55 protein-coding genes (1 of these 55 running past the window's edge) are annotated in these 56,108 nt (G+C 67.6%); 16 read left to right on the forward strand and 39 right to left on the reverse strand.

Features of this window, described 5'->3' with window-relative positions:
* The 13 genes from AC06G6_RS10590 to AC06G6_RS10650 form a co-directional block, all read right to left on the reverse strand.
* Positions 1 to 39, reverse strand: the 5' end (the start) of a protein-coding gene (locus AC06G6_RS10590; protein ID WP_479821808.1) for a tetratricopeptide repeat protein. 480 nt of this gene lie to the left of the window's left edge; only the first 39 of its 519 coding nucleotides appear in the window; it begins with the start codon at positions 37 to 39; the stop codon falls past the left edge of the window.
* A complete protein-coding gene (gene aroB, locus AC06G6_RS10595; protein WP_479821810.1) occupies positions 39 to 1,130 on the reverse strand; it encodes a 3-dehydroquinate synthase in 1,092 nt (363 codons plus the stop codon). The genes AC06G6_RS10590 and aroB overlap by 1 nt, the downstream gene beginning before the upstream one ends.
* A complete protein-coding gene (locus tag AC06G6_RS10600; RefSeq protein WP_479828631.1) occupies positions 1,127 to 1,666 on the reverse strand; it encodes a shikimate kinase in 540 nt (179 codons plus the stop codon). Before AC06G6_RS10600 ends, aroB begins: the two co-directional genes overlap by 4 nt.
* Positions 1,667 to 1,731: 65 nt before the next feature.
* A complete protein-coding gene (gene aroC, locus AC06G6_RS10605; protein ID WP_479821812.1) occupies positions 1,732 to 2,931 on the reverse strand; it encodes a chorismate synthase in 1,200 nt (399 codons plus the stop codon).
* A gap of 26 nt (positions 2,932 to 2,957) precedes the next feature.
* Complete coding sequence (locus AC06G6_RS10610; protein WP_479821814.1) at positions 2,958 to 3,881, reverse strand: shikimate dehydrogenase; 924 nt, start codon at positions 3,879 to 3,881, stop codon at positions 2,958 to 2,960.
* Positions 3,878 to 5,623: an endolytic transglycosylase MltG gene (gene mltG / locus AC06G6_RS10615; protein ID WP_479821816.1), complete on the reverse strand. Its 1,746-nt coding sequence runs from the start codon at positions 5,621 to 5,623 to the stop codon at positions 3,878 to 3,880. Before mltG ends, AC06G6_RS10610 begins: the two co-directional genes overlap by 4 nt.
* Positions 5,604 to 6,218, reverse strand: a complete 615-nt coding sequence (gene ruvX / locus AC06G6_RS10620) for a Holliday junction resolvase RuvX (RefSeq protein WP_479821818.1) — start codon at positions 6,216 to 6,218, stop codon at positions 5,604 to 5,606. Before ruvX ends, mltG begins: the two co-directional genes overlap by 20 nt.
* Positions 6,219 to 6,228: 10 nt before the next feature.
* Positions 6,229 to 8,907, reverse strand: coding sequence for an alanine--tRNA ligase (gene alaS / locus AC06G6_RS10625; protein WP_479821820.1), 2,679 nt, complete (start codon positions 8,905 to 8,907; stop codon positions 6,229 to 6,231).
* Between the two features lie 158 nt (positions 8,908 to 9,065).
* Positions 9,066 to 9,332, reverse strand: a complete 267-nt coding sequence (locus tag AC06G6_RS10630; RefSeq protein WP_307465325.1) for a DUF6167 family protein — start codon at positions 9,330 to 9,332, stop codon at positions 9,066 to 9,068.
* Between the two features lie 20 nt (positions 9,333 to 9,352).
* The gene (locus AC06G6_RS10635) at positions 9,353 to 9,727 is read right to left on the reverse strand and encodes a DUF948 domain-containing protein (protein WP_282383455.1); all 375 of its coding nucleotides are present in this window, start codon (positions 9,725 to 9,727) and stop codon (positions 9,353 to 9,355) included.
* Positions 9,728 to 9,872: 145 nt separating this feature from the next.
* Positions 9,873 to 10,499: a 30S ribosomal protein S4 gene (rpsD, locus tag AC06G6_RS10640; RefSeq protein WP_282383458.1), complete on the reverse strand. Its 627-nt coding sequence runs from the start codon at positions 10,497 to 10,499 to the stop codon at positions 9,873 to 9,875.
* A 206-nt stretch (positions 10,500 to 10,705) separates the two neighbouring features.
* Positions 10,706 to 11,104, reverse strand: coding sequence for a cupin domain-containing protein (locus tag AC06G6_RS10645; protein WP_479821823.1), 399 nt, complete (start codon positions 11,102 to 11,104; stop codon positions 10,706 to 10,708).
* 211 nt (positions 11,105 to 11,315) lie between these two features.
* Positions 11,316 to 12,767: a replication-associated recombination protein A gene (locus AC06G6_RS10650; RefSeq protein WP_479821825.1), complete on the reverse strand. Its 1,452-nt coding sequence runs from the start codon at positions 12,765 to 12,767 to the stop codon at positions 11,316 to 11,318.
* Positions 12,768 to 12,826: 59 nt separating this feature from the next.
* Here AC06G6_RS10650 and AC06G6_RS10655 point away from each other — a divergent pair, with 59 nt between their 5' ends.
* The 3 genes from AC06G6_RS10655 to AC06G6_RS10665 all read left to right on the forward strand — a co-directional run bounded on the left by AC06G6_RS10655 (position 12,827) and on the right by AC06G6_RS10665 (position 14,629).
* The gene (locus tag AC06G6_RS10655) at positions 12,827 to 13,474 is read left to right on the forward strand and encodes an acVLRF1 family peptidyl-tRNA hydrolase (RefSeq protein WP_479821827.1); all 648 of its coding nucleotides are present in this window, start codon (positions 12,827 to 12,829) and stop codon (positions 13,472 to 13,474) included.
* Positions 13,475 to 13,534: 60 nt separating this feature from the next.
* Positions 13,535 to 14,326: a ZIP family metal transporter gene (locus AC06G6_RS10660; protein ID WP_479821829.1), complete on the forward strand. Its 792-nt coding sequence runs from the start codon at positions 13,535 to 13,537 to the stop codon at positions 14,324 to 14,326.
* Between the two features lie 117 nt (positions 14,327 to 14,443).
* Positions 14,444 to 14,629, forward strand: a complete 186-nt coding sequence (locus tag AC06G6_RS10665; protein ID WP_479821831.1) for a CsbD family protein — start codon at positions 14,444 to 14,446, stop codon at positions 14,627 to 14,629.
* 67 nt (positions 14,630 to 14,696) lie between these two features.
* Here the strand turns inward: AC06G6_RS10665 and AC06G6_RS10670 are convergent, their stop codons facing one another.
* On the reverse strand, positions 14,697 to 15,296 hold the full coding sequence (locus AC06G6_RS10670; protein ID WP_479821833.1) for a hypothetical protein: 600 nt from the start codon (positions 15,294 to 15,296) through the stop codon (positions 14,697 to 14,699).
* 89 nt (positions 15,297 to 15,385) lie between these two features.
* Entirely contained in the window at positions 15,386 to 15,619 is a 234-nt protein-coding gene (locus AC06G6_RS10675; RefSeq protein ID WP_479821835.1) for a hypothetical protein, read from the reverse strand.
* A 346-nt stretch (positions 15,620 to 15,965) separates the two neighbouring features.
* Here AC06G6_RS10675 and AC06G6_RS10680 point away from each other — a divergent pair, with 346 nt between their 5' ends.
* Positions 15,966 to 16,625 (forward strand): phosphotransferase, encoded by a 660-nt coding sequence (locus tag AC06G6_RS10680; RefSeq protein ID WP_479821837.1) that lies wholly within the window; start codon positions 15,966 to 15,968, stop codon positions 16,623 to 16,625.
* A gap of 16 nt (positions 16,626 to 16,641) precedes the next feature.
* On the opposite strand, the gene AC06G6_RS10685 is transcribed toward AC06G6_RS10680, so the two are convergent.
* The gene (locus AC06G6_RS10685; protein WP_479821839.1) at positions 16,642 to 17,358 is read right to left on the reverse strand and encodes an ASCH domain-containing protein; all 717 of its coding nucleotides are present in this window, start codon (positions 17,356 to 17,358) and stop codon (positions 16,642 to 16,644) included.
* A gap of 73 nt (positions 17,359 to 17,431) precedes the next feature.
* Between AC06G6_RS10685 and AC06G6_RS10690 the strand changes: the two genes are divergently transcribed.
* Complete coding sequence (locus AC06G6_RS10690) at positions 17,432 to 18,013, forward strand: P-loop NTPase family protein (RefSeq protein ID WP_479821841.1); 582 nt, start codon at positions 17,432 to 17,434, stop codon at positions 18,011 to 18,013.
* A 25-nt stretch (positions 18,014 to 18,038) separates the two neighbouring features.
* Positions 18,039 to 18,695, forward strand: coding sequence for a class I SAM-dependent DNA methyltransferase (locus AC06G6_RS10695; protein ID WP_479821843.1), 657 nt, complete (start codon positions 18,039 to 18,041; stop codon positions 18,693 to 18,695).
* A 76-nt stretch (positions 18,696 to 18,771) separates the two neighbouring features.
* Here the strand turns inward: AC06G6_RS10695 and AC06G6_RS10700 are convergent, their stop codons facing one another.
* Both AC06G6_RS10700 and aspS read right to left on the reverse strand, forming a co-directional pair.
* Positions 18,772 to 19,551 carry a GNAT family N-acetyltransferase gene (locus AC06G6_RS10700; RefSeq protein ID WP_479821845.1) on the reverse strand — a complete coding sequence of 260 codons (780 nt, stop codon included), beginning with the start codon at positions 19,549 to 19,551 and terminating at the stop codon, positions 18,772 to 18,774.
* A gap of 112 nt (positions 19,552 to 19,663) precedes the next feature.
* Entirely contained in the window at positions 19,664 to 21,445 is a 1,782-nt protein-coding gene (gene aspS, locus AC06G6_RS10705) for an aspartate--tRNA ligase (RefSeq protein WP_479821847.1), read from the reverse strand.
* A gap of 107 nt (positions 21,446 to 21,552) precedes the next feature.
* Between aspS and AC06G6_RS10710 the strand changes: the two genes are divergently transcribed.
* The gene (locus AC06G6_RS10710) at positions 21,553 to 22,854 is read left to right on the forward strand and encodes an APC family permease (protein WP_479821850.1); all 1,302 of its coding nucleotides are present in this window, start codon (positions 21,553 to 21,555) and stop codon (positions 22,852 to 22,854) included.
* Here AC06G6_RS10710 and hisS read toward each other — a convergent pair.
* A complete protein-coding gene (hisS, locus tag AC06G6_RS10715) occupies positions 22,851 to 24,218 on the reverse strand; it encodes a histidine--tRNA ligase (protein WP_479821852.1) in 1,368 nt (455 codons plus the stop codon). The two genes, AC06G6_RS10710 and hisS, sit on opposite strands and share 4 nt — an antisense overlap.
* A 259-nt stretch (positions 24,219 to 24,477) precedes the next feature.
* On the opposite strand from hisS, the gene AC06G6_RS10720 reads away from it, so the two are divergent.
* The 3 genes from AC06G6_RS10720 to AC06G6_RS10730 all read left to right on the forward strand — a co-directional run bounded on the left by AC06G6_RS10720 (position 24,478) and on the right by AC06G6_RS10730 (position 27,823).
* Positions 24,478 to 25,278 (forward strand): peptidylprolyl isomerase, encoded by an 801-nt coding sequence (locus AC06G6_RS10720; RefSeq protein ID WP_479821854.1) that lies wholly within the window; start codon positions 24,478 to 24,480, stop codon positions 25,276 to 25,278.
* A gap of 61 nt (positions 25,279 to 25,339) precedes the next feature.
* On the forward strand, positions 25,340 to 27,070 hold the full coding sequence (locus AC06G6_RS10725) for a DUF349 domain-containing protein (RefSeq protein ID WP_479821856.1): 1,731 nt from the start codon (positions 25,340 to 25,342) through the stop codon (positions 27,068 to 27,070).
* A gap of 117 nt (positions 27,071 to 27,187) precedes the next feature.
* Positions 27,188 to 27,823 (forward strand): hypothetical protein, encoded by a 636-nt coding sequence (locus AC06G6_RS10730; RefSeq protein WP_479821859.1) that lies wholly within the window; start codon positions 27,188 to 27,190, stop codon positions 27,821 to 27,823.
* A 29-nt stretch (positions 27,824 to 27,852) separates the two neighbouring features.
* On the opposite strand, the gene AC06G6_RS10735 is transcribed toward AC06G6_RS10730, so the two are convergent.
* The 9 genes from AC06G6_RS10735 to pdxT all read right to left on the reverse strand — a co-directional run bounded on the left by AC06G6_RS10735 (position 27,853) and on the right by pdxT (position 37,853).
* The gene (locus tag AC06G6_RS10735; protein WP_370871352.1) at positions 27,853 to 30,246 is read right to left on the reverse strand and encodes a RelA/SpoT family protein; all 2,394 of its coding nucleotides are present in this window, start codon (positions 30,244 to 30,246) and stop codon (positions 27,853 to 27,855) included.
* A gap of 174 nt (positions 30,247 to 30,420) precedes the next feature.
* Positions 30,421 to 31,443, reverse strand: coding sequence for a protein translocase subunit SecF (gene secF, locus AC06G6_RS10740; protein WP_479821862.1), 1,023 nt, complete (start codon positions 31,441 to 31,443; stop codon positions 30,421 to 30,423).
* Positions 31,444 to 33,210, reverse strand: a complete 1,767-nt coding sequence (secD, locus tag AC06G6_RS10745; RefSeq protein WP_479821864.1) for a protein translocase subunit SecD — start codon at positions 33,208 to 33,210, stop codon at positions 31,444 to 31,446.
* 106 nt (positions 33,211 to 33,316) lie between these two features.
* On the reverse strand, positions 33,317 to 33,724 hold the full coding sequence (yajC, locus tag AC06G6_RS10750) for a preprotein translocase subunit YajC (RefSeq protein ID WP_479828632.1): 408 nt from the start codon (positions 33,722 to 33,724) through the stop codon (positions 33,317 to 33,319).
* Positions 33,725 to 33,958: 234 nt separating this feature from the next.
* On the reverse strand, positions 33,959 to 35,071 hold the full coding sequence (gene ruvB / locus AC06G6_RS10755; RefSeq protein WP_479821866.1) for a Holliday junction branch migration DNA helicase RuvB: 1,113 nt from the start codon (positions 35,069 to 35,071) through the stop codon (positions 33,959 to 33,961).
* Entirely contained in the window at positions 35,064 to 35,711 is a 648-nt protein-coding gene (ruvA, locus tag AC06G6_RS10760) for a Holliday junction branch migration protein RuvA (RefSeq protein WP_282383508.1), read from the reverse strand. Before ruvA ends, ruvB begins: the two co-directional genes overlap by 8 nt.
* Before the next feature lie 106 nt (positions 35,712 to 35,817).
* Positions 35,818 to 36,396, reverse strand: coding sequence for a crossover junction endodeoxyribonuclease RuvC (ruvC, locus tag AC06G6_RS10765; RefSeq protein WP_479821869.1), 579 nt, complete (start codon positions 36,394 to 36,396; stop codon positions 35,818 to 35,820).
* Positions 36,393 to 37,148 (reverse strand): YebC/PmpR family DNA-binding transcriptional regulator, encoded by a 756-nt coding sequence (locus tag AC06G6_RS10770; RefSeq protein ID WP_479821871.1) that lies wholly within the window; start codon positions 37,146 to 37,148, stop codon positions 36,393 to 36,395. The genes ruvC and AC06G6_RS10770 overlap by 4 nt, the downstream gene beginning before the upstream one ends.
* A gap of 3 nt (positions 37,149 to 37,151) precedes the next feature.
* On the reverse strand, positions 37,152 to 37,853 hold the full coding sequence (pdxT, locus tag AC06G6_RS10775; RefSeq protein ID WP_479821873.1) for a pyridoxal 5'-phosphate synthase glutaminase subunit PdxT: 702 nt from the start codon (positions 37,851 to 37,853) through the stop codon (positions 37,152 to 37,154).
* A gap of 81 nt (positions 37,854 to 37,934) precedes the next feature.
* Between pdxT and AC06G6_RS10780 the strand changes: the two genes are divergently transcribed.
* Positions 37,935 to 39,269: a MurT ligase domain-containing protein gene (locus AC06G6_RS10780; RefSeq protein ID WP_479821875.1), complete on the forward strand. Its 1,335-nt coding sequence runs from the start codon at positions 37,935 to 37,937 to the stop codon at positions 39,267 to 39,269.
* A gap of 107 nt (positions 39,270 to 39,376) precedes the next feature.
* On the forward strand, positions 39,377 to 40,054 hold the full coding sequence (locus AC06G6_RS10785; RefSeq protein ID WP_479828633.1) for a type 1 glutamine amidotransferase: 678 nt from the start codon (positions 39,377 to 39,379) through the stop codon (positions 40,052 to 40,054).
* 9 nt (positions 40,055 to 40,063) lie between these two features.
* On the opposite strand, the gene AC06G6_RS10790 is transcribed toward AC06G6_RS10785, so the two are convergent.
* Positions 40,064 to 40,600 (reverse strand): hypothetical protein, encoded by a 537-nt coding sequence (locus tag AC06G6_RS10790; RefSeq protein WP_479821877.1) that lies wholly within the window; start codon positions 40,598 to 40,600, stop codon positions 40,064 to 40,066.
* A 241-nt stretch (positions 40,601 to 40,841) separates the two neighbouring features.
* Between AC06G6_RS10790 and AC06G6_RS10795 the strand changes: the two genes are divergently transcribed.
* The gene (locus AC06G6_RS10795; RefSeq protein ID WP_479821879.1) at positions 40,842 to 41,315 is read left to right on the forward strand and encodes a GNAT family N-acetyltransferase; all 474 of its coding nucleotides are present in this window, start codon (positions 40,842 to 40,844) and stop codon (positions 41,313 to 41,315) included.
* 45 nt (positions 41,316 to 41,360) lie between these two features.
* Here AC06G6_RS10795 and AC06G6_RS10800 read toward each other — a convergent pair whose 3' ends face one another.
* Positions 41,361 to 42,197: an alpha/beta fold hydrolase gene (locus AC06G6_RS10800; RefSeq protein WP_479821881.1), complete on the reverse strand. Its 837-nt coding sequence runs from the start codon at positions 42,195 to 42,197 to the stop codon at positions 41,361 to 41,363.
* A gap of 24 nt (positions 42,198 to 42,221) precedes the next feature.
* A complete protein-coding gene (locus AC06G6_RS10805; protein WP_479821883.1) occupies positions 42,222 to 43,508 on the reverse strand; it encodes a CapA family protein in 1,287 nt (428 codons plus the stop codon).
* Positions 43,509 to 43,589: 81 nt separating this feature from the next.
* On the opposite strand from AC06G6_RS10805, the gene AC06G6_RS10810 reads away from it, so the two are divergent.
* Positions 43,590 to 45,602, forward strand: coding sequence for a M3 family metallopeptidase (locus AC06G6_RS10810; RefSeq protein WP_479821885.1), 2,013 nt, complete (start codon positions 43,590 to 43,592; stop codon positions 45,600 to 45,602).
* Positions 45,603 to 45,749: 147 nt separating this feature from the next.
* Here the strand turns inward: AC06G6_RS10810 and pdxS are convergent, their stop codons facing one another.
* The 6 genes from pdxS to AC06G6_RS10840 all read right to left on the reverse strand — a co-directional run bounded on the left by pdxS (position 45,750) and on the right by AC06G6_RS10840 (position 54,074).
* Positions 45,750 to 46,676: a pyridoxal 5'-phosphate synthase lyase subunit PdxS gene (gene pdxS / locus AC06G6_RS10815; RefSeq protein ID WP_463899519.1), complete on the reverse strand. Its 927-nt coding sequence runs from the start codon at positions 46,674 to 46,676 to the stop codon at positions 45,750 to 45,752.
* 169 nt (positions 46,677 to 46,845) lie between these two features.
* On the reverse strand, positions 46,846 to 47,484 hold the full coding sequence (gene pgsA / locus AC06G6_RS10820; protein ID WP_479821887.1) for a phosphatidylinositol phosphate synthase: 639 nt from the start codon (positions 47,482 to 47,484) through the stop codon (positions 46,846 to 46,848).
* Positions 47,474 to 48,109 carry an HIT family protein gene (locus AC06G6_RS10825; RefSeq protein ID WP_479821889.1) on the reverse strand — a complete coding sequence of 212 codons (636 nt, stop codon included), beginning with the start codon at positions 48,107 to 48,109 and terminating at the stop codon, positions 47,474 to 47,476. Before AC06G6_RS10825 ends, pgsA begins: the two co-directional genes overlap by 11 nt.
* Positions 48,110 to 48,129: 20 nt before the next feature.
* Complete coding sequence (gene thrS / locus AC06G6_RS10830; RefSeq protein ID WP_479821891.1) at positions 48,130 to 50,139, reverse strand: threonine--tRNA ligase; 2,010 nt, start codon at positions 50,137 to 50,139, stop codon at positions 48,130 to 48,132.
* 105 nt (positions 50,140 to 50,244) lie between these two features.
* A complete protein-coding gene (locus AC06G6_RS10835) occupies positions 50,245 to 53,745 on the reverse strand; it encodes a DNA polymerase III subunit alpha (RefSeq protein WP_479821893.1) in 3,501 nt (1,166 codons plus the stop codon).
* Positions 53,742 to 54,074 (reverse strand): DUF6504 family protein, encoded by a 333-nt coding sequence (locus AC06G6_RS10840; protein WP_479821895.1) that lies wholly within the window; start codon positions 54,072 to 54,074, stop codon positions 53,742 to 53,744. Before AC06G6_RS10840 ends, AC06G6_RS10835 begins: the two co-directional genes overlap by 4 nt.
* Before the next feature lie 142 nt (positions 54,075 to 54,216).
* Here AC06G6_RS10840 and AC06G6_RS10845 point away from each other — a divergent pair, with 142 nt between their 5' ends.
* The gene (locus AC06G6_RS10845) at positions 54,217 to 54,603 is read left to right on the forward strand and encodes a hypothetical protein (protein WP_307465395.1); all 387 of its coding nucleotides are present in this window, start codon (positions 54,217 to 54,219) and stop codon (positions 54,601 to 54,603) included.
* A gap of 10 nt (positions 54,604 to 54,613) precedes the next feature.
* Here AC06G6_RS10845 and AC06G6_RS10850 read toward each other — a convergent pair whose 3' ends face one another.
* The gene (locus AC06G6_RS10850) at positions 54,614 to 54,934 is read right to left on the reverse strand and encodes a chorismate mutase (protein WP_307465397.1); all 321 of its coding nucleotides are present in this window, start codon (positions 54,932 to 54,934) and stop codon (positions 54,614 to 54,616) included.
* A 20-nt stretch (positions 54,935 to 54,954) separates the two neighbouring features.
* Between AC06G6_RS10850 and AC06G6_RS10855 the strand changes: the two genes are divergently transcribed.
* Positions 54,955 to 55,377: a VOC family protein gene (locus AC06G6_RS10855; RefSeq protein WP_479821898.1), complete on the forward strand. Its 423-nt coding sequence runs from the start codon at positions 54,955 to 54,957 to the stop codon at positions 55,375 to 55,377.
* A 6-nt stretch (positions 55,378 to 55,383) separates the two neighbouring features.
* Here AC06G6_RS10855 and AC06G6_RS10860 read toward each other — a convergent pair whose 3' ends face one another.
* Complete coding sequence (locus tag AC06G6_RS10860; protein ID WP_479821900.1) at positions 55,384 to 55,905, reverse strand: N-acetyltransferase family protein; 522 nt, start codon at positions 55,903 to 55,905, stop codon at positions 55,384 to 55,386.
* Positions 55,906 to 56,108 lie beyond the last annotated feature (203 nt).

Genomic DNA, 56,108 nt, shown 5'->3' on the forward strand with positions numbered 1-56,108 from the left:
ATCCGGCCAGTCGCTGGTGCCGCCGGGGAGGAATCCCATCAGGAGGCGATCTCCTGGTACGCGGCGAACAGCAGGGAGGTGTCCGGGACGTCAAGGATGCCCGGGCGGGCCACGCCGTCGAGCACCACGAAGCGCAGCAGGTCGCCGCGGGACTTTTTGTCCCGCCGCATGCCGTCGAGCAGCGCCTGCCAGCGGTCGCGCCGGTAGGTGATGGGCAGCCCCAGGCTTTCCAGGATGCTGCGGTGCCGGTCGGCGTCGGCGTCGCTGAGGCGGCCGACACTGCGGGCCAGCTCCGCGGCGAACATCATGCCGACGGAGACGGCGGCGCCGTGGCGCCAGGAGTAGCGCTCGACCAGTTCGATCGCGTGGCCCAGGGTGTGGCCGTAGTTGAGGATTTCGCGCTGGCCGGTTTCCTTGAGGTCTTCGGAGACGACCCTGGCCTTCACCGCGATGGCGCGTTCGATGAGTTCCCGGACGGCGTCCGAGCGGGGGTCGGAGACGGCGGCCGGATCCTTTTCGATCAGCTCGAGGATGGCCGGGTCTGCGATGAAGCCGCACTTGATGACCTCGGCCATGCCGGAGATCATCTCGTTCTTGGGCAGGGTGTCCAGGGTGTCGAGGTCCGCGAGGACACCGGCCGGCGGGTGGAAGGCCCCGACGAGGTTTTTGCCTTCGGCGGTGTTGATGCCGGTCTTGCCGCCCACGGAGGCGTCCACCATGCCGAGCAGGCTGGTGGGCATGTGGATGACCTTGACGCCGCGCAGCCAGGTCGCTGCCACGAATCCGGCCAGGTCGGTCACGGCCCCGCCGCCGACGGCGACGACGGCGTCCGAGCGGGTGAAGTCGTTCTGTCCCAGCACCTGCCAGCAGAACGAGGCCACCTCGATGTGCTTGCCTTCTTCGGCGTCGGGGATCTCGGCGGTCAGCGCCGTGAAGCCGGCCGAGGCGAGTTCTTCCCTGACGGTGTCGCCGGTGAGGCGCAGCGCCCGCGGGTGGATGACCAGGACACGCTTGACCCGCTCCCCCAGCAGCCCGGGCAGGCTGGCCAGCAGGCCGCGGCCCACAACGACGTCGTAGTTCTCCCCGGGCGTCTGCCCGGTGACCTTGATGACGGTTGATTCGGTGATCACTTTTCAACTTCCTTTGTCGCCGCTGGCGTGGGTACGGCCGCGGTTCCCGCGGCCTCATACCCGCGCAGCGCAATTTCAAGCCGGTGTGCGATGTCCGGAACGGACCCGTTCCGCACATCGATGACCAGGTCGGCCAGCCGTTCGTAGACCGGCCGCCGGGTGGCGAACAGGGTCTTCCATCGTTCCATGGCGTCTCCGGCCAGGAGCGGCCGGCCGGAATTCCTACTGATGCGTTCCGCCACGGTGTCCGCATCACATTCGAGATAGACCACGGTGCAGCGCTCCAGCAGCTGCTGGGTGCCGGAGTCCAGCACGGCGCCGCCGCCCAGTGAGATTACCGTATTGCTGCCCCGCGCGTCCTCGATGGCGCGGGCGACAGCCCTGGCTTCAAGCTCACGGAAGGCGTGCTCACCGCGGCTGGCGAAGATTTCCGCGATGGATCCGTGGCTGGCCACCACCACAACGTCGGTGTCCACGAACCGGGCGCCCAGCTGCTGGGCAAGCTGCTGTCCGATGGCCGATTTTCCGACGGCCATCGGCCCGATCAGCGCAACGGGCCGGGCAGCCGCCGGGGCCGGCACGGCCGGTGTTTCGGCGGGCACTAGTGGCCGATCGAGTCCAGGGACGCCGGAATGTTGTCCAGATAACCCTTGATGTTGCGCGCGGTTTCCTGCACGGAATCGCCGCCGAACTTTTCCGTGACCGCCTCGGCCAGTACGAGCGCCACCATGGCCTCGGCGACAACCCCGGCCGCGGGGACCGCACAGACGTCGGAGCGCTGGTGGTGGGCCTTCGCGGCCTCGCCGGTGCTGACGTCGACGGTCCTGAGGGCGCGCGGCACGGTGGCGATGGGCTTCATCGCCGCGCGGACGCGGAGCACGTCGCCGATGCTCATGCCGCCTTCGATGCCGCCGGCACGGTTGGAGGTGCGGATGATCCGGCCGTCGGCGTCCTTGACGATCTCGTCGTGGGCGGCCGAGCCGCGGCGGGAGGCGGTGAGGAAGCCGTCGCCGACCTCGACGCCTTTGATGGCCTGGATGCCCATCAGGGCAGCCGCCAGCCGCGAATCGAGGCGGCGGTCCCAGTGGACGTAGCTGCCCAGTCCCGGCGGGAGTCCGTAGGCGAGGACCTCAACGACGCCGCCGAGGGTTTCGCCTTCCTTGTGCGCGATATCGACCTCGGCGACCATGGCGTCGGACGTTTCGCGGTCGAAGCACCGCAGCGGGTCGGCGTCGAGGGCAAGGACGTTGTCCGGGACCGGCAGCGGCCGGCCTTCGGGGACCGAAGTAGTGGCGATCGCCACCGTGTGGGAGACGAGTTCGATGCCGAGCTGCCTGAGGAACGCTGAGGCGACGGTGCCGAGGGCCACTCGGGTGGCCGTTTCGCGGGCGCTGGCGCGCTCCAGCACGGGGCGCGCCTCGTCGAAGCCGTATTTCTGCATGCCGGTGAAGTCGGCGTGGCCGGGCCGGGGGCGGGTCAGCGGGGCGTTGCGGGCCTGGTCGGCGAGGATCTCGGCGTCCACGGGGTCGGCAGACATGATCTGCTCCCATTTGGGCCATTCGGTGTTGCCGACCTGGATGGCCACGGGGCCGCCCTGGGTGATGCCGTGGCGGACGCCGCCGAGGATCGTGACCACATCCTGCTCGAACTTCATCCGCGCGCCGCGGCCGTAGCCGAGCCGGCGGCGGGCCAGCGAATCGGCGATCTGGGCGCTGGTGAGTTCCACACCGGCGGGCACGCCTTCGATAATTCCGACCAGTGCCGGGCCATGGGATTCACCGGCAGTCAACCAACGCAACATAAAATCCATCCTGCCATGTAAGGCGGTTAGAACACCCGTCGGGGTGCCCCGACTGCGTCACACATCACATCTATGACTTCAGCCGGCACGGCCTCGTCCAGGCCGGTGAAGTGGCGGACCTGCTCCACGGCCTGGTAGATGAGCATCTCGAGTCCGGGGATAACGGTGCCGCCGGCTTCCTGCCAGGCGGAGGCGATCCGGCTGGGCCAGGGGTCGTAGGCGACGTCCAGCAGCACGCCGGGCCTGACCGCTGTTGTCTCGGGGGACGGCGCGGCTGAGCGCCGCGCGAAGAGCTGCGCGAGTTCCTCCGCGAGGGCGTCCGCGGCCCGGGGCGGCAGCGTGGAGATGACGACGTCGGCCCCGGCGACGGCGGCAGCAGCCCCGGCCAGGGGAAGGACGCGGATGGGAAGGCCAATCGCGGCGGCGGCGGCCCGCGCCTCCGCAGCGCGGGTGACATCGCGGACGAGGATGTCGGCGTCCGGCGCGCCCAGTTCCTTCAGCGCGGCGATCGCAGCGGCCGAGGTGCCGCCACCACCCAGCACGACGGCGGTGGGCGCGGAGCCGGCCCCGGCATGGCGGAGCGCGTTGACGATTCCGGCGACGTCGGTGTTGTAGCCGACCAGGCGGGTGGTTCCGGCACTGTCTCCCGGTGCCGGAGGTTCGAACGCGACCGTGTTCACGACGCCGAGCGTGCGGGCAACGCCGCGCACCTCATCCACCTCGCGGACCATGCCGGACTTCAGCGGCATGGTGACCGACAGTCCGCGCCAGCCCTCCCCCTGCCGCACGTCTTCCCGGACCCGGGCCATAAAGGCCGGCAGCGCGTCCTCGGTCACGTCAATGGCCGAATAGTCCAGCGCGACGCCCAGGCGGGCGTACGCCGCCCGGTGCAGCGCCGGGGACTTGGAGTGGCTGATCGGGTGCCCGAGCACGGCGGCCCGGAGCGTCATACGCAGCGTCCGGGGTTTTCCTCACACCAGGCGTTGTAGCGGGCCACGTAGGTGTTGTGCTCCGCCAGCGTCTTGGAGAACAGGGTCTCCTTGGTGTCCAGGTTGATCGTGACCCAGTAGAGGTAGTCGTTCGTCTTGGGCTTGGCGGCCGCGTCAATCGCGGTCTTGCCCGGTGAGCCGATGGGTCCGACGGGCAGGCCCTGGTTGGCGTAGGTGTTGTACGGGTTGGACTTGTCGGCCTTCTGCTCCTCGTCGATGTGGAAGCTCTTGATGCCGAGCCCGTACGTCACCGTGGCGTCGGACTGGATGAGCCCGTTCGTCTCGAGGTTGTCCGGCTTGAGGCGGTTGTAGATCGCACCTGCCACATCGCCGTACTCCGCCTGGCCGCCCTCGGCCTGCACGATGCTCGCGATCGTGACGACGTCGTACTGCTTCGCGGGGTCGGTGACGCCCTGGGAGGTGAGTTCGTCCAGGGTGGTGGTCACGAGCTTCTGCAGCACGTCCTTGGCCGGGGTGCCGAGCGGGAACCGGTGCTCGCCGGGCGCGAGGAAGCCTTCGAGGTTCGCGGCCTTGGCGGGCACGCCGAACTGCGCGGGCGAGTCGCTGAGCTCCTTGAGCTGGGCGACCGGCACACCCGTGCCCGCGGAGATGGCCTCCAGCGATTCGCCGATCCTCAGCCCGGCGCTCAGCGCGAAGTACATGACCTTGCCCTGGTCCTTGTTCAGCAGCACGGCCACGGCATCGGAATTCTTCATTTCGTTGCGCATGGTGAAGTCCCCGGGGGCCAGCGCCCCGCCGGAGGCCACGAATTCCCGCAGGAACGTGTCGGCGTCCGCCACCACTTTCTTGTCCTCGAGCTCGGTCGCCACGGACCTCGGACCGGCGCCCGGCGGCACGGTGATAAGGACCTCGCCGGTGCCGGGACCCGGGTAGTCGGCCGCCGTGTCCCCGCCGAGGAGGGGCTTGAGGAACTGCGCGCCGACGGCGACGGCCACAATGAAGACCGACAGGGTCAGCAGCAGCGCCAGGAAACGCCGCCGGCGGCGGACCTTCTTGGACGGGCCCTTGGACGTAGGGATGGCGGCACCTCCGGCCAACACAACATGGCCGTCTTCCTCTTGGTATTCAGCAGGGTGACCTTCGACGCCGTCGGAGACATAGCGGGCGTCGTCGGGATGGACGGCGTGGCCGTCGTGAACCTCGGCGTCGTGATGAGGTTCGTGATAAGTGTCGTGGCCCGGCGGGACATCGGCGTAGTGCACGGCATCCGCGCCGGAAACACCGCCGGCGTACGCGTGAACGGGTTCGTAGTGGTCGGGTTCGTCGTGTTCGGGTTCGTCGTGGACGGATCCGCGGTGCGGGGCTTCTTCGTGCACGGCTTCGTCGTGCACCGGCTCTTCGTGCACGGCTTCTTCGTGCACGGGCGCCGCGGGGGCAGGCTCTTCATGCACGGTCGGGGCTGCCGCGGGCCGGTCCGGCGTATCGGCAGCCTGGATCGGCGGCGTCTGGACGGCATTATCAGCGGTGTCTCGAGCGTCGCCGGCGTCGCGGCCGGAACCGTGCCCGGCGCCGGTCGCGGCAGACGGGACGTCCTCGCCGGTCTCGAAAGCCTGCGGCGGGATATCGTCCTGGCCCTCGGTGCCCTGGACCTTCTGTTGGGCCCTGAGCTCTTTACGGGTCAGCGGTCGGCCGGCGCCGCCGAAAACTTCACCGGAGGAGTCGTCACTGTTGACCGGGCTCACTGTAGCCTTCCATTTTAGGCAGAATGCGTTGGGCAGAATGCGTGTCTAGTGCCGGACCGGCCTGAGCGCCATCCCCGGTTGGCCCCGGCGTGGACTCCGCGTAAACGCGGACTCCGACCTCCGTCCCCCTGGCCTTTTGCATATCAATTGCATGTTGCAGGATACCTGCCGCCGCAACCTGATCAACTACTTTACGGTGATTTCGGCTGCTCATGCCAGCTTCGTGCAGGCTCCGGTGGGCCGACACCGTGCTCAGGCGCTCGTCAACCAGCCGGACCGGAATGTCGGACCCGCACTCCCCCAGTTTACCCGCCAGTAGTTTTGCATAGTCCGTGGCCATCCGGGCGGAGGCATGTTCCTCGCCCTTCATCGTCCGCGGCAGGCCGACAATAATCTCCACGGCGCCGAGTTCCTCGGCCAGGGCCGCGAGGATCCGGACGTCGGTGTTCTTTTTCGCGTTCCGTTCCAGGGTGCGCAGGGGCGTCGCCAGGATGCCGTCACGGTCGCAGACGGCCACGCCGACCCTGACGGTGCCGACGTCTACCCCGAGCTTGACGCCCTGGGGGTAGTCGCCGGGCACGGCAGCTTCGTTCACGGGTCGTCCGTTATCGCCGGGTAATGGCGTCCACGACGGCCGCGAGGGCGGCGCCGACCTTGCTGGCGTCCGTGCCGCCGCCCTGGGCGACGTCGTCCTTGCCGCCGCCGCCGCCGCCGAGGATGCCGGCGGCGAGGCGCACCAGGGCGCCTGCGTTGACCCCGGCTGCCCGGGCAGCTTCGTTGGTGGCGATCAGGATCACGGGGCGGTCGTTGCTGACACCGGCGACGGCGACGGCGGCCGGCTCGGAGCCGAGACGGGTGCGCAGGTCCAGGGCCAGGCCGCGGAGGTCATCCGCGCCGCTGACCTGGCCGGCGTCGTGCGCGATGACCTTGACGCCGGCGGCGTCCTTGGCGGTGCCCGCGAGCTGCGCGGCTGCGGCCGTGAGCTGCTCCTTGCGCAGGCGTTCGAGTTCCTTTTCGGCGGTTTTGAGTTTGGTCAGCGTGGTGGCGATCCGGTCCGCGAGCAGGCCCGAGGGAACCTTGAGCATCTCGGTGAGTTCGGTCACCAGGGCGCGTTCGGCGGCTAGGTGCCGGAAGGCGTCCATGCCGACGAAGGCCTCGACGCGGCGGTTTCCCGACCCGACTGACTGCTCCCCGAGCAGGGACAGGCTGCCGATCAGCGAGGTGTTTTCGACGTGTGTGCCGCCGCAGAGCTCACGGGACCAGGCGCCGTCGATCTCCACGACGCGGACTTCGTTGCCGTAGTTCTCGCCGAAGAGTGCCATGGCGCCGAGGGCCTTGGCCTCGGCGAGCCCCATGATCTTGGTCTCCACCCGGTAGTTGTTGCGGATGGCGATGTTGGAGACTTCTTCGATTTCCGAGCGGGTGGCCGGGCTCAGGCCTTCACCCCAGGCGAAGTCGAAGCGCAGGTAGCCGGCCTTGTTGAAGGAGCCGCGCTGCAGCGCTTCCGGGCCGAGGATCTGGTGCAGGGCCGCGTGCACGATGTGGGTCCCGGTGTGGGCCTGTTCGGCGGCGTGCCGTCGTTCCCGGTCCACGGCGGCCTGGACGAGGGAGTCGGCGCCGATTTCGCCTTCCCGGACGATGGCCTTGTGCACACTCAGGCCCTTGACCGGGCGCTGGACGTCCAGGACCTCGACGACGAAGCCGTCGCCGGTGATCAGTCCGGTGTCCGCGGCCTGGCCGCCGGCTTCGGCGTAGAACGGGGTCTCGGCCAGGACGAGCTCGATCTCGTCGCCTGTGGAGGCCTGCGATACCTTGCGGCCGGAGGAGAGGATGCCGCGGACCTTGGACTCGCCCGTGAGTTCGGTGTAGCCGGTGAAGACGGTCTCGCCGGCGGACAGCAGCTCCTGGAAGGCGCTGAGATCCGCGTGGGACCCCTTCTTGCCCTTGGCGTCGGCCTGGGCGCGCTGGCGCTGTTCGAGCATGAGCTTGCGGAACTCGGGTTCGTCGACCTTCAGTCCGGCTTCTTCGGCCATTTCGAGGGTGAGGTCGATCGGGAAGCCGTAGGTGTCATGCAGGGCGAAGGCGTCGGCGCCGGAGAGCGGCCGGCCGGCGGCCTGGGACTCCTTGACGGCGTCCTCGAGGCGGGCCGTGCCGGAGGCGATGGTGCGCAGGAACGCCTTCTCCTCGGCGTACGCGATCCGGCTGATCCGGTCGAAGTCCGTCTCCACGATCGGGTAGACGCCCTTCATGGCGTCGCGGGACGCCGGCAGCAGTTCCGGCAGGCACGCCTTTTCGACGCCGAGCAGGCGCATGGAGCGCACGGCGCGACGGATCAGGCGGCGCAGCACATAGCCGCGGCCCTCGTTGGAGGGGGTGACGCCGTCGGCGATCAGCATGAGGGAGGAACGGATGTGGTCGGCGACGACGCGCATCCGGACGTCGTCGGTGTGGTGCGGGTCCTGGGGGGACTCGGCGGAGGTGTATTCCCGGCCGGAGAGCGCCGCGGCCCGGTCAATGACGGGGCGGACCTGGTCGGTCTCGTACATGTTCTCGACATCCTGGAGGATCATCGCGAGACGTTCCATGCCCAGGCCGGTGTCGATGTTCTTCTTGGGCAGTTCGCCCGTGATGTCAAAGTCCACCTTCGAGCGGACGTTGTCGATCTGGTACTGCATGAACACGAGGTTCCAGATTTCCACGTAGCGGTTCTCGTCCGCGATCGGGCCGCCCTCGACACCGTAGGCGGGGCCGCGGTCGTAGTAGATCTCGGAGCAGGGGCCGGCCGGGCCGGGCTGGCCGGTGGACCAGTAGTTGTCCGCCTTGCCCATCCGCTGGATCCGCTCGGCGGGCATGCCGGTGTTCTTGAGCCAGAGCTGCTCGGCCTCGTCGTCCTCTTCGTAGACGGTGACCCAGAGGCGCTCCGGCGGGAGGCCGTAGCCGCCGTCGTCAACGCCGGTGGTGAGCAGTTCCCACGCGAACTTGATGGCGTCTTCCTTGAAGTAATCGCCGAAGGAGAAGTTGCCGCACATCTGGAAGAAGGTGCCGTGGCGGGCGGTCTTGCCGACTTCCTCGATGTCGCCGGTCCGGATGCACTTCTGCACGCTGGTGGCGCGCTTGTAGGGGGCTTCCTCGCGGGCGGTCAGGTACGGGATGAAGGGGACCATGCCGGCGACCGTGAACAGCAGGGAAGGGTCGCTGGAGACCAGGGACGCGGACGGAACCGCCGTGTGGCCCTTGCTGACAAAAAAGTCGATCCAGCGCTTAGTGATCTCCTGCGACTTCATGAGCTGATTACATACCCTTCAATATTCACTGCGTCTGTTGTTGCGTCAGTTGTTGCGTCTGCGGTTGCGCCTGTGGTCCGCCGGAACGGTCTGGTCCCGGCCTTCGGCCGTGGCGGCGTCCCTCGTGCGGGAGCCGCCCTCCTTCAATTCTCTCCCGGCTAGCGCCGGACTGCATCCCGGCCGGCAGTGCCGTGGCCGATGGCCTTTTCCAGGCCGGCATCGATGCCGAGGGCCGAGCGGAGTTCGGTCTCGCGCTCGTTCATGCCTTCGCGGACGGCGTCGGCGAAGTCGTACAGGCCGTCGGCCAGCCGGCCCACGGCCCGGTTGAGGCCCTCAGGGCCCAGGTTGGACTGCGCCTCGGTGATCTTGCGGAACGCGATGACGCCGATGGCGACGCCGATTCCCATCCAGATGATTCTGTTCATGTCAGGTTCTCCAGCGGGGATTAGCGGCTGCGGCGGCCGGTAGCGGGCTTTTTACGGGCAGAGAAGGCCGCCCGCACGCCGTAGCTGAAGGAAGCGACCTTGATGAGTGGAGAACCTACCGTGGCGGCCATGAGCGAGGACAGCGCCGAGATGTTGGCGGACGCGTCGGAGACGTTGTTCGCGATCCCGTCGACCTTCTTCAGCTGCTCGTTGGTGGTGGAGACGGTCGCCGTTACTTCGTCCATGAGCGGGGTCGCGCCGTCGCTGATCGAACGGATCGAGGTCCGCACTTCGTCGAACACTCCCCCGAGCTTCAAAATCGGCACGGCAAGCAGCAGGACCAGCAGTGCAAACACCCCGGCCGCGATCAGGCCGGCAATATCGCCACCAGTCATAGTCGTTCATCTCCTTGTTGCGTTGTGTGCCTGCGGGCGCCTCCGGCTGATACAGCCGGCAACCGCAGAAGTCCCCCAAGTACCTTACATACAAAGAAGCCCGCGGCGCGTGCCACGGGCTTCTTTGTAAGGTGTCGCGTTGGATCTAGCGTGCGTAGAATTCCACGACGAGCTGCTCTTCGCAGGTCACGGGGACCTCGGAGCGCTTGGGGCGACGGACCAGGCGTGCCTGCAGGGCGTCAAGCTTGACGTCCAGGTAGGCCGGGACGATCGGCAGGACGTCGCGGTGGGCGCCGGCTGCTGCGACCTGGAACGGAGGCATGGTTTCGCTGCGGCTGTGAACGTGGACCAGCTGGCCCTCAGAGACGCGGAACGACGGGCGGTCAACGCGGATGCCGTCGACCAGGATGTGGCGGTGGACAACCAGCTGGCGGGCCTGGGCGATGGTGCGGGCGAAGCCGGCACGCAGCACGAGGGCGTCGAGACGCATTTCGAGCAGTTCGATCAGGTTTTCACCGGTCAGGCCCTTGGTGCGGCGTGCTTCTTCGAAGGCACGGGTCATCTGGGCTTCGCGGATGCCGTACTGGGCGCGCAGACGCTGCTTTTCGCGCAGACGTACGGCGTAGTCGGAGTCCTGCTTCTTGCGGGCACGGCCATGCTCACCGGGGCCGTACGGGCGGCGCTCCATGTACTTGGCGGCCTTGGGGGTCAGAGCAATGCCGAGTGCACGCGAGAGGCGTGCGGTACGGCGAGCACGAGTGTTGTTAGCCACTTGTGTCCTTCCAATATCTGCGGTGTGTCAGTGTTACTGGCCTCCACGATGGAGAGCATCGGCCAACCGCTGCCTTTTGCTACTGGGCACAGGGCAAACCCATCAGATGAGCATCGCAACAGCGTGCAATGCTGAAATCAAGTGGATTGTGCGTCCGTGCCTTGCCAGACAACGAACAACCCTACCATGTCGGGGCCGGCGGACAGTCAGGTCCTGACATGCATGCCCCGCCCGCCGCGGCGCCCGAACGATGCCGCGCCCAGGAATTCGACCGCCACGAACGGGGCGGTGCCGGCAACCCATTCGTCATGGCCGGGCGGAATCGCGTAGGTATCGTTGGCGCGGATCGTTGAACGCAGCCCGTCAGAGGATTCCACTTCCATCTCCCCCGAGATGCAGAACCCCAGATGGTGGTGTTCACAGAGCTCGGTCTGTTCAAAGGGTCGGATGGACTGGGACCACCGCCAGCCCGGGCCGAGGATCAGGCGCGCCACGGAATAGTCGTTCACGGTGACGAGATCGAATTCGGCGTTGTCCGGGCACCGTTTCTTGTCCGGCAGGTCAAAGGACTTAACGGCCAGGGCAGTGACGAAATTGACGGGCATGGGATGCACGACCTTGTGACTTGGGCAACGAAGCCTTACATGTAGACAGACTATTGACGTGCCGGCCGCCAACCTGGGTCCGGGAAGCGAAGAGCCGGCAATATGTGCTGCTGTCCCCACCAGGCACGCACGTTCAGCAGGTCCTTGCTGACTTAAGTCCACGTTAGACCTCGAGGGCGCGAAGTCAACGTCCACTTTCCGGGCCCGCCGGTCACTTGCCCCGGATGATCCTGCGCAGCCGCTCCAGCCGTGTGGAGATGTCCCGTTCGGCGCCGTTGGCGGTCGGCTCGTAGTAGTTGCGCCCCACGAGGTCGTCCGGCGGGTACTGCTGCGTGGCCACCGAGTGCGGCGCGTCATGGGCGTACTTGTAGCCCTGCCCGTGGCCCAGCTGTTTGGATCCCGGGTAGTGGGCATCGCGCAGGTGGGCGGGAATGCCGTTGCCCAGCCCGGCGCGGACGTCGGCGATGGCCTGGTTGATGCCCATGTAGGCGGCGTTGGATTTGGGTGCGGTGGCGAGGTGGACGACGGCCTCGGCCAGGATGATGCGGCCCTCGGGCATGCCGATCAGCTGGACGGCCTGGGCGGCGGCCACGGCGGTCTGCAGCGCCGTCGGATCAGCCATTCCCACGTCCTCGGCCGCGGAGATGACGATGCGGCGGGCCACGAATTTCGGGTCCTCCCCGGCTTCGAGCATCCGGGCGAGGTAGTGCAGGGCCGCGTCGACGTCGGATCCCCGGATCGACTTGATGAAGGCACTGGCGACGTCGTAGTGCTGGTCGCCGGCGCGGTCATAGCGCACGGACGCAACGTCGAGGGCACGCTCCGTGTGTTTAAGTTCGATCTTCATCGGAGCTTCCCCGGCGGCTGCGACTGCTCCGACTGTGGCTGCTCCGACTGCGTCGGTGTCGTCCGCGTCCCCGAAGGCGACGCCGGCCGCCGCTTCGAGCGCGGTCAGCGCCCGGCGGGCGTCCCCGCCGGAGAGCCGGACCAGGTGCGCCAGGGCGTCGTCGCTGAGTTCGACCTTGCCGCCGAGCCCGCGGGCGTCGGCGGCGGCCCGCAGCAGCAGGCCCTCGACGTCGGCGTCGGTAAGCGGTTTGAGGGTCAGCAGCAGGGACCGGGAGAGCAGCGGGGAGACGACGGAGAAGGACGGGTTTTCGGTGGTCGCGGCGACCAGGACCACCCACCGGTTCTCGACGCCGGGCAGCAGCGCGTCCTGCTGGGCTTTGTTGAAGCGGTGGATCTCGTCCAGGAACAGCACGGTGGTGGTCTTGAAGAGGTCGCGGGCGGTGAGGGCCTCGTCCATGACGCGGCGGACGTCCTTGACGCCGGCGGTGATGGCGGAGAGTTCGACGAATTTCCGTCCGGGGCCCTTGGCGATGACGTGGGCGAGCGTGGTTTTGCCGGTGCCGGGAGGCCCCCAGAGAATCAGCGAACTGGGACCTGCGGGGCCGGTGGCGTCCGTGCCGGCGGCGAGCTGGCGCAGCGGCGAGCCCTGTCCGAGGAGATGCTGCTGTCCGACGACGTCATCGAGGGTCCGCGGCCGCATCCGGACGGCGAGCGGGCTGCGCGGCGAGGCGGCGCGGGCCGCCCCCGATTCCTCGGCGTCGCCGTCGTCCTCGATAGCGCCGCCGCTGTCCCGTCCTGCGCCAAAGAGATCATCCACATAGATAGGCTACTTCTAGTTCCCGCCAGCCCCGACACCCTCACAACGGAGACCGCGCCATGACAACCACCGAGACCCGTGTGGCGTTCGTCTCCGGTGCCCGGCTGCCGGGCTGGGTGGAGCGCTTCGCCGCGAGCCACGGCCCCCTCAGCGAGGAGGAGCTCGACGGCGGGCTGCAGCTAAGTGCCGCGGACGGGGCCGTGGCGCTGCTGCAGGCGCCGTGGCCCGTGGACGGCCGTCCGGGGCGCGGCAGCGACGCCGTCGCCCGCCTCGCCTCCCTCGCGTCCCAGCCGCGGAGCATTGGGGCCGTTCTGGTCCGGCGCGGAGGGTATTCCGTGGCGGTGGTCAGCGGCGGGGCGGTTCTCGCGTCCAAGACAGGCACTCGGCATGTCCAGTCCCGGACGGCGGCCGGAGGCTGGTCCCAGCAGCGCTTTGCCCGGCGGCGGGCGAACCAGGCCGATGCCCTGGTGGAGGCCGTGGCGGACCATGCCGCCCGGATCTTCGCGGATCACCGGATCGAGTATCTGGCGCCCGGCGGCGACCGGACCCTGGCCGACCAGGTCCTCGCCGAACCGGTGCTGAAGCAGTACGCCGCCCGGCCGAGGCTCGCGTTCCTGGACGTCCCGGACCCGCGCGCCGCGGTGCTGAAGAAGGCCGCCGCGGACCTGTGCGCGGTGCGCATTCTGGTGACGGATCCGCCGGCGTAAGCGGCGGAATAACAGGAGACAGCTCTCGTTGTCGAAGAACGTGACTCCTATACTGACCGTGTGGAAACAGCACTGCTCTTCGGTGTGGTGGCTTCCAGCGCCCTGATCGCGGGGGCTTTCGTGGGAGTCCGTTTTGAGTTGCCCAAGCGGTTCCTCGCGATGCTCCTGTCCTTCGCTGCCGGGGCACTGATAACGGCCCTAACGTTCGAGCTGTTCGAGGACGCTTACGAACGCGGCGGCATTGTGCGGGCCGCACTCGGGCTGCTGGCGGGTGCTTTGGTATTCACCATCTTGAGCGCGCTTCTGGACCGGTGGGCGCAGCCCGGATCCCATCCGACTCCCGCTGACGAGTTTCGGGGAAGCGCGAAGCTCGATACCGATGCCGCCGCCGCTGAAAAAGCGCCGGGCAAGGTGTCCACCCGTGGTGCCGCCGGAATGGCCCTGCTGGCCGCGGTGACACTCGACGGTGTGCCGGAAAACGTGGCCCTGGGCGTCGCCTTGGGCGAGGGTACCGGCGGCCTGGCCCTTTTGGCCGCGATCTTCGTCTCCAATCTTCCGGAGGCACTGGTGGGTGCCGCTTCGATGCGCAGCCAGGGCCGGTCCTCGGGGGCCGTCATGGGCCTGTGGACTATCTGCGCTGTGCTTCTGGTGGCCGCCGTCGTGCTGGGCGCCGGCCCTCTGTCGGGGGCGGATCCCAAAACTGTTTCCCTGCCGCTGGCCTTCGCGGCGGGGGCAGTCATCGCCTCTCTGGCAGACACTCTGATGCCAGAAGCCTTCGAGCACGGCGGCCCTGCCGTCGCCTTGAGCACGGCTGCGGGCTTCGTCCTCTCCTACGTGCTCTCACTCGGTTGACGCGGATGCCTCGCAGCACAGCAATTTAGTCAGCCTACTTATCGTTTAGCGGAATTGGGACTAAAATAATGTCACCAGCCGCCAGACGCCGGCGGTCCGACTGTAGGGAGAAACGCTATGGGAGTGGATGACAAACTCGGCAACGCCGCCCAAAAGCTAGCGGGCAAAGGCAAGGAAGCCGCCGGTAAGGCCTCAGGAGACGAGAGACTGCAGGCTGAAGGCAAAGGTGACCAGGCTGCCGCCGACGTCAAGCAGGCCGGCGAAAAGGTCAAGGACGCGTTCAAGGACGCCTCCAAGGACTAGCCTGAAGACAAAGAAACGGTGCGGCTCCCCCGGCGGGAGCTGCACCTTTCTTGAGTCCGTCCCGATCTCAAGTGCGCCGGTCGTCCAAGTCGTTGGGAAGCACTATATCGGCCGGGTTGTCGCTCGATCCGCGCACGATGACGCGTGGCGAGCCCAGGAAGGGGCCCTGCAGCCACATCGGCACCCCCGCGATCCAGCCTACGATCCAGAAGCTCGCAGTGGCGAGGGCCATCAGTGCGATGCCGCCCCACAAAGCCCACGGAGTCCAGGTCCGGCCGAGCATCTCCTGGCCAAGCTCAGTGCCGCCGGCGACCGCGGCCAGCATGCCCAGAATGAGGAACAAGCCGATGAAACCGCCCCCGGCCCGGATCGCCTCGCCGCCGAGAACCGCTGCCAGCAGGAGGGGGAGCGTGATTCCGCCGATGATGAGGGCACCGGCCGCAGTTACGAGGTCATCCCGTGCGTCCCTGGCGACAGTGTCACTGAGAGCTCCCAGGACGAAACCGGCGATGACCGAAACCAGCATGAAGCTGACGAGGACGGTGGTGGCCATTTTGATGAAGCGGTCGCTGAACCGGAACGTTCCGTCCGGCCGACGGTCCGGCGCGGGTGCGGCCTGTCGCGTCGGCGCCCACGACTCCAGCTGCGTTGCTGAATTCCACTTCATAAGTTCGCTCCCTATGCAACGATTCACCGATTACTCGATCAAATGGATAATTCGAGCATACGGCGTCAAAGGTGAGCCAACCCGCCGGATTACCGCTTCGTCGGCGTTGAACGGAGGCGCGAGGCCCAAACCACGCCCGCAACGACCTGCAGAAGACTCACTGCCCGCGTCAGTTCGGGATGCTTGGCCCACATGCGCATACTCTTACGCCACGGCTCCGGGCCGAATTCCCACCGGGTCGAATGCTGCACCGGAAACAACGCTCCGAGCACACCGTCACCGATGGCCATCATGGCCGCGGATTCCGCAATAACAGCTTTCATGAGAGCCTCCGTGAATTGTGGCCGTCGACGGCTGGTCCGGCAATCTGGCCGAAAGGGGGCGTGTGCCCTTCACCCGATTGTTCTCCGGCCGGGATCAGGGCTCCCAGTGCTGAAAGGCCCTGTCCCCCTGCCGTCGGCCCACGAGCGGCCAGACAGGCGCACAACGTACCCGAGCCGGACGAGGTGTACAGTCAGATCCGGCCCGATAACCGACGCCCACCATCGGCCGTCCCTGACTGCGGGTTGCGCATTAGATTGGTCCGATGACGGATGAAGAGGTTCTCGCCGGCGGTAACTCGACCCTCGTGACGAGAGTAGGCCAGACCGTGCGGCGGACGGCTGGGCCGTGGACGCCCGCCGTTCATGCGTTCTCGACGCCGTCCGGGCCGAGGGCGTCAACGAGGTCCCCGAGCCCCTCGGCCTGGACGAACGTGGGCGGGAGGTCCTCACCTTCATTCCGGGCGAGGCTGCGCACTACCCGCTGCCGCAGTGGGTCTGGGCCGGGTCGATCCTGCACGACGCAGGGGCGTTGCTGCGACGTATCCACGACGCCAGCGTTGGCCTTGCCCGGGCGGACCTCAGGTGGCAATTGCCGACCCACCACCCGGCGGAGGTCGTGTGCCATAACGACACCGCGCCGTACAACATGGTTTTCCGGGACGGACGGCTGGCGGCCCTCATCGACTTTGACACTGCCTCGCCTGGACCAAGAGTTTGGGACTTCGCCTACTTGGCGTACCGGCTGGTTCCCTTAGGCGAAAACGGCGGGGACACAGCCCCCGGCGCCGACGCGAGGCGCTCCCGGCTTGATGACTTGATCAGGGCCTACGGCTTTCCCTTTGAGCACCGCAGTGTCTATGAAACCCTTGTGGCCCGGCTGAACGAACTGGCCGAATTCACGGACAGGCGCGCTGCGGTCACGGGCCGAACGGACTTCCTCGACCATTCCGCCATGTACCGTCGCGATCGCGACGCAGTTTCCGCGTTCGTCACCCAGGCTGGATAGCCGGCACAGCGGCTGCCTAGCTGGAAGCCCCCTGCAGATGGAAGCGCGCTACCGTCACCAGTGCGGTGTCGGCAATGTGAGGGTAGTGGCGTCTCAGTCCCTTGAGCAGAGCTTCCAGTGATGAGGCCCCTTCAATCTCCGCGTGCTCCGGTGTCAGTGCGTCGAATCGGACCTGTTCAACCTCGTCAATCACTCCGTGCAGACGGCGGTATCCATCGTTGTCTTCGAAGATGAAAAGTGCAGGTCCTATGTCAACGGGGTCGTGATACCGGGTGGTTGCTGTCTTCAGTCCGGATCGGATGGGCTCAAAGTAGGCGCTGTTGAAGCGGACGAACCGTTCGGCTGCGGCCCCGGGGTAGCGGTAGGTGAACGGCAACAGTTCGTGGATTGGCCTGCAGTCCACCCCGTCCGACGTGGGCACGACGACGAAACAGTCCGGGTGAAGATCGAGGAGGGTCTGCCGGCAGCGTCCGCAGGGCGCCAGGACACCCCTGTCGTCGTTGCCGACCGCCACCATGGTTGTCAGTGGCCCGGCGCCGGCCGTGGCCGCTGCCCCGAGAACGACAAGTTCGGCGCACGGGCCACCGGTGAAGTGGTAGACGTTTGTGCCGGTGAAGATTCGTCCTTCCGTGTCCATGGCGGCGGCTGCGACAGTGTGGTTCGGGTTGTCACCGATCCGACCTACAAGTTCGTTTGCAGCGTCGAGCACACGCTGTTCGTTGGCATACAACACCGGATCATCCTCGCACGGGCTCCCGCCCGAGTCGCGGACCGCGGCGCGGGACCCTTCTGCCTAAGCTCTACCCATGCGTTCTCACACAGACCCGCTTCCGCATCCGCCGAGGCGGGTGCTCGTGGCCGGGGTATCGGGAGTGGGCAAGACAACACTTGCCGGGCGAATCGCCGCCCTCACGGGAGGTCCGCACACAGAGATCGACGCGCTCTTCCACGGACCGGCGTGGACGCCCCGACCCGGGTTTCTCGGCGACGTCCGATCGCTGATCAGGACCGACGCGTGGACCACCGAGTGGCAGTACGACGACGCGCGGCCGCTGCTCGCCGGGAACGCAGACCTGCTGGTCTGGCTCGATTTTCCCTTTGTGCGCGTCACGCTCCCCCGGCTCGTCCGGCGCACCATCCGCCGGCGGCTGAGCCGGGAAGAGCTGTGGAACGGCAACATCGAAGCCCCGCTGCGGACGGTCCTGACCGATCGTGAACACATCGTGCGCTGGGCCATCAGGTCCAGGCGGAATTACACGGCGGCAGTGCCCCGCCTCATCCATGACCACCCGGACCTGGTCGTTGTGCGGCTGCGTTCGCCACGGGAAGCTGAAGCATGGCTGACCGGGCCGCTGACCTGCGCCACCGGCGCGGACGCACCTGACTGACGAAGGAAGCGGTTAGCCTGTCCAGATGACTGCTGATACTCGTCTCGACAGCGTTCGGTCGACATATGACGTGGTGGCGGACAGCTACGCGAGCCTGCTCCCGGACGCCGGCTTTGAAGCACCGACGGACCGCGGCATGATCGACGCGTTCGTCAGACATGTGACCGAGGGACCGGCCCGTCCGGTCGTCGACGCCGGCTGCGGCACAGGCCGCATGACCCGGTTGCTGGCGTCGCTGGGTGTGGCTGTTTCAGGGATCGATCTGTCCGCCGGAATGATTGCCGTCGCCCGCAGGACATCGCCGGGGATCCCCTTTGAGGTTGCCGAGCTGTCGGAACTTCCATATGCGGACACGCAGCTGGGCGGAGTCTTCGCCTGGTACTCGATCATTCATACGCCGCCCGAGGATCTCCCCCGGATCTTTGCCGAGTTCTTCCGCGTCCTGGCGCCCGGGGGTCATACACTGCTCGGCTTCCAGGTCGGCGAGGGCCGCCGGCATCTCTCCCGCGCCTACGGGCACGACGTGTCGCTGGAGGCCCACCTCTTTACACCGGGGCTCATCGCCGGGCACCTGACCGGCGCCGGCTTCACCGTGACCGCTCAAATGACTCGCCAGGCACGTGCGCATGAAAAGACGCCGCAGGCGGTCCTTCTTGCCCGGCGGCCGGCCACGGAGGTATAGCCCCGCCGGAAATTCCGGGCGTCAGTGCCAGGCCGCCGTGGTCCGCACGGCGCCCTGCTGTTCGGTGCTGCCTGTCTCAGCAGCCGGTCAGGTGCCGCTTGGGCCGTTCCTGCCGGTAGAGGTACCGGCCGGCTTCCTGGAAACCGGCGCGGGCGTAGAGTTCCCGGGCGCCGGCGTTGGAGGCCATCACCAGGAGCCAGTAGCCACTGAGGCCCCGGGCTCCCCCTGCGCGCAGCAGGGCCTGCAGAATCCGCGCGGCGTGGCCGTTCCGCCGGGCATCCGGGCGGGTCGCCATGCAGTACAGCCCGCCTGTCCCGCCCGGCGGAAGGGCAAGGCGTCCGACGGCGGCGGGCCGGCCGTCGTCGTCCCGCACGAGGGCGTACAGCGAGGGGCAGCGTTCGAGGATCCCGCGGGCGGAGGCGAGGGCGGTGTCGTCGCCGCGGCCGTCCACGCTCCACCAGAGCCGCAGCCACTCCCGGGAGGGCTCGGCGGAGATTTCGACGCCGCTGTCTGTGCCCGGGGAATCAGTGCCGCCGTCCCGTACCAGCACCAGGGTCTCGGACTGCCGGGTGAACCCCTCTTCATCCAGTACGGCGTTGAGCGGCACATATCGCGGGTCCTCGAAGACCTGGAAGATCAGCGGCAGCCGGCGGTTCCGGTACCAGAGGCGCGCCTCCCGGAGCGCCGCGAGCAGCCTGTGGGGGTCCGCTCCGGGTTCGCGGGGCCAGACGGAGTTGGCCCGCTGCGTCACGCCGGAGGCGGCGCGGAGCACCCAGCCGCCGGACTCCTCCCGCTCGGCGGCAGACCATGCGGCGTCCATCAGTTCCTCGAGCCTGGTCATCGGTTCCTGCTCCATCGGGCCCCTTCCGTCGGGCACATCGTCCGGTATGTCCCGGGAGGAGGTCCGGGACAGCAACAGCAAAGGCTCCCCGGTTGCCCGGAGAGCCTTTGCTGCTGATCATGTCAGGCTACTTGGTGCCGTCCGCCTTTTTGGCTTCCGGTTTGAAGTCCACGCCGGCTTCCTTGCGCTGCTGCGCCGTGATCGGGGCAGGCGCCTGGGTCAGCGGGTCGAAGCCGCCGCCGGACTTCGGGAACGCGATGACGTCGCGGATGGACTCCACGCCGGCCAGCAGCGCGACCACACGGTCCCAGCCGAACGCGATGCCGCCGTGGGGAGGCGCGCCGAACTTGAAGCCCTCGAGCAGGAAGCCGAACTTGGTCTGCGCATCCGCCTTGTCCAGGCCCATCAGTTCGAAGACCCGTTCCTGGATGTCGCTCTGGTGGATACGGATGGAGCCGCCGCCGATTTCGTTGCCGTTGCAGACGATGTCGTAGGCGTAGGACAGCGCTGATTCGGGATCCTTGTCGAAGCTGTCCATGAACTCGGGCTTGGGCGAGGTGAACGCGTGGTGCACGGCGGTCCACTGTCCGGCGCCGACAGCGACGTCGCCGGACGCGACGGCCGCTGCGGCCGGTTCGAACATCGGGGCGTCGACCACCCAGCAGAAGGCCCAGTCACTCGGGTTGATGAGGCCCGTGCGGTGGCCGATCTCCACGCGGGCGGCACCCAGCAGCGCGCGGGACGGTGACTTCTCGCCGGCGGCGAAGAAGATGCAGTCGCCCGGCTTCGCGCCAACGGCCTCGGCCAGTCCGGCGCGCTCGGTGTCGGTCAGGTTCTTGGCCACGGGGCCGGCGAGTTCGCCGTCTTCCTTGAACAGGACGTAGGCCAGGCCCTTCGCGCCGCGCTGCTTGGCCCATTCCTGCCAGGCATCGAGGGCGCGGCGGGCCTGGGAGGCTCCGCCCGGCATAACGACGGCGCCGACGTAGGGTGCCTTGAAGACGCCGAAGTTGGTGTCCTTGAAGAACTCGGTCAGCTCGGTGAGTTCCAGGCCGAAGCGCAGGTCCGGCTTGTCCGAACCGTAGCGGGCCATCGCGTCGTGGTAGGTGATCCGCTGGATGGGCGTCGGGATCTCGACGTCGATCAGCTTCCACAGTGCCTTGACGATGCTTTCGCCGAGCCGGATGATGTCATCCTGCTCGACGAAGCTGGCTTCGATGTCGAGCTGGGTGAACTCCGGCTGCCGGTCCGCGCGGAAGTCCTCATCGCGGTAGCAGCGGGCGATCTGGTAGTACTTTTCGAAACCGCCGACCTGCAGGAGCTGCTTGAACAGCTGCGGGGACTGCGGCAGCGCGTACCAGGAACCCGGCGCCAGGCGCGCGGGAACCACGAAGTCGCGGGCGCCTTCCGGCGTCGAGCGCGTCAGCGTCGGGGTTTCGATCTCGACGTAGCCGTCCTGGTGGAGCAGTTCGCGGGCCACACGGTTGGCCTCGGAGCGCAGGCGCATGTTGCGGGCGGGGCCGGGGCGGCGCAGGTCCAGGTAGCGGTGCTTGAGGCGGGCTTCCTCGCCGACTTCGACGTGCTCGTCGATCTGGAACGGCAGCGGCTCGGAGGTGTTGAGGATGGTGACCTTCTCGGCCATGACCTCGATCTCGCCGGTGGCCAGCGCCGGATTCTCGTTGCCCTCGGGGCGCCGGGAAACGGTGCCGATGACCTGCAGCACGTACTCGTTGCGCAGCCCGTGGAAGACTTCCTCTTCACGGACGACCACCTGGGACACCCCCGTGGCGTCGCGCAGGTCAACGAAGGCGACACCACCGTGGTCACGACGCCGGCCGACCCAGCCGGCGAGGGTTACGGTTTGTCCAATGTGCTCGGAGCGAAGGGATCCGAGGTCATGTGTGCGCAGCACAGCACGCCTTTCTGAAGAAGACAGAGGGAAATCAAAACTCATGTTCAATAGGATCGCTACTGGAACGATCCCGTTCGAGTTTACCCGTTGGAAAGGCACCTCCCGCCATGGCAAGCCGGCATCAGAGCACGCCCTCCCCTGACCGGCGCACACCCGGGCAGCTGCAGCGCCGCCTGGGCGTCCTGGATTCGACGGCGATCGGGCTCGGCTCCATGCTGGGCGCCGGAGTGTTTGTGGTCTTCGCGCCCGCCGCTGCCCTGGCCGGTCCCCTGCTGGCCGCCGCGGTGGCCCTGGCCGGCGTGATCGCGTACTGCAATGCGGTGGCCTCGGCCCAGCTGGCCGCCCAGTACCCCTCCAGCGGCGGCACGTACGTCTACGGGCGGAAACGGCTGGGCGAATGGCCGGGCTTCATCGCGGGCTGGGGCTTCGTGACCGGAAAGACTGCCTCCTGCGCGGCGATGGCCCTGACGTTCGGCCACTATGTGGCCCCGGAATTCGCGACGCCGCTGGCGGTGGCCGCCGTTGTGGTCCTGACCGGCGTGAACCTGCTCGGGATCACCCGGACGGCCCTGCTGACCCGGATCCTGCTGGCCGTGGTGCTTGCCACCCTCGCGTTCGTGGCGGCGGCGTCGATTCTGGGACCGCATCCTGCATCGGACGGTGCCGCCGGCGCCGCCGCGGCGGGCGCCTGGGGTGTGCTCCCGGCGGCGGGACTGATGTTCTTTGCCTTCGCCGGGTACGCCCGGATCGCGACGCTGGGCGAAGAGGTCAAGGACCCGACCCGCACCATCCCGCGGGCCATTCTCGCGGCCCTGGCCGCGGCGTTCGTCATTTACCTCGGGATGGCGCTGCTGCTGCAGTGGCACCTGCCGGCGGAACAGCTGGCCGGCTCGACGGCGCCGCTGCTCGACGCCGTCACCAGCTCACAGCTCAGCGCCGGTGCTCCGTTCGTGCAGGCCGGCGCGGCCGCCGCGTGCCTCGGCGCGCTGCTGGCACTGATCACGGGAGTGGGCCGGACCGCGATGGCGATGGCGCGGGAACGTGACCTGCCGTCCCCGCTCGCCCGGGTGGGCGGCGCGCATACGGTTCCGTTCCTCGCCGAACTGACCGTCGCGGCCGCCGTCATCGTGCTGCTGCTGACCACCAACGTGCTGACGGTCGTGGGCTTCTCCAGCTTCGGCGTGCTGATCTACTACTCGGTGACGAATGCCGCCGCCTTCACGCTGTCCGCGCGTCCCTGGCATGCCCCGCGCTGGCTCAACGTGCTGGGCTTCCTCGGCTGCCTGATCCTGGCCGTGACCCTGCCGCCGGCCTCGGTGCTGGGCATGGCGGCGGTGCTGGCCGTCGGCGTTGCCGGGCGCTTTGTGGTGCTGCGGCTTCGGTTGCGGCGCCGGAAAGCCGCCGCCTAGGCCTTCAGGACCCGGACGTGCAGGTCCTCCGCGACCGGAGCCCAGGTGGCCGGATCGGCGTCGACCTGTTCGCCGGAGCGGATGTCCTTGACCTGGTGCTTGCCGTCGTCGTCGGTGAACCAGACAAAGGGGATGCCGCGGCGGTCCGCGTACTTGATCTGCTTGCCGAACTTCTCGGCCTTGGCCGCCACCTCGGAGGCGATCCCGCGGCTGCGCAGCTCCGCGGCGACGTCCTGCGCGGCGCCCCAGCTGTCATCGCTGTTGAGCGCTACCAGCACGGCGGTCGGCACGGACCGTGTTGCCTTCGCGAGGTCCTGGCTGAGGATCCGGGAGACCAGCCGGGTCACGCCGATGGAGAGGCCGACGCCGGGGAACTTGCGGTTGCCCTTGCTGGCGAGGGCGTCGTAGCGCCCGCCGGAGCAGATCGAGCCGAGCTGTTCGTGGCCCACCAGGATGGTTTCGACCACGGTGCCGGTGTAGTAGTCCAGGCCGCGGGCGATGCTGAGGTCAGCGACGACCTTGCCGGGCGCCCGCTGGACGGCTGCGGCAATGACCTGCTCCAGTTCGGTCAGGCCCTCCTCAAGGAGTTCGTTGCTGACCCCGAGGGCGCGGACCTGCTCCACGAAGGAGGTGTCCTCGGTACGGATCGAGGCCAGCTTCAGGGCGGCCTGGGCCTGCTCGTCGGTGGCTCCGAGCTCGGTCTTCAGCAGCTCAGCCACCTTGGCCGGGCCGATCTTCTCGAGCTTGTCGATGCTGCGCAGCACGCCGGCGGTGTCGGTGAGCCCTACGCCGTTGTAGAAGCCCTCGGCCAGCTTGCGGTTATTGATCCGGAGCAGGAAGGCCGGGATCGGCAGGGCACTCAGGGCTTCGGCGATGACCAGCGCAATCTCGACGTCGTAACGGAACGGCAGCTCGCCGTCGCCCACAATGTCGATGTCGGCCTGGGTGAACTCGCGGGCACGGCCTTCCTGCGGACGCTCGCCGCGCCAGACCTTCTGGATCTGGTAGCGGCGGAACGGGAAAGCGAGGTAGCCGGCGTTTTCAACGACGTACCGGGCGAACGGCACGGTGAGGTCAAAGTGCAGCGCCAGGGCGTGCGGATCGCCTTTGTGAGACTTGGCGGCGCCGGCTGCGGTGCCTGTGGCGCTTTCGTCGTCCTCCTGGAGCCGGCTCAGCCCGTAGACCTCTTTGTCGATCTCGCCCTTGCGGAGCAGCTGTCCGACCGTCTCCACCGCGCGGGTTTCAATGGAGGAAAAACCATGGAGTTCAAAGACCCGGCGCAGCGTGTCCAGCACATGCAGCTCCACCAGCCGCTCCTCGGGAAGCCACTCGGGGAATCCGGACAGGGAGGCGGTGCGTGCCATGGTGGATTTTCTCCTCAGGTAAAACCGGCCGGAGTCTCCTGCGCCGCGCTGCGGCCGAAACGGCCGTCCGAAACGGGGATCAGATGGGCGGCAGACAGGCCGGTCATGCATAAACTGTGTGCGGCAGTCAGTTTATGCGTTCCGCGCCCGCAACTTCTAATGCGGCCGGCCACGCCCCCGGCTGCCGGCAGCTTTACCGCTGAACACGCGACGGCGCCCACGCGCCGCCCCGGTTTCGGCCCTACACCCAGGAGGACTTTTGGCGGCCAGTTCACGGAGCGCCCGCGAAGCCAAGCGGCGCGTCCAGCAAATGGAGGCGAAGCGTGAGCTGCGCAAGGAGCAGGACAAGCGCCGCAGGCGCGACAACATCCTCGCCGTTAGCGCAGGAACCGCCGCCGTCGTCGTTGCGCTGGTGCTGCAACTGACGGTCTTCTCCTCCAACCCCACCGAGGACGAATACGCCGCCGCCCAGGCCGGGCTGACCACACCCTCGGCCACGCCGTCGCCCTCCCCCAGCAACGCCGACAACATCCCGAAGCCTGAAACGGCCGCCGGGCAGACCTTCACCGGCGAACTCAAGCTCAACAGCGGCACGCTCGGCGTCGAACTGGACGGCACCAATGCACCCCAGGCGGCCGCCGTCTTCAAGTCCCTCGCGGACCAGAACTTCTACGCCGGGCTCAACTGCCACCGGCTCACCACCGCCGAGACGTTCGGCGTGCTGCAGTGCGGTTCCAAGGCCGGCGACGGCAGCAGTGACCCGAGTTTCACCTGGGGCCCGCTGGAGAACACCCCGCCGGACAACAACTACCCGGCCGGAACCATCGCCGTCGCCCGCAGCGGCGGGAACGCCTACGGCAACGGCACCCAGTTCTTCATTGTGTACAAGGACACCGTCATCCCGGCCGACGCCGCCGGCGGTTACACCGTCGTGGGGAAGGTGACCTCGGGACTGGATGTGGTGACCAATATTGCGGCCGCGGGACTAAAACCGGGTGATAACGCCACAGACGGCGCCCCTGCGGAACCAGTCACGATAGACTCGTTCTCTCTGAAGTAACCAGCCGTTGTCCTTGTGGCCGCGGCCCCGGTATTTCCCTCCAAGCGAAAGACTTCTAGCGGTGACAGACAGTCAGAAATCCGACGAAACAGTGTCAGCAGCAGCTGCCAACGAGACCGAAGCTGAGGCCGAGTTCGTAGAACAAGGCACAGAACAGGGCCCGGCACAGGCGACAGACACTCCCAACAGCACGGTGCCGGAGACGGCACCCGAGCCCGAAGCGGAAGCCGCGACGGCCGAGGCCGCACCCGAGGCTCCTGCCGCCGCTGAGGCTCCGGCCGAGGAAGTCGCACCGGAGGCTCCGGCCGCCGCTGAGGTAACCGAGTCTCCGGAAGCCACTGAGGCTCCCGAGGCTCCGGCCGCCGCTGAGGTATCCGAGGCACCCGCTGCTGCAGCCGCACCCGAGGCTCCGGCCGCACCGGAGGCCCCCGCCGCGCCGCGTCCGGCTCCGTCACCGGCAGCGTTCGCCGCCCGGCCGAAGTCCAAGCCCTCCCCGGCAGCTCCGGCGGCCGCACCGGCCACCGTGTCCTCTGCCGCGTCGCTGGCCGAAGCCGCACGCTGGGGCCGCGTCGAGGGCGACGGCCACGTGTTCCTGACCGTGGACGGCGAGGAACATCCCGTCGGCCAGTACCCCGGCGTCAGCGATGACGAAGCCCTGGGCTACTTCGCCCGGAAGTACGACGACGTCGTGGCGCAGATCGTTCTGCTGGAACAGCGCGTGAGCTCCAAGGCCCCCGCCACGGACATGCAGAAGACCGTCACCCACCTGCGGGAGCAGCTCGCCGAGCGCAACATGGTGGGCGACCTCCGCTCCGCCGAAGCCCGCCTGGACAAGCTGGCGACGCAGATTTCTGAGCTCGAAAAAGCCGAGAAGGCCGAACACGAAGCCGTCCGCGCCGCCGAACTGGCAGCCCGCGAGGCAATCGTGGCAGAAGCCGAGGAGATCGCGGGCCACGACCCTGCCCAGATCCAGTGGAAGACCTCCAGCGCCCGGATGAACGAGCTGTTCGAGAGCTGGAAGACCGCGCAGAAGAGCGGTGTCCGGCTCGGGCGCAGCAACGAGGACGCCCTCTGGAAGCGTTTCCGTGCCGCCCGTACCGTCTTTGACCGGCACCGCCGCGCGTACTTCTCCCAGCTGGACAGCACCAACTCGGCAGCCAAGGCCGCCAAGGAGAAGCTGATCACCGAGGCCGAGGCCCTGTCGACCTCGACCGACTGGGGCTTTGCCGCCGGTGAATACCGCCGTCTGATGGACGAGTGGAAGGCGTCACCGCGCGCCAGCCGCAAGGACGACGACGCCCTCTGGGCCCGGTTCCGGGCCGCGCAGGACGTCTTCTTCACCAACCGGCAGGCAGCCAACGACGAGATCGACCAGGAATACGGCGCCAATCTGGTGGTCAAGGAAGCCCTGCTCGTGGAAGCCAACGAACTGCTTCCCATCAAGGACCTCGCCGCAACAAAGAAGGCGCTCCAGTCCATTCGTGACCGCTGGGAAGAAGCCGGCAAGGTTCCCCGCGCCGATATGGGGCGTGTCGAAGCCGGGCTGCGGAAGGTCGAAGACGCCGTCCGCAACGCCGAGGACGAGAACTGGAAGCGCTCGAACCCGGAGACGAAGGCACGCACCAACAGCGCATTGACGCAGCTGGAGTCGGCCATCGCGGGACTCAGGGACGACCTGGCCAAGGCCGAGAAAGCCGGCGACGAGCGGAAGATCAAGGCTGCCAAAGAAGCCCTGGAGGCCCGTGAGGCCTGGCTGGAACAGCTCGAGAAGTCTGCGAGCGAGCTCTCCTAGCAGCAAGCGCCACAGCGCCCGGCTTTACGAAGCAGGCCGCGGCAGGCCCCGCACCGGTTATCCACATCACCGGGTCGGGGCCTGTTTGCTGCGCCGGGGAGCGGACAGGATGGCTAAATGGTCATTCTTCACGGCCCGCCCCCGCCCGAGTCAGCCCCGCCCAAGCCGGCTCCGCCCGACCTGCCTCTGCCCGAGATGTACTGCCCCGGGGCACCGTTCTCCTGGCCCGAGCTACAGGCGATGGCGTCCGACGGCGTACTGACGCAGCTGTACCAGCGCGGCTACCTGCCGCCGGGTACACGGGCCACCCCGCAGCTCCGGGCCCGTGCGGCGTCCATCCTGGTTAGTCCCGCCATCCGCCAGCGGGTCGTCGCGGGCCGGATGACGGCAGCCTGGATTTATGGCTGTGCCGCCGAACCGGACCGGCTCGCCATGCTGGTGGACGCCAACCGACGGATTTCGAGTCTGCGCTCCACCCGCTGCTGCACTTTCCATGAGGTGCGTCTGGGCCCCTTCGACGTCGTGAGCCTGGGCGGGCTGATGGTCTCGAGCCCGCTGCGGACCTCAGTGGACATCGCCCTGCATGTGGAACAGGCGCGGGCGGTGCCGGCCCTGCGGGCGCTGCTGGGTGCGCCCGAGCTGGGCCTGAGGCTGCGGCTGCTCATGCAGGCCATTGAAGCCACCCCGGGGATGCCCTACAGGAAGGCGGCCCTGGCGAAGCTCGAACAGCTGGGGGCGGGCCCGGCCCCTTAGCGCCGCACCAAGGGCCGTTCGGGCCGGCCCTAGCTGCGCCGCCGGTTGCCTGTGGTCCGGTAGACGTCAAACACGCCGTCGATGCGGCGGACGGCGCTCAAAACGTGGCTCAGGTACTTCGGGTCGCCCATCTCGAAGGCGAACTTGGAGATGGCCACCCGGTCCGTGGACGTGTGGACGCTGGCTGCCAGGATGTTGACGTGGTTTTCGGAGAGGATCCGCGTCACATCCGAGAGTAGCGACTTGCGGTCGAGGGCTTCGACCTGGATTTCGACCAGGAAGACGCTTGACTGCGTGGGCGCCCACTCGACCTCGACGATCCGGTCGGGTTGCTCAAGCAGACCGCTGACGTTGGTGCAGTCCGTCCGGTGCACCGAGACGCCGGAGCCGCGGGTGACGAAACCCAGGATCGGGTCCGGCGGCACCGGGGTGCAGCAGCGGGCGAGTTTGACCCAGACGTCGTCCACGCCGCGCACCACGACGCCCGAATCGGAGTACCGGGTCTTGGTGACCTGGGTGGGAATGGAAATCTCGGTGAGGTCGTCCTCGGGGGTGTCATTGCCGCCGAGGCTCTCCACCAGGCGTTCCATAACGGACTGGGCGGAGGTGTGCCCGTCTCCCACCCCTGCGTAGAGGCCGGAAATGTCGACGTATTTGAAGTCCTCGGCGATCGCGGCGAGGGCATCGTGCGTCATCAGGCGCTGCAGCGGGAGGTTCTGCTTGCGCATCGCCTTGGTCAGCAGTTCCTTGCCGCGTTCGATCGATTCCTCGCGGCGTTCCTTGCTGAACCACTGCCTGATCTTGTTGCGGGCCCGGGCGCTCTTGACGAAGTGCTGCCAGTCCTGGCTGGGCCCGGCGCCTTCAGCCTTGGACGTGAAGATTTCCACCCAGTCGCCGTGGTTCAGTTCGCTGTTCAGCGGAACCAGCTTGCCGTTGACGCGGGCACCGATGGTCCGGTGGCCCACCTCGGTGTGAACGGCGTAGGCGAAGTCCACGGGCGTGGAGCCGGCGGGCAGGGCCATGACCTCGCCCTTGGGGGTGAAGACGAAGACTTCCCGGGCGTTGATTTCAAAGCGCAGGGAGTCCAGGAACTCGCCGGGGTCAGAGGTTTCCTGCTGCCAGTCCACCAGCGACCGGAGCCAGCCCATGTCGCCGTCGCGCGGGCTTCCGGGGCCGGCGGCCGCCCGGTTCGGCTGGTCCTTGTACTTCCAGTGCGCGGCGACGCCGTATTCGGCGCGGCGGTGCATCTCGTGGGTGCGGATCTGGATCTCCACGGGCTTGCCGCCCGGGCCGATCACCGTGGTGTGCAGCGACTGGTACATGTTGAACTTGGGCATCGCGATGTAGTCCTTGAACCGCCCGGGAAGGGGGTTCCAGCGCGAATGCATGGCGCCCAGGGCCGCGTAACAGTCCCGGACGGAGTCGACCAGGACGCGGACGCCCATCAGGTCATTGATGTCGTCGAAGTCCTTGTCCCGGACGATCATCTTCTGGTAGATCGAGTAGTAGTGCTTCGGCCGGCCCGTGATGGTGGCCTTGATCTTGGCCTCGCGCAGGTCCTCGGTGATCTGGTTCCGGATGACGGAGAGGTTCTTTTCCCGTTCGGGGGTCCGGTCCCCCACCATCCGCACGATCTCCTCGTAGACCTTCGGGTAGAGCGCCGCAAAGGACAGGTCTTCGAGTTCCCACTTGATCGTGTTCATGCCGAGCCGGTGGGCCAGCGGGGCGAAGATCTCCAGGGTTTCCCGGGCTTTGCGTGCCGAGGACTCGGCGGAGACGAAGCGCCATGTTCGGGCGTTGTGCAGCCGGTCCGCCAGCTTGATCATCAGGACACGGATGTCCTTGGCCATGGCCACGACCATCTTGCGCACGGTCTCGGACTGCGCGGCCTCGCCGAAGCTGACTTTGTCGAGCTTGGTGACACCGTCCACCAGCATGGCGACTTCCGGCCCGAACTCGGCCTTCAGGTCCTCCAGGGTGTACGAGGTGTCCTCGACGGTGTCGTGCAGGAGCGCCGCTGCCAGCGTCGTTCCGCTGAGTCCCAGCTCGGCCAGGATGGTGGCCACCGCGACGGGGTGCGTGATGTAGGGATCGCCGCTCTTGCGCTTCTGGCCCCGGTGGCAGCTTTCCGCCACGACGAAGGCGCGCTGGATGAGGTCGAAGTCCTCTTTGGGGTTGTTGGCCCGCACGGTGCGCAGCAGCGGCTCGAGAATGGGCGAATAGGCGGGGGCGCCGCGCCCGGTCAGGCGGGCCAGGCGGGAGCGGGTGCGTTCGCGCCGGCCGGGGAAGGTGGGGCGTGCGCCCGAGCTGTCCACGGGGACCGGCGGATCGGCACGTCCGGGAGCCACCACACCAGTCTGCGTACCCTGGCCTGGGGCCTTATCCGCCGGCGCTGATGGCACCGGCGTCGAACGTTCTTCCAATGGAGCACCTCTCCGAACCCGTTAATTCTTCCAGTGTATTCCCGCAGCAGGATACTTCGATAACCGGGAGCGGTACGCCGACGGGCCGGAGAGCGTCACGAATGACGTTCTCCGGCCCGTTGGGGACCGCGGGCAGACCCCGGGTTGGTGCGCGGTCCGGGAGGACCTTAGCGGCTAAGCCGTGGCCGGCTCCGCCGGGGAGTCGGTTTTGGCGGCAGCATGGGCGCGGCGATGGTGCACACGCTCGGCCTGCTTGACCAGCTCCGGTTCGCCCTGGCGCAGCCAGGCGTAAAGCGGCGCGGCGATGAAAATCGTGGCCGCCGTGCCGATCAGGATCCCGACAAACAGGGCCAGCGAGAGGTCCCGCAGCGTTCCGGCGCCCAGCAGTCCCGCGCCGATGAAGAGGATGGCGCCGACCGGGAGGATAGCCACCATCATGGTGTTGATGGAGCGGACCAGGGTCTGGTTGACGGCCAGGTTAACTTCCTCGCCGAAGGTCCGCCGGGTGGAGGCCTGCAGGTCCGCGGTGTTCTCACGGATCTTGTCGAAGACCACCACTGTGTCGTAGAGCGAGTAGCTCAGCACGGTCAGGAACCCGATGATGGCCGACGGCGTGACTTCGAAATCGCTGAGGGCGTAGACCCCGGCGGTGATGAACATCGTCACGAGCATGCCCACGATCGCTGAGAGCGACATCTTCCAGGTCCGGAAGTACAGCGCCATCAGCACCGCGGCGAGTCCGACGAAGATCGCCAGGCCCAGCAGCGCCTGCTTGGTGACGTCAGCACCCCAGGTGGGGCCGATGAAGGTGGAGGTCACCTCGTTGTCCGTCACACCGTAGGCCGAGGTGAGGCCTGCCTTGATCTGGAGCGTCTCATCTTCCGTGAGCTTGTCCGTCTGGATCCGCATGGTGTTGCCGGCGACGTTCGCTACCCGCGGGACGCTGCCGGGGACTACATCCTCGACGGCCTTCTCGCCGATGGTGGCGTCGGTGGTTTTCACGTTGGAGACGGTGAATTCGGAGCCGCCGCGGAATTCGATCCCGAGGTTGAAGCCCCCCTTGACGACCGGCAGGAGGATCGAGAGCGCCACAAGCACGGCCGCGATCAGGAACCAGATCTTCTTGGATTCCACGAAGTCGTACGAGCGTTTGCCCGTGTAGAGCTCATTACCGAAATTGGCGAAGCTGGTGGCCATTTAGTTGCCCTCCTTGGACGTGCTCTTGGAGGAGCCAGCAAGCTGTTCCTGTCGTTCCGCGAGGCGTCGTTCTGCAATGGTCATCCGGCGTTCGGCCTCGGCCGTGGCGCCGGTGTTCTTGGCGCGGAGCGCGGCAACAGCAGCCGGCTTGTCCGCGGGAGTGCGGAACCGGCCCGCGCCCCGGTACAGGGGAACGGCGCCGAGGCTCTTCGGGTCCAGTCCGGAGAGCGGGTGGCCTTCACCGAAGAACTTGGTGCGGGCCAGCAGCTGCAGGGTCGGGTGGGTGAACATAAAGACCACGATGAGGTCGGCGATGGCCGTCAGGCCGAGCGTGAACGCGAAGCCGCGGACGTTGCCCACTGCTACGAAGTACAGCACCAGGGCGGCCAGCAGGTTGACGGCCTTGGACGCCAGGACGGTGCGCTTGGCCCGCTTCCAGCCGTTCTCGACTGCCGAGACGAGGCCGCGGCCTTCCCGGAGCTCATCGCGGATACGTTCGAAGTAGACGATGAACGAGTCCGCGGTCTGGCCGATGGCCACGATGATGCCTGCGACGCCGGCCAGGGACAGCCGGTAGTTCTCGGTCCAGCCCAGGATGGCGATGGCCAGATACGTCAGCGCGCCGGCCATCACCAACGAGGCCACGGTGACCAGGCCCAGTGCCCGGTATTGGATCAGCGAATAGACCACGACCAGCAGCAGGCCGATCAGGCCGGCGAGCATACCCATCCGGAGCTGCTCGCCACCGAGGGTGGCGGAAATCTGCTGTTCGCTCTGGATCTCGAAGCTGATCGGCAGGGCGCCGAAGCGGAGCTGGTCGGAGAGGGCCTTCGCGGACTCCTCGGTGAAGCCGCCGGTGATCTGCGGACGGCCGTCGGTGATGACGGCGAGGGACCGCGGAGCGGAAATGACCTGGTCGTCGAGGACGATCGCGAACTGGGACTTCGGATCCGAGCCGCTCTGGCCGCCGCCGGCGATGTAGAACTGGTACAGCCGCTCGGTGACTTCCTTGAACTTGGCGGTGCCTTCTTCGTTGAACTGGATGTTGACAGCCCACTCGTTGGTCACGGCGCCCTGGGCGCCGCGCTGCAGCTGGAAGGAGGAACCTGCGATGTCGGCGCCCCTGACCTCGACCGGGCCCAGGATGTACTTGATCGCCGGGGAGTTGGCGGAGGCCGGTTCGCAGGTGACCAGCGGCTGGGCCGGGTCGGAGCGTTCCTGCTTGTCCTGCGACGGGTTGTCACAGTCGAGCGTCTCGAACTTCTTGTAAATTTCGGGGGTGATCCAGTTCACGTCGCTGCCGTTGGCGGGCTCAGCGGTGGGCTTGGGCAGCTGGTCGTCCGGGGTCAGTGCCTCCGCGGGGACGGGTGCGCCCGGACCGGCCTGGAGGACGGGCCGGAAGTTCATGTCGGCGGACGCCTGGATCAGCGCACGGGTTTCCTTCGACGGTGTGCCCGGCAGGCTGACGACGACGTTGCGTCCGGACTGCGTGCTGATCTCAGCTTCCGCGACGCCCGAGCCGTCCACGCGCTGGCGGATAATCGCCACGGCCTGGTTGAGCTGTTCTTCGGTGATGTCCGAACCGCCCTCAACCTTGGGCGCCAGGATCATCTGGGTGCCGCCTTCAAGGTCCAGGGCGAGCTTGGGAGTCCAGCTCGCCTGGCCGGCCATGGTGCCGCCTGCCAGGACAGCGGTCAGGACGGCGAGGATAACGCCGAGCCAGACCAGCACCCTGAGGGCTGTGTTTTTGGGGCCAGTTCGTGCCATTGTCGATCTTTCTATTATTTACGGAGGAAACCGCCGGGCGGCCCGGTCGGGCCGCTCCGGCGGTGGCCCGCAGCCGTTACTTCGCGGGATAGCTCAAACAGGCAGACTAGCTGTCTTTCTTGCCTTCGTCGTTGAGGCGGCGCAGGGTTTCTTCCGGCGTCTCAACGCGCGGGGCGTCGTTGACGGGGGCGGCGCTGTCGGCCTTCTCGGTGGTCAGCGAGGAGGCGTCGTCCGGAACGACCGTGGGCTCCTCGGCGGCGACAACCGGTTCGACGATCTTGGTGACGGCCTGGCGGTGAACCGTGGCGGTGTTACCCGGGGAGAGTTCCAGCAGGACCTTGTTCTCTTCATCGTCGATCTCGACGATGCGGCCGTACAGGCCGAAGCTGGTCATGACCTCGACACCCGGGGCGAACTTCGACTGGAGCTGCGCCTGCTGCTGCTGGGTCTTCTTGTTGCGGCGGAACATCATGAAGACGAAGACGCCGAGCATGGCGAACAACAGGATGGTCATGATGTCGATGCCGCCGCCGGCCTGCGGCTGGGTCTGGGCAGAAATAAGTCCGAACACAGGGATAGTTCCGTTCTGTACTTGCGTAGCTGGTTTTCCAGCAACGTCCGCTTCGCTCCGGGCTGGCTGGGTATCATGCCGAACCGACGGCGGCCAGGTGCTGGCCGCGCACAGAAACAAAGACCCGAACGTGCCGAGCGTCATTCCAGTCTAAAGGGAAAAGGTTACGGAGCGGTGCTATTGACTATTACGGATCCATTCCGGATCAGCGTCCTGGTCCTGCGCGCCCTGCAGTTCCAGGCTGTCGTCCTCGGCCGGGAAGAGTTCGAGCGGGTCCTGGGCGAAGATACCGGGCGGCACCGCAAAGCCGAGGTGCGTCCAGGCCGGGGCGAGCGCGATGCGCCCCCGCGGGGTACGTCCCAGCAGCCCCTCGCGGACGAGGTACGGCTCAGCGACGGTTTCCACCGTTTCGGTCTCTTCGCCGACGGCGATGGCCAGGGTGGACAGGCCCACCGGCCCGCCGCCGAATTTGGTGATGAGGGCTTCCAGAACGGCACGGTCGAGCCGGTCCAGTCCGCGTTTGTCGACCTCATACATGTCCAGCGCCGCGGAGGCGGCGCGGGCGTCGATCTGCTCTATACCGTGCACCAGCGCCCAGTCGCGAACCCGGCGCAGGAGCCGGTTGGCGATGCGGGGCGTGCCGCGGGATCGGCCGGCGATTTCGCTGAAGCCGGCGGAGTTGACCTTGAGGTCCAGGAGTCCGGCGGAGCGCCGGAGAACGAGCTCCAGTTCGGCCACGGAGTAGAACTCGAGGTGGCCGGTGAAGCCGAAGCGGTCCCGGAGCGGTCCGGGGAGCAGGCCGGCCCGGGTCGTGGCGCCCACCAGGGTGAAGGGCGGCAGTTCCAGCGGGATGGCGGTGGCGCCGGCACCCTTGCCGACGACAATGTCGACCCGGAAGTCCTCCATTGCCATGTACAGCATTTCCTCGGCCGGCCGGGACATCCGGTGGATCTCGTCGAGGAAGAGCACTTCACCCTCGGACAGCGAGGACAGGATGGCCGCCAGGTCCCCGGCGTGCTGGATGGCGGGGCCGCTGCTGATCCGCAGCGGGGCGTTCATCTCGGCGGCGATGATCATGGACAGCGTGGTTTTGCCCAGCCCGGGAGGGCCCGAGAGCAGGACGTGGTCGGCGCTGCGGCCGCGCATGCGCGAGGCCTCCAGTACGAGGGAGAGCTGGCGGCGGACCCGGTGCTGGCCGACGAAGTCGTGCAGGTTCTTGGGCCTGAGGGCGGCTTCGATGACCCGCTCCTCCGGCTCCTCTCCCCCGGCGACAACCGACGGCTCAGCCACGGGCGCCTACCCTGTTCCCGGCGCGGGCGCCGTCCTGGCCAAGCCAGCGGAGGGTGGCGCGCAGGATCTCGGCGACGTTGCCCTTCTCGGCGAGTTCGGGGGAATCAGCCAGGGATTTGTCGATGCTGGACGTGGCGTCCTTCTCGGACCAGCCCAGGCTCGTCATGGCGGCGACGACCTGCGGCTTCCAGACCGCTTCGGAGGAGGCGGCCGGGGCCGGGGCACCTGCCGCGGTTCCGAGCGGCACGAGCTTTCCGGCCAGCTCCAGCACGATCCGGCCGGCGACCTTGGGGCCGATGCCGGGCACCTTTGTGAATGCCTTGCCGTCGCCGGAGTGCGCGGCGACCCGGATCGCTTCGGGCTCGTGTACGGCCAGGACGGCCAGCGCCAGCCGGGGCCCGACGCCGCTGACGCTGAGCAGGATATCGAAGACTTCGCGTTCGTCGTCGCTGCCGAAGCCGAACAGGGTGAGGGAATCCTCGCGGACGATCAGGGAGGTGAAGAGCTTCCCTTCCTCGCCGGTGCGGAGCCTGCTGAGGGTTTGCGGGGTGGCGTTTACGCTCATGCCGGCGCCGTTGAGGTCGATCACGGCGGAGGACAGGCCGACGTGCGCTACGGTTCCGCGGAGAAAACTGATCAAAGCCGGGCTCCTGAAAATTCAGCTGAAAGAGAGAACCGGGAAGACCCGGCTATCCGAACATATCTACGAATACCCTATCAAGTGCTGCGCCCGGAAAGCCGGACATTCAGCGTGCACGGCGCGCTTTGGCCTCCGCGTCCGCCCAGGCCCGCTGGGCCGGGGTCAGGGACAGGCTGCCCGGTCCCGTCGTGGAAACAACGGCGCCGCTCCCGGCCCGCCAGGCGTGGGTGATGGCCAGGGCGAGGGCGTCGGCGGCGTCGGCCGGCCGGGGCGGGGCGTCGAGCCGGAGAATCTTGGTGACCAGCTTGGTGACCGCATCCTTGTTCGAGGTACCGCTGCCGGTGACGGCGGCTTTCACCTCGGACGGGGTGTGCAGGGCCACCGGGATTCCGCGGCGTGCGGCGGCGGCGATCACGACGCCGGATGCCTGCGCGACGCCCATCACGGTGCTGACGTTGAGCTGCGAGAAGACGCGTTCGACGGCGAGGACGTGCGGTTCGTACTTGTCGAGCCACTCGTCGATGGAGGTGGCGATGACCAGCAGACGCTGGTCCAGGCTTTCCTCCGGGGAGGTTCCGACGACGCCGAACGCCACCATGGTGGCGCGGCGGTTCTTCTCGACGTCCACGACGCCGATCCCGCAGCGGGTGAGGCCCGGATCGACGCCGAGGACGCGGAGGGTCACTCGGATTCCAGTGCGGCCTGCACTTCGTCGCTGAGGTCGGCGTTGCTGTAGACGTTCTGGACGTCGTCGAGTTCCTCGAGGGCGTCGACGAGCTTCAGGAACTTCTTGGCGGCGTCGAGATCCAGCGGGACCTGCATGGACGGGACAAACTCTGCCTCGTCGGTGTCGTACTCCATCCCGGCTTCCTTGAGCGCATCGCGGATGGCCTGGAGGTCGGTCGGTTCGGAGTGGACCTCGAAGCTGTCGCCGTTGTCCTTGACTTCCTCGGCGCCGGCGTCGAGGACTGCCATCAGGACATCGTCCTCGGTCAGGCCGTTCTTCGGCAGCGAAACAACGCCCTTGCGGGAGAAGAGGTAGCTCACCGAACCGGGGTCGGCGATAGTGCCGCCGTTGCGGGAGATGGCGAGCCGGACCTCAGAGGCTGCACGGTTCTTGTTGTCCGTAAGGCATTCGATCAGCAGTGCGGAGCCCTGCGGTCCGCGGCATTCGTACATGATCTCGGTGTAGTCCACGACTTCGCCGGTGAGGCCGGCGCCGCGCTTGATGGCGCGGTCGATGTTGTCAGCGGGGACCGAGGTTTTCTTGGCCTTGGTGACGGCGAGTTCCAGGCCCGGGTTGCCGGCAAGGTCCGGGCCGCCCATGCGTGCGGCAACTTCGATGTTCTTGATCAGCTTGGCGAACGACTTGGCCCGGCGGCTGTCGAGGATGGCCTTCTTGTGCTTGGTCGTCGCCCATTTGGAGTGGCCTGACATGCTTTACGCTTCTCCTCTGATCATTCGGATAAACAATTCGTGCACGCGCTTCTCCCCCGTGACTTCCGGGTGGAAGGAGGTGGCCAGCAGCTTGCCGGCACGCACTGCAACAATTCTAGCCGTCCCGGCCAGCGCCTCGGGGTGGGAGGCCTTGGACGGTTCCACGGTGGCGAGGACCTCCACGCCGGCGCCGACGCGTTCCACCCAGGGTCCGCGGATGAAGACCGCGTGGACAGGGGCGACGCCGTCGGCGGTGGCGCTGAAGTCGAGGCCCTTGAAATCGAGGTCCGTTTCGAAGGATTCGCGCTGCCGGCCGAAGGCATTCCGGCGCACCGTGATGTCCAGTCCGCCGAAGGTCTGCTGGGGGTTGCCGGCGAGGTCCTTGGCGGGGTCGGTGATCTCCTCCGCGAGGAGGATCATCCCGGCGCACGAGCCGTAGACCGGCAGCCCGTCCCGGATGCGTTGGCGCAGCGGGTCGCGGAGCCCGAAGGCGCGGGACAGCTTGTCGATGGTGGTCGATTCGCCGCCGGGAATGATGAGGCCGTCGAGGCCGTCGAGTTCGGACGGCCGGCGCACGCCGACGCCCGTGGCGCCGGCCGCTTCCACCGCGTGCAGGTGTTCGCGGAAGTCGCCCTGAAGTGCGAGGACGCCGATCCGCAGCCCTGAACCCACGCGGGAAGAGGGCGCAGAAGTGGGGTTGGTCATCGGACCAGCATAGTGGCCCGGACACGTGGCGTGCCGCCTCCCGGCGGGCTTCCATGCCCCCGCTGGGATATATTACAAAGCATGTTTTACTTCAGCGTTCCGCTCGGCAAGCTCGTCCGCCGGGTCTCCCGGCTTAGGGGCGGAGGCTCTGCCCTTCCCGGGCTCGTGGTCGAAAAAATCGACCCCGGCTTCATGCGCAGGACCCTGTCCACGCTGCCGCACGGCGTCGCCGTCGTCAGCGGCACGAACGGCAAGACGACCACCACGAAGATGGTAGTGGAACTGCTCGAGAGCCAGGGCCTGAAGGTGTTCACGAACCGCACCGGCAGCAACTTCACCCGCGGAGTGGCCGCGGCGCTGATTGGCGAGGTGGACTGGCGGGGACGGCTGAACGCGGACGTCGCCGTGCTGGAGTTGGACGAGGCCCACGCGGTGCACTTCGTCAACCAGGTCCCGCCGCGCTACTGCCTGCTGCTGAACGTTCTGCGGGATCAGCTGGACCGCTTCGGCGAGATCGATAAGACCGCGCAGCTGCTCCAGCACATCGCTTCCAAGACCACCGGTACGGTCGTGCTGAACCGGGAGGACCCGCGTGTGGCGCGGATCGCGGAAAGGCTTAAGGCGGAAACGCCCAAATCAGGCACACCCGCCGGTCCCGACGTCCTCTACTTCGGCCTCGACGATTCCCTGCTGAGCACCTTCCCGAACGACGACGAGATGCGGGCTGCCCCCGGCAGCCCGGTGCCGCCGGCTCCCGCGAAGCCGCACGCCGACGTCGTGCTGCGCCGGGTGGGTGCGGCGGACGCGGATTTTGAGTACGACGGCGTCACGGCCACCACCGCGATGAAGCTCCGCGGGGTCTACAACATCTTCAACGCCGCGGCGGCGCTGACGCTGGCCAGGGCCATCGCGGTGGGCAACCCTGTCCCTGGAAAAACAGCCGTCGCGGACAACGAGGGCCTGCTGAAGGCGCTGGCCGAGGTGGCGCCGGCGTTCGGGCGCGGTGAGAGCCTCGTCGTCGACGGCCTGCCGCTGGACCTGATCCTGGTGAAGAACCCCAGCGGCTTCCGGCTCGGGCTGAAGTCCTTCCCGGCCGCGGGCTACGCCACGATGATCGCGATCAACGACAACTATGCCGACGGGCGGGACATGTCCTGGCTCTGGGACGTCGAATTCGACACCCTCCGGGAGGCCGGCGTGGACCAGTTGAGCGGCTCGCGCGCCTACGACATGGCCCTTCGCCTGCAGTACGACGATGTCGCGATCGGCGCGGTGGATACCGACATTGCGCCCGCGCTGGCGGCCTTCATCAGCGGCGCCCGGGACAAACCGAAGCGGGTCTTCTGCACCTACACAGCGATGCTGGCGATCCGCCGCGAGCTGTCCAAAATCACCACAGTGGAGGTGGTCTCATGACCCCCCAGCCCGAGTCCACGTTCTCCTTCGGGCACGAGCTTCCGCCCGAGGAATCCCCGGCGCCCAGCAAGGGCACGATCCGGGTCCTGCAGCTCTACCCGCGGGACATGAACATCTACGGCGACTGGGGCAACGCGCTGGTGCTGGCCCAGCGGCTGCGCTGGCACGGGTACACGCCGGAGCTGCTCGAGTACAACGTCGGCGACGCGTTTCCCTCCGACATTGACCTGGTTGTCGGCGGCGGCGGGCAGGACAGCGGCCAGCTCGTCATCCAGGATGACCTGCTGTCGCGCGAGACCGTCCTGAAGGAATTGGCCGAGGACGGCACACCGATGCTGGTGATCTGCGGGCTCTACCAGCTGTTCGGGAAGTTCTTCAAGACCCGGACGGGGTCTGTGATCCCTGGGATCGGCATCCTGGACGTGGAGACCCACGGCACGGACGAGCGGCTGATCGGCAACGTGTCGGTCTCCTCCCCCGAGTTCGGCACCGTCCTGGGGTACGAGAACCACAGCGGCCAGACCACGCTTGGTCCGGGCGTGTCCCCGCTGGGCAGCACGGCCAAGGGCACCGGCAACAATAGCACCGACGGCCAGGAAGGCGCCCGCTACCGGAACATCGTGGCGAGCTACCTGCACGGCTCCCTGCTGCCGAAGAACCCGGCGCTGGCGGACTTCCTCATCCGGACGGCCGTCGAACGCAAGTACGGCAGCTTCTCCCCCGGCACGCCGGACGACTCCTACGCCGTCCTGGCCCGCGAGCACGCCGCCCGCCGCCCGCGCTGAGCCGGGTACTCAGAAAAGCGCCGCGAGGATCAGCCAGGCGGCGGCGATGAGGCCGACGGCGATGGCCCGCCGGTTCCACGACGAGCTGACAGTGCCTGTGGTGGCAGTCAGTCCGGCAGTCCGCGCATCCTGCCAGGCGGCAACGATGGCGTTACGGCCGGTCTCCGTCTCTTCCTGTCTGATGCGCTCGTTGCCCGGGAAGATGCTGTGCGGACGGCTCTTCAAGTCACTGACGTGGCCGAATCCGGAGCCGAAGGCCCCCGGTGGTGTTGGCGCTCCCCAGCTGGTGTAACGCAGGCCGGCAGCCCTGACCACCACGGTATAGCGGACCTCAATATCGTCAACTGCGTCGAACGGTATCCGGTGGTCGCGAAGCCCGTTGACGAGCTGGAACCCGTGCGCGTCCGTCCGGAGGCACGGCCGCCACTGCGCCACATAGACGAACCATGACGCCAGGAATAGCCACGGCGCCGCCGCTATGGCACCGTCCGTCCTGCCGGCCAGCAGCAACCAAGCCGGGACCACTGTGGCGACAAGCCACACCATGACTGCGACCGGCCGCGCAGATCCAGCCCGGTGCGTCATAACTGTGGACAGGGCGCCTTGGCTGCCCGACGAATGGGTCCGCCTGTTGGCGCGACTGTTGCCTGCTGTTCGCAATGGATCCCCCACCATCGGCGTAACGGCTCCCCGCCTGGGCAGCCGCGTTTGGCCCAGCATAGCCTCAGCGGCTCCAACCGTCGGTAGATTGGTGCAGCAATGAGAGATTCCCTGGAGGAGCAGTGCAATGATCCTGATTGACCGTGACGAGCCCGGGCGTGGGGACGTCCAGCAGCTCCTGAGCGAGCACCTCGTGGACATGTACGCCACCTCGCCCGCCGAAAGTGTGCACGCGCTCGATTCCGCGGCCCTCGCAGGACCGGCCATCACATTCTGGACCGCGAGGGAGGATGCCGAGGTGCTCGGCTGCGCGGCGCTGAAGGAGCTCCAGCGGGGCCGGGGCGAGATCAAGTCGATGCGCTCCGCTGCCCACGCACGGGGCCGCGGCATCGCCACCCTCCTGCTGACCCACGTCCTGGCCGAGGCCCGACTCGGCGGCTATCACCGCCTGTACCTTGAGACCGGAAGCCAGGACTTCTTCGCGCCGGCGCGGCGGCTGTACCAGCGTCACGGATTCAGCATTTGCCCGCCCTTCGCCGACTACGGCGACGACCCGAACAGCGTCTATATGACCCTGGACTTGGACCCGGGCCGGCCGTAGCCCCCGCGCGTTTTCCGGTCGCGGTCCCCACGTTCCGGTGGCGGGTCAGCTGCGTCCGGCGAACGCCAGCACGTCCTGCGCGATGCGTCCGCTCGACGCTGCCCTGAGATGGCCCTTCCCTTCGTACCAGACGAGGGTGCAGTCCGGGATCAGCCCGGCCGTTTCCTGGGCGACGTCGCGGGGGAAGAACTGATCGGAGCCTCCGCAGATCAGCAGCACGGGCCGCCGGATGAGCGGGAGCACCGCACGGGAATTGAAGGTCATTTCGCCGTTCACCTCGGTCAGGACGTCCTGGGCCGGGAAATCGGAACCGCTCATCAGCCGGCGGCTGATCAGGGGCCCGATCAGCCGCCGCAGCCAGATCAGGCGCCGGCCCGGCAGCAGATACTCGGCGAAGACCGTCCCGGCGCCGTTCGCGTCCCCGCCTGCGAGGGCCTGGGCCATCCGCGCGTCGACGTCCTTGCCCCAGTCGCTCAGCTCCGCGGCAGTGACCACCATGGCGATGTGGCCGAAGGAGTTGGGGTGCCGTGCGGCGAGATACTGGGCGATCATCCCGCCAAAGGACTCAGCCACGATGACGTCAACGCGACCGCCGAACTCCTCGGCGATGAGCCCTGCGTAGTCGTCCGCCATGTCGGCGATGCTGTGCTCCGGCGGCATGCCCCGGCGCCGGGTCACCATCCAGACGGCGAAGCCGGCGTCAAGAAAGGCATCGAACTGCCGCCGGAATATCCGGCGCAGCATGCCCTTGGGAACCGTGCTGCCGGGGCCGCCCTGGATGAAGAGGAGTGTCTTCGGGCCGCTGCCCCAGCTCAGGTACTCCATGCCGTTGGGGAAGGTCCCGTTCCGGGGTTCCCGGTCCGCTGTCGATCCTTGGCCCACGAAGGCCTCCTGTCAGATTTGCTGCTACGGTTCCTTGGTGATGAGCAGTTCGTGCGCGCCCGCAGCGGCTGCCCCCATCGACTCGACCGCCGTCTGGGTGCGCTTGCGGGTGGCCGCGTCCGCCGCGGCACCGGCGCAGGAACCCTGCGGGGCGTCGGAGGCAACCGAGCACCAGCGGTAGGGGCCGCGGACAATGACCGACGGGGCCCAGGCCAGGTCGGACGCGGTCCAGGTACCGGCGGCGTCCTCGCTGAACTGGGCCCTGAGCAGCAGGCCCTCGTTGTTCACGACGTAGTTCGGCGAGAGTTCGGTGATCGCGTTGCCCAGGCCGTAGGCAATCCAGGTGCCCTTGTACTGCTCGATCGGCAGGACCGAGTGCGAGTGGTGGCCGTAGATCATGGTGAACTGGCCGCTGTCCGCGAGGGCGTGGGCGACGCTCTTCTGCTCGGCATTGGGCACGCTCGAATACTCCTCGCCGGCGTGCATCGCGCCCAGCACGATGTCGGCGCCCAGATCCCGGGCCTTCTTCGCCTTGGCGATCATGACCTCGGGGTCGAGCATGTCCACCTGCCAGGGCGCCTCCGGGAGCTGCCCGTTCAGCCCGTAGGTCGCACTGATCACGGCGATCTTCGCCCCGGCGGTCTGCAGGATCAGGACACCCTCGGCGTCGGCTGCGCTCCGGTAGGAACCCGTGTGCTGCAGCCCGGCGGCGTCGAGGGCATCCAGAGTGCGGACCAGCCCGGCGGTGCCGCGGTCGACGGTGTGGTTGCTCGCGGTGGTGCAGACCTGGTAGCCGACCTGCTGGACGGCCGTGATGATCTGCGGCGGAACGTTGAACGAGGGGTACGCGGAGAAGGGCCCGGCCGGGCCGGCGACGGGCGTCTCCAGGTGGCAGACCGCGAGGTCACCGCTCTCGACATATTTGCGCTGGCCCTCAAGCAGCGGCCCGAAGTCCAGGCCCTTGGCGCCGGCGGCCAGGGCATCCGCGCGGGCCTGCTCCCAGAGCTGGGCATGGGCCAGCATGTCCCCAGTGACCACTACCGAGGCGCAGCGGACGGCCGCGCAGTCGGGCCCCTTGCCCGGCGTCGGCGTCGGTGAAGGGCTCGGGGTGCTCGACGGCGACGCTGCCGGCGTCGTACCGGGACTCTGTGCCGCGGCCGAAGCGGCGATGCTCCCGGCGGCCGCGGGCGAGCCCGGGGCAGTGCTTTCGGTCTGGGCGCCGATGCCGCAGGAAGCCACAGAGGCCACAAGGGAGACCGCTGCGGCCGCGGCGAACAGACGGCCGCGCAGCTGGGGGGTGATGGTACGCATGGCGCCATCCTACGGCGGCCACGGCGCCAACACGGGGAGCAGACCATTGAGACTCACCCGTTTACATGAAAGAGTTATTTCATGACCAATCCCCTGATGAGCCCCAGTCCCCTGCCATTCGGCCTGCCGCCGTTCGCGGATATCACCGACGCGCACTACGCCGAAGCCGTGGAGGCCGGCCTCGCCGAGCACCTCGCTGAAATCCAGGCGATCGTTGACACGCCGGAGCCTGCCACGTTTGAGAACACCGCGCTTGCCATGGAGCGGTCCGGGCAGCTCCTGCAGCGTGCGGCGGCCTCCTTCTTCACCCTCGTCTCGGCCGACGCCTCGGACCCCATCCGCGACCTCGAGACCGTCCTGTCCCCGCGGTTCTCCGCCCACCAGGACGCCGTCTACCTCAACCGGGGGCTGTTCGAGCGTTTCGCCGCGGTCAACACGGACCAGCTCGACGCCGAATCCGCCCGGCTCGTGGACGAGTACCTCAAGGAGTTCCGCCAGTCCGGCATCCAGCTCGACGGCGCCGGCCAGGAGCGGCTCAGGGCCGTCAATGCCGAGCTCTCCCGGCTCGGAACCGAGTTCGGACAGCGGGTGAAGGAGGGGATGAAGTCCGCCTCGCTGCTGCTCGACGACGCCGCCGAACTCGCCGGCCTGCCCGCTGACGATGTTGCCAGCGCCGCCGAAGCCGCCCGCACCGCCGGGCACGAGGGCAAGTTCCTGCTGACCCTCATCCAGCCCAGCAACCAGCCCGCCCTCGCATCCCTCGAAAACCGGGACGTCCGCCGCCGCCTGTACGAGGCCTCCATCGGACGCGGCAGCGACGGCAGCGCCCTCGACGTTCTCGACCTGGTCAAGGACATGGTCAGGCTCCGCGCCGAGAAAGCGGCGCTGCTGGGCTTCGCCAACTACGCCGAACTCGTGGTGGACCAGCAGACCGCCCCGGATTTCGCCGCCGTGCAGACCATGATGAACCGGCTCGCGCCGGCCGCCGTCCGGAATGCGGACGCCGAGGCCGAGGCACTGGCGGAAGTGGCCGGGCACCCCCTCGAGGCCTGGGACTGGGCCTACTACTCCGCGAAGGTCAAGCGCGAACGCTACGCCGTGGACGAGCAGGCCCTGCGCCCCTACTTCGAGCTGGACCGCGTCCTCAACGACGGCGTGTTCTTCGCCGCCAACGCGCTCTGCGGCATCACGTTCCACGAACGCGCCGACCTCGCCGGCTACCACCCGGACGTGCGCGTCTGGGAAGTCCGCAACGCCGACGGGACCGAGCTGGGCCTGTTCCTGGGCGACTACTACACCCGCGAATCCAAACGCGGCGGGGCCTGGATGAACTCCCTCGTGGAGCAGTCCGGACTGCTCAACACCCGGCCCGTGGTGATCAACAACCTCAACATCTCCAAGCCGCCGGCCGGGGAACCCACGCTCCTGACCCTGGATGAGCTCCGCACCACCTTCCACGAGTTCGGCCATGCCCTGCACGGGCTGTTCTCCGCGGTCACCTACCCGCGCTTCTCCGGCACCTCCGTGCCGCGGGACTTCGTGGAATACCCCTCGCAGGTGAACGAAATGTGGATCATGTGGCCGGAGGTCCTGGCCAACTACGCCCGCCACCACGCCACCGGAGAGGCGCTGCCGCAGGAGGTTGTGGACAAGCTCGACGCCGCGCAGCTCTGGGGCGAGGGCTTCGGCACCACCGAATACCTGGGCGCGGCCCTGCTGGACCTGGCCTGGCATGTGCTGGACGGTTCCGAGGTCCCCGAGGATGTCCTGGAGTTCGAGGCCAAGGCGCTGGCCGCCGCCGGCGTGGCGCACCACCTGATCCCGCCGCGCTACCGCACCGGCTACTTCCAGCACATCTTCGCCGGCGCCGGTTACGCCGCGGGCTACTACTCCTACATCTGGAGCGAGGTGCTGGACGCCGAAACGGTGGAATGGTTCAAGGAACACGGCGGCCTCACCCGGGCCAACGGGGACTTCTTCCGCGCGGAGCTGCTCGCCCGGGGCAACAGCCGCGACCCGCTGGATTCCTTCCGCGCCTTCCGCGGCCGGGACGCGGAGCTCGAGCCGCTCCTCAAGCGCCGCGGCCTCGACTGACCCGCCCCCACCCCCGTCGGCTGCTCCGTAACCGCCCTTTTGGCGCCCCATAAGGGCACTTGCGGAGCAGTCGATGGGGAAAAACGACGACGGCGGCGAGTCACCCGAAAGGTGACTCGCCGCCGTCGTGCGTGGTGCTGTGGTCCGCTACCAGCCGCGCTGGGCCAGGCGGTGCGGTTCCGGGATTTCGTCCACGTTGATGCCGACCATGGCCTCGCCCAGGCCGCGGGAGGCCTTGGCGACCTCTTCCGGGTCATCGAAGAAGGTGGTGGCCTTCACGACGGCGGCGGCACGCTGGGCCGGGTTGCCGGACTTGAAGATGCCGGAGCCGACGAAGACACCGTCGGCGCCGAGCTGCATCATCATCGCGGCGTCGGCCGGGGTGGCGATGCCGCCGGCGGTGAACAGGACCACGGGGAGCTTGCCGGTGGCGGCAACTTCCTTGACGAGTTCGTACGGTGCCTGCAGTTCCTTGGCGGCGACGTAGAGCTCGTCCTCGGCCATGCCGGCCAGACGCTTGATCTCCGCGCGGATCTGGCGCATGTGGGTGGTGGCGTTGGAAACGTCGCCGGTGCCGGCTTCGCCCTTGGAGCGGATCATGGCCGCGCCCTCGTTGATGCGGCGCAGGGCCTCACCAAGGTTCGTGGCGCCGCAGACGAAGGGAATCGTGAAGTTCCACTTGTCGATGTGGTGGGCGTAGTCGGCCGGGGTCAGGACCTCGGACTCGTCGATGTAGTCCACACCGAGGGTCTGAATGACCTGGGCCTCGACGAAGTGGCCGATCCGGACCTTCGCCATGACCGGGATGGAGACGGCCGCGATGATCGCTTCGATCATGTCGGGATCGGACATGCGGGACACGCCGCCCTGGGCGCGGATATCGGCCGGAACGCGTTCCAGCGCCATGACCGCCACGGCTCCGGCATCCTCAGCGATGCGGGCCTGCTCGACGTTGACGACGTCCATGATGACGCCGCCCTTGAGCATCTCCGCCATGCCGCGCTTGACGCGGTTGCTGCCCGTAACGCTCTTCGCGGACGCGCCGGCTTCGCTGCTTACATCAGGTGTAGACACAAAAACCCCTATGGGTAGATAGATGACCTCGCCGGAGCGCGGACGGCACACAAATGCCGCTTCGCGCACACCGGATTACCGGATCCATTGGCCGGTAGTGCTAATACTAGTCCCCCGCCGCGCCCGGCTGAATTCCGATTACACCCGCTGGCGGGCCGAAGCTGCGCGCTCAGGCGGCCTGTCCGGTCGCGGTGCCCTCGGTCTCTTCAAGCGACTGCCGGCGCACGGTGATGATCCGCTGAATGATCGTCACGAGGCTCGCCGCGGCGAGGAGGCACAGCGTCACAAAAAGTACCACGGTGGGCAGTCCGATACCCGTGAGGCCGGTGACCACCAGGACGGACACCAGCCGCTCGGCACGCTCGGCAAGGCCCACATTGGCCTGGAAGCCCAGGGACTCGGCCTTCGCCCGTGCGTAGGAGACCACCATGCCCAGGACCAGGCAGATGACGGCGGCGATCGCGATGGGGGTGTCCGCCCCGCCGGTGAAGAACCAGACCGCGACGCCGGCGAAGAGGGCACCGTCCGATATCCGGTCCAGGGTGGAATCCAGGAAGTTGCCCCAGCGGCCTCCGCCCTTTTGCATCCGTGCCATGATGCCGTCGACGACGTCCGAGAAGATGAACGCGGTGATGAAGAGCGTGCCCCACAGGAGCTCGCCCAGCGGGTAGAACACCAGGGCGCCGATCACCACGCCGAGCGTCCCGACGATGGTGACGGCGTCCGGGGAGACACCGATCCGCAGCAGCCAGCGGGCAAGCGGGGAGAACAGCGCGGTGAAGAACCCGCGCGCGTGCCTATTCAGCATCCGTCGCCCCGCCGGCCGCCGGCCCGGTATCCGTCGCCACGTCGTTGGCCTGGGGCCAGGCCTCCGCCACCTGCTGGCGGACCTCCCCGAGGGTCTGGGTGATGGCTTTGGTCTGGGCGATGATCGGGAAGAAGTTCCCGTCCCCGCCCCAGCGCGGCACCACATGCTGGTGCAGGTGCCCGGCGATCCCGGCGCCGCCGGTCACGCCCTGGTTCATCCCGAGGTTGAAACCGGTGGGGTTGGCGACCTTGCGCAGCACGCGCATGGCCGTCTGCGTCAGCTCGGCGAACTCGGCGGTTTCCTCCACGGTCAGGTCCGTGTAATCGGGGATGTGCCGGTACGGGCAGACCAGCAGGTGGCCCGGGTTGTACGGGAAGAGGTTCAGCACGACGTAGCTGGTCCGGCCCCGGTAGACGATCAGGGAATCGTCGTCCTCGCGTTCCGGTGCCACGCAGAACGGGCAGTCGTCCACGTTCTTGAACTGGTGCTGCCCGCCCTTGATGTACGCCATCCGGTGCGGGGTCCACAGGCGCTGGAACGCGTCCGGCACCCCGGCCAGGCCAAAGTCGTCGGTCACGCCGTCGTCCCCCGGATACTCCGGAGCGGCCCCTGTGGTTTCCTGCATGCCTGGTTCTTCCCTGTCCGCTAGCTGGTCCGGTTGCGGACAGCGTCGACGATCCGCTGCACGGCCTCGGCCACCGGCACGCCGTTGTCCTGGCTGCCGTCACGGAAGCGGAAGGACACTGCGCCGGCATCGGCGTCGTCCCCGCCGGCGATCAGCACGAACGGGATCTTGTCCTTGCTGGCGGTGCGGATCTTCTTGGGGAACCGGTCCGAGGACATGTCCACCTCGGCGCGGATGCCCACGGCCTTGAGCTGGTCCACGACGTCGAACATGTAGTCGTTGAAGGCCTCGGCCACGGGGATGCCGACCACCTGGACGGGGGCCAGCCAGGCCGGGAAGGCGCCGGCGTAGTGCTCGGTGAGGACACCCATGAACCGTTCCACGGAACCGAACAGGGCGCGGTGGATCATCACCGGGCGCTGGCGGGTGCCGTCCGCGGCCTGGAACTCGAGTTCGAAGCGCTCGGGCAGGTTGAAGTCCAGCTGGATCGTGGACATCTGCCAGGTGCGGCCGAGGGCGTCCTTGGCCTGGACGGAGATCTTGGGGCCGTAGAACGCGGCTCCGCCCGGATCGGGGATGAGCTCCAGGCCGGAGGCTTCCGCCACCTCGGCGAGGGTGCGGGTGGCTTCGTCCCAGGCGGCGTCGTCGCCCACGAACTTGTCCGGGTTCTTCGTGGAGAGTTCCAGGTAGAAGTCGTCCAGGCCGTAATCCTTGAGCAGGCCCAGCACGAAGTTCAGCGTGGTGGTCAGCTCGTCCTTCATCTGCTCCCGGGTGCAGTAGATGTGGGCGTCGTCCTGGGTCATGCCGCGCACGCGCGTGAGGCCGTGCACGACGCCGGACTTCTCGTAGCGGTAGACGGAGCCGAACTCGAAGAGCCGCAGCGGCAGTTCGCGGTAGGACCGTCCACGGGAGCGGAAGATCAGGTTGTGCATGGGGCAGTTCATCGGCTTCAGGTAGTAGTCCTGGCCGGGCTTGCGCACGGTGCCGTCCTCGTTCAGTTCCGCGTCGATGTGCATCGCCGGGAACATGCCCTCCTTGTACCAGTCCAGGTGGCCGGAGACCTCGTAGAGGTGGCCCTTGGTGATGTGCGGGGTGTAGACGAAGTCGTAGCCGGCGTCGACGTGGCGCTGGCGGGAGTAGTCCTCCATGGCCTTGCGGATGATGCCGCCCTTGGGGTGGAACACCGGCAGGCCGGAGCCCAGCTCGTCCGGGAAGGAAAACAGGTCCAGTTCGGCGCCGAGCTTGCGGTGGTCGCGGCGTTCGGCCTCGGCGATGCGCTCCTGGTAGGCCTTGAGGGCGTCCTTGGTGGGCCAGGCGGTGCCGTAGATGCGCTGCAGCTGCTGGTTGTTCTGGTTGCCCAGCCAGTACGCGGCGGAGGACCGGGTCAGCGCGAAGGCGTTGGAGATCAGCTTGGTGTTGGGCAGGTGCGGGCCGCGGCACAGGTCGCACCAGATGCTGTCCCCGCTCTTGCGGTCCACGTTGTCGTAGATGGTGATGTCGCCGGCGCCGACCTCCACGTTGACACCTTCGCCCGCCTCGGCGGCGTTGTTCTTCTTGCCCAGCAGTTCGAGCTTGTACGGCTCGTCCTTCATCGCCTCGCGGGCCTCATCCTCGGTGACGACGCGGCGGACAAACTTCTGGTTCTGGTTGATGATCTTCTGCATCATCTTTTCCAGGGTCTTCAGGTCTTCGGGCGTGAACGGCTCCTCGACGTCGAAGTCGAAGTAGAAGCCGTCGGTGATGTAGGGGCCGATGCCCAGCTTGGCGTCGGGACGCAGCTGCTGCACGGCCTGGGCCATCACGTGGGCGGCGGAGTGGCGCAGGACGTTGAGCCCGTCCGGGGAGTCGATGGTGACGCCCTCGATCGTGGCATCCTCGGGCAGCGGCTGGTCCAGGTCCTTCAGCTCGCCGTTGATGCGGGCCACAACGACGTCGCGGCGCTCAAAAAAGAGTTCCGCGCCGGTGGTCCCGGTAGTCACCTTGGTCTCTTCGCCATCGACGAGAAGGGTGATCTGCTGGGCATCTGACACGGGTGCTCCTATTCAAAGTTTAGGCTTCGTAGCTTGTGGCGTACGGGGACCACAGCCAGCCTCGTCCATGCTATCGGTTTCTGAAGAGGCCAACCAACGCGCCGCTCAGCCTCCCAGCCCGGTAATGGCGAGGTTTCGGCTGATCCCGTCCAGCGGTCCGGGCGGCTCGGGTTCCCGGTGCTCCGGGATCCCGGAGGCCGGGACCGGGAACGGCAGGGTCTCGGTCCGGCTCAGGTCCCAGGCCATGCTGGCGCTGATGCTGATCCCCCGCGGCCCGGTCCGCCGGGTGGTTCCCCGGATCAGCAGCAGCCGGGTGCCGAACAGCAGCGGCCCGGCCAGCTCCTGGGCCTCATGGAAGAAGACGGAGTCCACGCAGCCCGTGCCGTCGTCGATGCTGATGAACACCACGCGGCGCCCTCCCCGCATGGGAGGGGTCTGGGTGGCGACGCGGACCCCGGCGACCAGCACCTCGGTGCCGTTGCGCAGTCCCAGCAGCCGGTCCGCGGTGGTGACGCCGAGCCGGTCCAGCAGCGGCCGGTGGCTGGCCATCAGGTGGTCGCTGACATCCACCGCCATCAGGTCCAGCTCGGCCCGGACAGTATCCACCAGTGTGGGCGCGGGAAGGCCGGCCTTGAGGTTCTTAAGCTCGACGTCTCCCAGCGGCAGCGACAGCTGCCCCTCGATCACGTCGAGCCCTTTCCGCTGCGGCCTGCTTTGCAGGGTCTGCAGATGCTGCACCAGGTCGGCGCGGTTGGCCGTCCCGCCGGAGGCCCGGTGCAGGGAGTCGAAGGCCCCCAGCTGGGCCAGCCGCTGGATGCTGGGTTTGCTCAGCCGGGATCTGGCCCGCAGGTCCGCGAGCGAGTCATAGGGCTGCCCCGCCACGATCCTTTTCAGCTCGGTACCGGAGAGGCCATAGATGCCGTTCAGGCTCAGCCGGATGCCCAGCTTCCCACGGTCCGGGCCGGCGGCCACACGTTCCACCCGGTACTCGGCCTGGCTGCGGTTGATGTCCAGGGGCAGGATGGGGATCCCCAGCCGCCGGGCCTCGGCCACCAGGAGCCGCTTGGGATACATGCCCGGATCGTGCTCCCACAGGCCGGCGAGGAAGGCTTCCGGGTGGTGGGTCTTGAGCCAGGCCGACTGGTAGGTGGGCACGGCAAAAGCGGCGCCGTGGGCTTTGCAGAAGCCGAAGCTGCCGAAGGCCTTGAGCGTCCCCCAGACCTTGTCCACCACTTCGGGGCTGTACCCCCGTACGCGGGCCTCCTTCCGGAAGAACTCCTCCACCTTGCCTTCCAGGACCTCGTTGCCGAGGGCACGGCGGAATTCGTCGGCCCGCGCCAGCCCGCAGCCGGTCATGACGTCAAAGGTCTTCAGGATCTGCTCATGGAACACCGTGACGCCGTGCGTCTCCTTCAGGACGGGTTTGAGGTCCGGGTGCGGATAGACCTCGGGCGCGAAGCCGTGCCGGTGCTCCAGGAAGGGCCGGACCATGTCCGATTTCATCGGCCCCGGCCGGAACAGGGAGATGTCGATGATGAGGTCATTGAACTCCCGGGGGGCGAGTTTGCCGATGAGCTCCCGCTGCCCGGGCGATTCGATCTGGAAGCAGCCCAAGGTGTGGGTGCTGCGGATCAGCTCATAGGTCGGTTCGTCGTCGAGCGGCACGGCGTTGAGGTCGATCTTCCCGTCGGGGGCGATGTAGTCCGGGCCTGTCCCGTCCGGCCCCGGCGGGTGGGCGCCGGCGGCCACCACCTCGGCCTTGGAGGGATGCAGCCGGATCACCTCGCGGACGGCGAAGGCCATGGCGCTTTGCATCCGGACGCCGAGGACATCGAGCTTGAGCATGCCCATCGGGTCCATGTCGTGCTTGTCGAACTGGCTCATCGGCAGGCCCAGTCCGCTGGGCTGCACGGGCGTACGGTCCAGCAGGGTCGCATCCCCCAGGATCACCCCGCACGGATGCATGGAGATGTGGCGCGGCAGCCGGTCCAGGCGTTCGGTGAGATCCACCAGCAGGTCCAGCTGCTGGTTCTCCCTGAAATCGCGCTGACCCACCCGGCCGGCGAATTCCTTCAGCTCGGGTTTTTCCTCGAGGGCCTCGCGGAAGTTCCGGGCCGAGAAGCGCCACAGCTGCTTGGCGATGTCCCCGATCTCGCCCTCCTCCATGCCCAGGGCCAGGCCGGCGTCGCGCACGGCACCGCGAGCGCGGTAGCCGTTTTGCATGCTCATCAGCGTGACGCGCTCGGAGCCGAAGCGCTCAAAAATCCTCCGGTACACGTTGTGCCGTTCGGCGCTTTCGACGTCGATGTCGATGTCCGGCAGGGTGGCGCGGTCCCGGGAGAGGAAGCGTTCGAAGATCAGGTCGTGTTCCAGCGGGTTCACCTGGCTGACGTCGATCAGGTAGTTGACCAGGCTGGAGGCCCCCGAGCCGCGGGCCGCCGCCCGGACTCCCATGTCCAGGATCATCCGGGAAACCTCGGCGACGGTCAGGAAGTAGGCGGCGAAGCCCAGGCTGTCGATGATCCGCAGCTCGTGCCCCAGCCGCGAGCGCAGCTCCTCGGCGGGTTTGCCGGTGATCCCCGGGAACCGCCGGCTGATGCCTGCCTCACAGCGCTGGGTGAGCTCCGCCAGGGCGTCCCCGGCGATCCCGATGACCGAGGCTTCCGGGACGACGGGCTGTTTCCATCCCATGTCCGTCACCGGATCAATCCGGCACCGGTCCGCGAGCGCCTCGGTCTGCGCGGTCAGGTTCTTGAGGTCCGCGGCGCCGTATCCGGCGGCGTGCATGATCTCCTTGCCCAGCTGGAGCATCTGCTCCGCGGATTTGAGCCAGCCCTGCCCGTTGGGCTGGAGCAGCGGGGCGGCGGAGAGCTCGGGCAGCGATTTGAGGGTGCGGGCGGAATCCAGCACGTCCGCGGTGGCCGCTCCGTCCTCGGCGACATACCGCACGGCGTTGCTCAGCACGGCAGGAACCCCGTGTTCGGCGGCGAGCTTGAGCATCCGCACCGCGTGGGCGGTGCTGAGCGGTTCCCCGGGCGGGCTGAGCTGGCTGACCACCTCGGCGGCGACGGTTCCGGGCGGCATGGCATCGAGCCAGCGTTTGAACAGGGTGCGGGGGCGCAGGTAGCGTCTGCCGCCCATGGCACGACCGACGTCGGAGTCCGGGCCGATCAGCACGGTCAGCACCGGTTTGAGGGTTTCCGGGTGCAGGGTGCGGGAAGCCAGCTCGGCCCGGGTCACGGCGACGGGCACCGCTCCCCCGGCCTTGCCCGTGGTGCGGGCATGCGCATCCGAGATCAGCCGGCACAGCGCGCGGTAGCCGGCGCCGCTGTTGTTCCCGTGGGCCAGCACGACGACGCGTCCCCCCACCTGGGTGCGGAGGTCGCCGTCGTCGTCAAAGACCGCAAGGTCCACGCCGACGATGGGATCCAGCCCCGCGGCCATGCAGGCCTTCAGGTGTTTGACCGTCCCGTAGAGGCCGTCGCGGTCCGTGCAGGCGAGCGCCGTCGCCCCGTCCGCGGCCGCGGCGGCGGCCAGCTCCTCCGGCCAGGAGACCCCGTAGTGGGCGCTGAAGGCGGTGGAGACATGGAGATGGGTGAAACTCATGCCGATTCGGGTTTCCGGACGGGAAGCAGGCCATCGTGGATCCGCAGCAGGCGCCAGCGTCCGCTGCCCACATGCCGGGTCAGGTCAAGGGTGAGGCTTTCCTGGCCGGGGGAATCTGCCCGGCGCACCTGGACCCGCCAGATCTCATGGTCCACCAGGCCCGGGCCGCTCCCCAGGGGTGCGCGCTGCTCTTCCGCCCACCATTGGCGCCGCTCGTACCAGCGGACCGGTTCCGCACAGACGGTGTAGTGGTGGCCGGCCCAGTCGAGTTCCAGGGGCTGGCCGGAGGGTGCGCAGACGACGTCCACCGACTCGCTGAACATGCCCATCGCGCCTCCCTGCCCACACCATCTGTAAAGCTCACCAGTAACTATTCGAACACATATTCGAACAACTCCAGTCTACGACGGTGCCGGGGCAAAACCTAGATCGGGGGTGGACGGACGCAGGCACAGGTAGCAGGATTGAGCCATGAGCTCCCATAACGCACTTCTCAAGCACGTAAGCATCGCCGCCGAGGACAAGTCCTTGGTGGCGAAGTTCGATATAGACGGAAATATCCCCGGTCAGGGCGCCTACGTTGTGGGGCTAGTGGCAGCAACCCCGGATCACTCCCACCAGCGACGAATGGGGATCGAGTTCATGAACGGGGAGGCCGTGTCCTTCTACTGCTTCAGCCACGACGGCACGGAGGAAAACTTTGACCTCAAGGGCGTGGAGCACTCCGGCAACACCATCACCGGGTACTTCCCGATCAGCACCATCATGGGCCTGGCCAAGGGCCACCTCATGACGGCGTTCAGCGACTGCGACGGCCGCGACTACCAGGCGAACGTCCCGGTGGAGGAATCCCTCTAGGCTCCCGGGCCTAGGAGCTGGCTTTGTAGACTTCCAGTTCGAGCGTGATGAAGGCGTCGATCATGGCCCGGTAGGTCTTCTCAACGAGTTCGACGTCGATGTCCTTCTGTTCCGCCGTGGCGCGGACGTGCTCGATAACCCGCTCCACGCGGCCGGGGGCACGGACCTCGGCGCTATCGGACTTCAGGGTTCCGGCGATCCGGATCAGGCGCTCGCGGCGTCCGATCAGCGACACGATCTGCTCGTCCACCTCGTCAACAGCCACCCGCACGGCGGCGAGCTGTTCCCGGTCGGCCTTGGCAGCTTTGTCGTTTTCGTGATTTGTGGACATGTCAATGACAGTATCGAAAGATGCAGCCACGAGTCGATTTAATTTCCCTGGGCGTCCGCAGTGTTGACGCCTCCCGCAGTTTCTATGTCGACGGTCTGGGCTGGCCCGTGCACCGGGAAGTCCGCGGCGAGGTCCTCTTCATCCAGGCCAATCACGGCCTGATCCTCTCGCTCTGGGACGCCGGGCAGATGCAGGCCGAAGCCGCCACTGATCCCCCCGCCGGCCGCCCCTGCATCACGCTGAGCCACAACCTGGCCAGCGCGGCGGAAGTCGACCGGGTGATGGCGGAGGCGCAGGCGGCCGGGGCGGAAATCGTCGCCAGGCCGAAGACGCAGTCCTGGGGCGGTTACACCGGCTACTTCGCCGATCCCGACGGCTACCGCTGGGAAGTGGCGTTCAATCCCGGCTGGGCGGTCGACGGCGGCGGCAACGTGACGCTCTGACGGCAGCTAGCGAAGAGACACCGAAAGCCGGCGTTCCAACAGCGGCGGGTCAAAGCGGGCATCCTGCTTGGTTTCTCCGTCCTGGCACCAGCCATGTCTTTCGTAAAAGCGCATGGCGCGGTCGTTGCCGTCAGCGACCCAGAGATATGCACTTTCGTATCCCATGGCCCGAAGGCCGCCCATCGACGCCAGTAACAGTTCGGAGCCCAGTCCACGGGACCAATACGCCGGCGCAAGGTTCAAGGCATGGAGTTCCCCGGTCCCCTCCGCCACATCATCCCGCGGCCTCCCGAATCCAGACCAGCCCACCGCAGCGCCCTCGGCTGTCACGGCCAGACGGCGGACGCTTCGATCGGTATCCCCGAGGATCCCGGCCCAACTCCGGGTGAGCCGCTCGACGTCCATTCCTGCAAGATAGCCGGCATCAAGAATCCCTGCGTAGGCCGCACGCCAGGCCAGGATCTGGGAAGACGCAAAGTCCGGAGCGTCGCTGTGGACTGCCTCCCGAATCGAATAGTTGATCTTCACGTCAAAGTCCCCCTGCCGGGCTGGTGCGGGCGGATCCTGCACCGCTCCCTGGGCGGCATCCTACCCTCGCCCTGGGGCCCAGGGATGGAACGGAAGCCACCAAATCCCTGTACGGATGGGCTTCAGCAGAAGGTGCCGATTGTGACCAAGGGCACAAGGACCCTATTGGGCTGTCGGACGGCGCCGCTAACGTTGCTTGGAGC

This window comes from Arthrobacter sp. CJL-S3, from assembly GCF_056711635.1.

Bases quoted from the DNA above. Each gene is read 5' to 3' on its own strand.
- AC06G6_RS10805 (WP_479821883.1), bottom strand. From the start codon at position 43,508: ATGCGTACCATCACCCCCCAGCTGCGCGGCCGTCTGTTCGCCGCGGCC.
- AC06G6_RS10630 (WP_307465325.1), bottom strand. From the start codon at position 9,332: ATGAACAGAATCATCTGGATGGGAATCGGCGTCGCCATCGGCGTCATC.
- AC06G6_RS10730 (WP_479821859.1), top strand. From the start codon at position 27,188: ATGGTCATTCTTCACGGCCCGCCCCCGCCCGAGTCAGCCCCGCCCAAG.
- aroC (WP_479821812.1), bottom strand. From the start codon at position 2,931: ATGTTGCGTTGGTTGACTGCCGGTGAATCCCATGGCCCGGCACTGGTC.
- AC06G6_RS10670 (WP_479821833.1), bottom strand. From the start codon at position 15,296: ATGAAGTGGAATTCAGCAACGCAGCTGGAGTCGTGGGCGCCGACGCGA.
- AC06G6_RS10690 (WP_479821841.1), top strand. From the start codon at position 17,432: ATGCGTTCTCACACAGACCCGCTTCCGCATCCGCCGAGGCGGGTGCTC.
- yajC (WP_479828632.1), bottom strand. From the start codon at position 33,724: ATGACCATCCTGTTGTTCGCCATGCTCGGCGTCTTCGTCTTCATGATG.
- AC06G6_RS10695 (WP_479821843.1), top strand. From the start codon at position 18,039: ATGACTGCTGATACTCGTCTCGACAGCGTTCGGTCGACATATGACGTG.
- AC06G6_RS10645 (WP_479821823.1), bottom strand. From the start codon at position 11,104: ATGCCCGTCAATTTCGTCACTGCCCTGGCCGTTAAGTCCTTTGACCTG.
- AC06G6_RS10675 (WP_479821835.1), bottom strand. From the start codon at position 15,619: ATGAAAGCTGTTATTGCGGAATCCGCGGCCATGATGGCCATCGGTGAC.
- hisS (WP_479821852.1), bottom strand. From the start codon at position 24,218: ATGGCACGCACCGCCTCCCTGTCCGGATTCCCCGAGTGGCTTCCCGAG.
- AC06G6_RS10655 (WP_479821827.1), top strand. From the start codon at position 12,827: ATGACAACCACCGAGACCCGTGTGGCGTTCGTCTCCGGTGCCCGGCTG.
- AC06G6_RS10790 (WP_479821877.1), bottom strand. From the start codon at position 40,600: ATGGTGTGGCTTGTCGCCACAGTGGTCCCGGCTTGGTTGCTGCTGGCC.
- secF (WP_479821862.1), bottom strand. From the start codon at position 31,443: ATGGCCACCAGCTTCGCCAATTTCGGTAATGAGCTCTACACGGGCAAA.
- AC06G6_RS10825 (WP_479821889.1), bottom strand. From the start codon at position 48,109: ATGCAGGAAACCACAGGGGCCGCTCCGGAGTATCCGGGGGACGACGGC.
- AC06G6_RS10710 (WP_479821850.1), top strand. From the start codon at position 21,553: ATGGCAAGCCGGCATCAGAGCACGCCCTCCCCTGACCGGCGCACACCC.
- AC06G6_RS10635 (WP_282383455.1), bottom strand. From the start codon at position 9,727: ATGACTGGTGGCGATATTGCCGGCCTGATCGCGGCCGGGGTGTTTGCA.
- AC06G6_RS10845 (WP_307465395.1), top strand. From the start codon at position 54,217: ATGAGCTCCCATAACGCACTTCTCAAGCACGTAAGCATCGCCGCCGAG.
- alaS (WP_479821820.1), bottom strand. From the start codon at position 8,907: ATGAAGTCGCAGGAGATCACTAAGCGCTGGATCGACTTTTTTGTCAGC.
- AC06G6_RS10600 (WP_479828631.1), bottom strand. From the start codon at position 1,666: ATGGCCGTCGGAAAATCGGCCATCGGACAGCAGCTTGCCCAGCAGCTG.
- secD (WP_479821864.1), bottom strand. From the start codon at position 33,210: ATGGCACGAACTGGCCCCAAAAACACAGCCCTCAGGGTGCTGGTCTGG.
- AC06G6_RS10855 (WP_479821898.1), top strand. From the start codon at position 54,955: ATGCAGCCACGAGTCGATTTAATTTCCCTGGGCGTCCGCAGTGTTGAC.
- AC06G6_RS10785 (WP_479828633.1), top strand. From the start codon at position 39,377: ATGAACATCTACGGCGACTGGGGCAACGCGCTGGTGCTGGCCCAGCGG.
- AC06G6_RS10810 (WP_479821885.1), top strand. From the start codon at position 43,590: ATGACCAATCCCCTGATGAGCCCCAGTCCCCTGCCATTCGGCCTGCCG.
- AC06G6_RS10840 (WP_479821895.1), bottom strand. From the start codon at position 54,074: ATGGGCATGTTCAGCGAGTCGGTGGACGTCGTCTGCGCACCCTCCGGC.
- pdxT (WP_479821873.1), bottom strand. From the start codon at position 37,853: ATGACCAACCCCACTTCTGCGCCCTCTTCCCGCGTGGGTTCAGGGCTG.
- AC06G6_RS10780 (WP_479821875.1), top strand. From the start codon at position 37,935: ATGTTTTACTTCAGCGTTCCGCTCGGCAAGCTCGTCCGCCGGGTCTCC.
- AC06G6_RS10835 (WP_479821893.1), bottom strand. From the start codon at position 53,745: ATGAGTTTCACCCATCTCCATGTCTCCACCGCCTTCAGCGCCCACTAC.
- AC06G6_RS10795 (WP_479821879.1), top strand. From the start codon at position 40,842: ATGATCCTGATTGACCGTGACGAGCCCGGGCGTGGGGACGTCCAGCAG.
- AC06G6_RS10850 (WP_307465397.1), bottom strand. From the start codon at position 54,934: ATGTCCACAAATCACGAAAACGACAAAGCTGCCAAGGCCGACCGGGAA.
- pgsA (WP_479821887.1), bottom strand. From the start codon at position 47,484: ATGCTGAATAGGCACGCGCGCGGGTTCTTCACCGCGCTGTTCTCCCCG.
- AC06G6_RS10700 (WP_479821845.1), bottom strand. From the start codon at position 19,551: ATGGAGCAGGAACCGATGACCAGGCTCGAGGAACTGATGGACGCCGCA.
- AC06G6_RS10770 (WP_479821871.1), bottom strand. From the start codon at position 37,148: ATGTCAGGCCACTCCAAATGGGCGACGACCAAGCACAAGAAGGCCATC.
- AC06G6_RS10610 (WP_479821814.1), bottom strand. From the start codon at position 3,881: ATGACGCTCCGGGCCGCCGTGCTCGGGCACCCGATCAGCCACTCCAAG.
- AC06G6_RS10665 (WP_479821831.1), top strand. From the start codon at position 14,444: ATGGGAGTGGATGACAAACTCGGCAACGCCGCCCAAAAGCTAGCGGGC.